We start from the raw sequence: 55,972 nt of genomic DNA, 5'->3' as shown, positions 1-55,972 counted from the left end.
GTGATGATCTCGACCTGCTCGCCGGTCTGCAGGCTGTAGTTGAGCGGCACAATGCGCCCGTTGATCTTGGCGCCGCGGCAGTTGTGACCGATTTCGGTATGCACGCGGTAGGCGAAGTCCAGCGGTGTGGCCCCCTTGGGCAAGTCGATGGCGTGGCCGTCGGGGGTGAATACATAAACCCGGTCTGGCTCGATGTCGACCCGCAGCTGCTCGGCCAGGCCACCGATGTCGCCCAGCTCTTCGTGCCATTCCAGCACCTGGCGCAGCCAGGAGATCTTCTCTTCGTAGTGGTTGGAGCTAGGCTTGACGTCGGTGCCCTTGTAGCGCCAGTGGGCACAAACGCCCAGCTCGGCTTCCTCGTGCATGCCATGGGTGCGGATTTGCACCTCCAGCACCTTGCCCTCGGGGCCAATCACCGCCGTGTGCAACGAGCGGTAGCCGTTTTCCTTGGGGTTGGCGATGTAGTCGTCGAACTCCTTGGGGATGTGCCGCCACAAGGTGTGCACGATGCCCAGCGCGGTGTAGCAGTCGCGGATTTCCGGCACCAGCACGCGTACCGCGCGCACGTCGTAGATCTGGCTGAACTCCAGGCCTTTGCGCTGCATCTTGCGCCAGATGGAATAGATATGTTTTGCCCGGCCGCTGATGTCAGCCTTCACGCCAGTGGCCAGCAACTCGTTCTGCAACTGGTTCATCACATCGCTGATGAACCGCTCACGGTCCAGCCGGCGCTCGTGCAGCAGCTTGGCGATCTGTTTGTACTGGTCGGGTTCAAGGTAGCGGAAGGACAGGTCTTCCAGCTCCCACTTGATGTGGCCGATACCCAGGCGATGCGCCAGCGGCGCATAAATGTCGAATACTTCACGCGCGACACGCAGGCGCTTTTCATCGTCGGCGGCCTTGACCGCACGGATCGCGCAGGTACGTTCCGCCAGCTTGATCAGTGCCACGCGCACGTCGTCGACCATGGCCACGAGCATCTTGCGCAAGTTTTCGACCTGCGCCTGCGAGCCCAGCACCAGCGACTGCCGCGGGCTGAGGCTGGCACTGATGGCGGCCATGCGCAGCACGCCGTCGATCAGCTTGGACACCACCGGGCCAAAGCGCTGGCTGACTTCGGCCAGGGTTACCTTGCCCTCGCGCACCGAGCGGTAGATGACCGCAGCCACCAAGGAGTCCTGGTCGAGCTTGAGGTCGGCGAGAATTTCGGCGATCTCCAGGCCCGCCTGGAAGCTGGACGTACCGTCCGCCCAGGAATGCTTGGCCGGGTTGCCCTTTATCTCGACCTCGTGGGCAAACTCGCAGGCTTCTTTCAGCTCTGCGCGATCCAGTGCCGAATCGACGCTTACCACATGGTCCAACCATGCTTCGAGATTGATACTGCCGTCGGTGTTGACCGGCTGGTGCACTCTCACCTGTACCATCTTTTTTTACCTTTCCATACAGCGCAGCACTCATGGCTGCGCTGGCGATCACCGTGTGGCTACCCTTCCGTGGTAGCCGCACCAAGGGGCCAGTCAGCTAGCCCGCTTCGAATAACGCCATGGCTTCGACATGCGCCGTCTGAGGAAACATGTCGAGAATCCCGGCCCTTTTTAACCGGTACCCCTGGCCGACCAGCACCTGGGCGTCTCGCGCCAGCGTGGCCGGGTTGCACGATACGTAGACCAGCCGTCTGGCCTTGAGGCGGGCGATGCCTTGCACCACCTCGTACGCACCGTCGCGCGGTGGATCCAAGAGTACCGCAGAAAAGCCTTCGGCGGCCCATCCGGTGCTTGCCAAAGGCTGCGATAAATCGGCCTGAAAAAACTCTGCGTTATGCACATTGTTGTTCCGGGCATTGGCCGCGGCCCGATCGACCATGGCCTGTACACCTTCCACTGCCACCACCTCACGCGCCTGGCGGGCCAACGGCAGGGCAAAGTTGCCCAAGCCGCAGAACAGGTCCAGCACGCGCTCGTCGGCCTGCGGTGCGAGCCAGGCCAAGGCCTGCTCGATCATCGCCGTGTTGACCTGGGCATTCACCTGCACGAAGTCACCTGGGCGCCAGGCCAGCTCCAGCTGCCATGGTGCCAGGGTAAAGCCCAGTTGCGCGGCCGGGTCTACTGGCGCCGGCTCGCCTTCGCCCTGCAGCCACAGCTGGGCATTGGCCTGCTCGCAGAACGCCTGCAGCCTGGCCAGGTCTTCCGCTGGCAGCGGTGCCACATGGCGTACCAGCACCGCCTCGGCGGTGCCGCTGAACAGTTCTACATGGCCCAGCGCCTGCGGTTTGCTTAACGAGCGCAGCACGGTTGGCAAATGGCGCAAAATTGACTGCAAGGGCTGTACCAGCACCGCGCAATCGTCGATGGCGATGATGTCCTGGCTGGCTTCAGCGCGGAAGCCCACGTCCAGATGGCGTGCCTTGACGTCCCAGCGCACGGCCACGCGGGCGCGGCGCCGGTAGCCGAATTCCGGCCCGCTCAGTGGTGCGGCCCATTCTTCGGGTTGCACGCCAGCCACCCGCTGCAGCTGCTCGGCGAGGGTGCGCTGCTTCAGCGCCAGTTGCGCATCGTGTGGCAGGTGCTGCAGGTTGCAGCCACCGCAGCGGTCGTAGTACCGGCACGGTGCTTCACGGCGCTCGGGGCTGGCCTGCAGTAGCCGCTCCAGGCGGGCTTCGACCACTTTGCCACGGGCATTGAGCACCCGCGCCTCCACGGTTTCACCGGCCAGGGCACCACTGACGAACCAGGTGCGCCCTTCCAGGAAGGCGATGCCGCGGCCGTCACCGGCAAGGCGCTCGATTTCCAGGCGCTGTTTCTTGCCCACGGGGACCTGGGGGCTGCGGTTGCCGCCGGCCGGCTGGAAGCGCAGGCCGCTGTTGCTTTTTTTCTTGGACATTTAGCTTGGGTCGAACAGGCCGGTGGACAGGTAACGGTCGCCGCGGTCGCAGATGATCGCGACCATCGTGGCATTTTCCACCTCGCGGGACAGGCGCAGCATGGCTGCGACCGCACCACCAGAGGACACACCGCAGAAAATGCCCTCTTCACGGGCAAGGCGGCGGGTGGTGTCTTCGGCTTCCTGTTGCGACATGTCGACCACGCGGTCGACACGGCTGGCGTCGAAGATCTTCGGCAGGTACTCCTCGGGCCAACGGCGGATGCCAGGGATGGCCGAGCCTTCCATCGGTTGCAGGCCAATGATCTGCACCGCCGGGTTCTGTTCCTTGAGGTACTGCGAGCAGCCCATGATGGTACCGGTGGTACCCATGGAGCTGATGAAATGGGTGATGCTGCCCTGGGTCTGCTGCCAGATCTCCGGGCCGGTGCTGTTGTAGTGGGCGATCGGGTTGTCGCCGTTGGCGAACTGGTCCAGCACCAGGCCGCGGCCTTCGGCCTGCAGTTTCTCGGCCAGGTCACGGGCGCCTTCCATGCCTTCTTCCTTGGTCACCAGGATCAACTCGGCGCCATAGGCGGTCATGGCGGCCTTGCGCTCGGCGGTGGAGTTGTCGGGCATGATCAGGATCATCTTGTAGCCCTTGATCGCCGCCGCCATCGCCAGGGCGATGCCGGTGTTGCCGGAGGTGGCTTCGATCAGGGTGTCGCCGGGCTTGATCTGGCCACGTAGTTCGGCGCGAGTGATCATCGACAGTGCCGGGCGGTCCTTTACCGAGCCGGCGGGATTGTTACCTTCGAGCTTGAGCAGGAGGGTATTGCTGGTTTCGCCAGCGATGCGCTGCAGGCGAACCAGAGGCGTATTGCCGACGCAATCGGCGATGGTTGGGTACTGCAAGGTCATGGCGTATTTCACAATCCGGACGGCAGGGGCGCCTATCATACCGGCAAACCCTTCGCGGCCATATCACGCAATCTGTGGTGGATATAGCTACAAGCTATAACGGTATGACATGTGCCGGCCCTTTCGCGGGTAAACCCGCTCCCACAGGGGTTCCACTACCCTCAAAGCTAGTGATGTACCTGTGGGAGCGGGTTTACCCGCGAAGGGGCCGCCACATGTAACGGCAACCTCATCCATAGCCGCAGCCCACGCTTGCCATTCTGCGCCCACAAGGTCCCGCCCTGGCGCTGAATGGCACTGCGGGCAATGCTCAGCCCCAAGCCGAAACCACCATCCCCGGGCCGCGAACCGTCCAGCCGCGAGAACGGCGCAAAGATCCGCTCCAGGTCCTCTTCAGCCACACCGCCACCTTCATCCTCCAGCCACAGCCACCAGTAACTGCCCTCATGCTGTGCCCCCAACCGCACCACACCCTCTGCGGGCGAGTGACGAATGGCATTGCGCAACATGTTCTCCAGCGCCTGGGCCAGGTGATTGAGGTTGCCCTGCACCCAGCAGTCGGCCGGCACTTCGCAGCGCAGCCGCTTGGGTGACCAGCCGCTCTCGTAGCTGGCATTCTCGGCCAGCAGCTCCCACAGCGCCTGGACCTCGATCGGTTCCAGGTTCATCGGCGCACGTTCGGCGTCCTGCCAGACCAGCTGCAAGGTGTCTTCGACCAAGTGCTGCATGCAGTCCACTTCACGGCTCAGGCGCTCGCGCAGGCGCTGCAGGTCGGTTTCGCCATCGCAGGCCACCCGCAGCCGGCTCAGCGGCGTGCGCATTTCATGGGACAGGTCGCGCAGCAATTGTTGCTGCATGGCCACCGTGCCCTGCAGCCGCTCGGCCATCTGGTCGAAAGCGCGGGCCAGCTCGCCAAGCTCGTCATGCCGGGCAATGGTGCGCGAGTCGAGACGGGCCGATAGCTGGTCGGCACGCCAGGCATTGGCCTGCTCACGAAGCTGGTTCAGCGGCACGATCAACATGCGGTACAGGCCCACGCACAGCAGCAAGGTGAACAGGCCTGGGATGATGCCGTTGGTAACGATGCGCCACAGCAACCGGTACTGGTCCGGATTGAACCGCTGCGGCAGCTCGATCACCAGCATGCCCTGCTCCGGCGCCCCCGGGAACGGAATACGCACCCACGGCTGGTTGACGCTGCGCCGGCTCATCGGCCAGTCGACACCGCGTAGGCGTGTCAGCCGCTGCATGATCTGCGGGTCGAGGGTGGCGCTGTCGAGCGGCCGCAGGTTGATATCGAGCACGCCAACCCAGCCCCGCTCGCGCTGGTGCATCGCCGTTACCCACTGGTCCAGCCCTGCCCGCCCACCGCTGCGCCAGGCCTGCTCGGCCTCAGCGGCATAGCCGCGCAACGCCAGCCGCGCGGGCTCCGAAAGGAAGGCGTTCTGGGTTTCCATGTGCCGGCCCCAAGTGTAGCTGAGGCCGATCATCAGTAGGCAGAAACCCACCAGCAGGATGGCCAGCTTCCAGAACAGCGAATGGCGGTCAAGCACGGGTCACTCCGCTTCGCTGGCGCTGAGCACGTAGCCCTTGCCCCACACGGTGCGGATCTGCCGTTCGTGGTAGCCGATGCCCTTGAGCTTGCGGCGGATCTGGCTGACGTGCATGTCCAGGCTGCGGTCATGCCGCGAATAGCCGCGCTGCAGCACTTGCTGGTACAGGAACGGCTTGCTCAACACGTCATCGAGGTTGCGATTGAGGATGTCGAGCAAACGGAATTCGCTGGGGGTCAGGCCCGCCAGGTGGCCACCGAGGCGCACGTCGCACAGCCCCTCGTCAAACTGCAATTCGCCGCAGGCGCCATGCTCCTGCGGGGCTTGATGGCGACGCTCAAGGGCCACGCGGCGCAGGATTGCCTCGATGCGCACCTGCAACTCGGCCATGCTGAACGGCTTGGGCAGGTAATCGTCGGCACCGCGCTGAAAACCACTGATACGGTCAGCCTCGGCGCCCAGCGCCGACATCAGGATCACCGGCGTGGCACTTTTCTTGCGCAACTGCGCCAGGGCATCCAGGCCGTTGAGCCCGGGCAGCAGGATGTCCATGAGCACCACATCGAAAGCGTGGCGCCCAGCCGTTTCCAGGCCCTCCAGGCCATTGCGGCACCAGGTCACCTGGAAGCCGCCACGCTGCAACTCTTCGTGCAGGTAAGCGCCGAGGACCGGATCGTCCTCGATGGCGAGGATATTGGAATTGTGAATAGCTACAGGATTCATTGGCAACTGCCATGCATTCTCAATTGAACGATTATTGAGCATCTGCCGCCTGCCAGGCAACCACCCTGCGACCAATGCCCCGGCAACGGCGCAAAACACGTACTAAAGAGGTGCAATAGCGCGGCAGGCGGAGTAACTTCCCGGCTTGGCCGTCACAGCTTGACGGCGTCCAGGCACATGACAGGAGGCGAGTGTGCTCGATCGCTTGGGAATCCGAAGCCGGGTGATGCTGCTGGCCCTGCTGCCTGCCGGCCTGATGGCCTTGGTGCTGGGCAGTTATTTCACCTGGCTGCAACAGAACGACCTGCGCACCCAGCTGCTGCAACGCGGCAAGATGATCGCCGAACAGCTGGCGCCGCTGGCCGCACCCGCCATGGCCAAGCTGGCACCGGCACAACTGGAGCGCATCGCCGCGCAAACCCTGGAGCAGGCCGATGTGCGCGCCGTCGCCTTCCTTGCCCCAGACCGCACGCGCCTGGCGCACGCTGGCCCGAGCATGCTCAACCTGCCGCCTAGTGGTGGCACCGGCACCCAGCTGCTGCAGCGCAGCGGCAATGATGCCACCCGCTACCTGATGCCGGTGTTCGGCCACCACCGCGACCTGGCCACCGATGCCGTGCCAGCCGAGGCGGAGCGCCTGCTGGGCTGGGTCGAGATCGAGCTGTCCCACGACGGCACCCTGCTACGTGGCTACCGCAACCTGTTCACCAGCCTGTTGCTGATCCTCGCCTGCCTGGTGCTCAGCGGCCTGCTGGCGCTGCGCATGAGCCGCACCATCAACGACCCCATCGAACGCATCAAGCACGCAGTCAACCAGCTCAAGGACGGCCACCTGGAAGAACGCCTGCCGGCCATGGGCAGCCATGAGCTGGACGAACTGGCGCGGGGCATCAACCGCATGGCCGAGACCCTGCACAACGCCCACGAAGAGCTGCAGCACAGCATCGACCAGGCCACCGAGGACGTGCGCCAGAACCTGGAAACCATCGAGATCCAGAACATTGAGCTGGACATGGCACGCAAGGAGGCACTGGAAGCCAGCCGCATCAAGTCGGAGTTCCTGGCCAACATGAGCCACGAAATCCGCACCCCGCTCAACGGCATCCTCGGTTTCACCCACCTGCTGCAAAAAAGCGAACTGGCACCGCGCCAGCTGGACTACCTGAGCACCATCGAGAAGTCCGCCGACAACCTGCTGGGGATCATCAACGAGATCCTCGACTTCTCCAAGATCGAGGCCGGCAAGCTGGTGCTCGACAGCATCCCGTTCAACCTGCGCGACCTGATCCAGGACACCCTGACCATCCTCGCCCCGGCCGCCCACGCCAAGCAGCTGGAGCTGCTCAGCCTGATCTATCGCGACACCCCATCGTCGCTGATCGGCGACCCGCTGCGCCTCAAGCAGATCCTCACCAACCTGGTCAGCAACGCCATCAAGTTCACCCGCGAAGGCACCATCGTCGTACGCGCCATGCTCGAAGACGAGCACGAAGACAGCGCACAGCTACGCATCAGCGTGCAAGACACCGGCATCGGCCTGTCGCCGCAAGATGTGCGTACGCTGTTCCAGGCCTTCAGCCAGGCCGACAACTCGCTGGCCCGCCAACCTGGCGGCACCGGGCTGGGGCTGGTGATTTCCAAGCGCCTGATCGAGCAGATGGGCGGCGAAATCGGCGTCGACAGCACCCCGGGTGAAGGTTCGCAGTTCTGGATCAGCCTCAACCTGCCCAAGGCCCACGACGATGTCGAGGAGCAGCCATTGCAGCCGCTGCTGGGCCGCCGCGCGGCCATCGTCGATGGCCACGAACTGGCGCGACAGGCGTTGGAGCACCAACTGGAGGACTGCGGCCTCAGCGTCAGCCTGTTTGCCTCCTACGACCAGTTGCTGCAGGCGGTGCAAGCCGCCAGCCAGGCCGGCCATCCATTCGAGTTCGCCGTACTCGGGGCTAACCTGGGCAGCCTGTCACCCGAGCAACTGGGCCATTACCACCAGCTGCTCGAACGCAACCATTGCCAATGCGTTGTGCTGTGCCCCACCACCGAGCAGGCGCTGTACCACAAGTACCTGCCCAACGGCCACGGCCAGTTGCTGTCCAAGCCAACCTGCACACGCAAACTACGGCGCCTGCTGCTGGAGCTGGTGCAACCACGCCGCCCGCTGGGCGAGACGAACAGCGTCAACGGTCAGCGCCAGCCGAAAATACTCTGCGTCGACGACAACGCCGCCAACCTGCTGCTGGTGCAGACCCTTCTCGAAGACCTGGGCGCCGAGGTGCTGGCCGTCGACAACGGTTATGCAGCGGTACAAGCAGTACAAAACGAACCTTTCGACCTGGTGCTGATGGACGTACAGATGCCCGGCATGGACGGCCGCGCCTGCACCGAGCAGATCCGCCTGTGGGAAAACACCCAAAGCGGCAACCCGCTACCCATCGTTGCCCTCACCGCCCACGCCATGGCCAACGAAAAACGCGCGTTACTGCACGGGGGCATGGACGATTACCTGACCAAGCCGATCAGCGAGCGCCAGCTGGCCCAGGTTGTGATGAAGTGGACCGGCCTGAGCCTGGGCGCGCCACAGCAGGAGCGACTGGCCGAACACCTGGCCAGCGGTGATGAGCTGATGGTGCTCGACCCCGAAGAAGGCCTGCGCCTGGCCGCTGGCAAAGCGGACCTGGCGGCCGACATGCTGAGCATGCTGCTGGCGTCGCTGGAGGCTGACCGTGAAGCCATACGTGCCGCCCGTGAGGCCGATGACCACGGCACGCTGATCGAGCAGGTACACCGCCTGAACGGCGCCTCGCGCTATTGCGGCGTGCCACAATTGCGGGCAGCGTGCCAGCGCAGCGAGACCTTGCTCAAGCAGGAAAATCCGCAGGCGCAGCAGGCGCTGGATGAACTGGATGCGGCGATCAATCGGCTGGCCGCACAAGCCCGCCTGAGCGCCTGACCTCACCGGCCCTATCGCCGGCCCAGATCAACATCCCTTTCAGCCCGCTGGCTACAATCCCCAGACCACTGCAAAGGAAGCCCCACCATGCGCGCCCTGTTGTTCAGCAGCCAGCACTACGACCAGGAAAGCTTTACCCAGGCTGCCAGCAGCACCGCCCTGGAGCTGCACTTCCAACCCGCCCGCCTGACGCTCGACACCGCCGCCCTGGCCGATGGCTATGAGGTGGTCTGCGCCTTCATCAATGACGAACTCGACGCCCAGGTACTGCAGCGCCTGGCCGCTGGCGGCACGCGCCTGATTGCCCTGCGCTCGGCCGGCTACAACCATGTCGACCTGGCCGCCGCCCAGCGCCTCGGCCTGGCCGTGGTGCGCGTGCCGGCCTACTCGCCGCATGCCGTGGCCGAGCACGCCGTGGCGCTGATCCTGGCCCTCAACCGGCGCCTGCACAGGGCCTACAACCGCACCCGCGAAGGCGACTTCACCCTGCACGGGCTGACCGGCTTCGACCTGCACGGCAAAACCGTCGGCGTGGTCGGCACCGGCCAGATCGGCGCCGCCTTCGCCCGCATCATGGCCGGTTTCGGTTGTCAGCTGCTGGCCTACGACCCTTACCCCAACCCCGAGCTACTGGCACTTGGCGCCCGCTACCTGACATTGCCCGAGCTGCTGCGCGAAGCCCGCATCATCAGCCTGCACTGCCCGCTGACCGAACACACCCGGCACCTGATCAATGCACAAAGCCTGGCCCAGCTGCAGCCCGGCGCCATGCTGATCAACACTGGCCGTGGCGCGCTGGTCGACACCCCGGCACTGATCGACGCACTGAAAAGTGGCCAGCTCGGCTACCTGGGCCTGGACGTCTACGAAGAGGAAGCACAGCTGTTCTTCGAGGACCGCTCCGACCTGCCGCTGCAGGACGACGTGCTGGCACGCCTGCTGACGTTCCCCAACGTCATCATCACCGCGCACCAGGCCTTCCTCACCCGCGAGGCGCTGGATGCCATTGCCGCGACCACGCTGGACAACATCAACCGCTGGGCGGCAGGCAATCCACAGAATCAGGTCTCAGGTTAGTGCTAGGATACGCGGCATTTCTGGAGGACCCATGGTCGAGCACGATTTCCGCTACACCCTTTTCAACCCGCAACACACCCTGATCGAGTGCCGCGCCCTGGTGCCAGGCCGTTACCAGGTCACTGGTAACGGTGGCTCGATGCATAAAGGCGACACCCTGCTGGTCACCCTGAAGGGCAGCAAGGACTTGTCCATGCGCCTGACCGTGGAGAGCGTACGCCACCTGATCAACCCGCGCGGTCAGTGGGTTGCCGTGGCCAGCGGCCCTGTCTTCAACGAGCTGGAAATCCTCACCTGGCAGGTAGAGTGCGACAGCTGCGACGCCGTGCTGGACTTCGAGTTTGCGGTAGACGCCAAGCTGGGCAAGAAGGCCCGCCAGCCTGCCGCCAGCGCGCGTATCGCCGAGCTGGGCTGGGCCAGCCGTGGTGAAAAACACCTGTGCCCGCGTTGCCAGGAGAGCGCCGAGTGAAAAATCTGCTGACCGGCGCGCTGATTGCCACCGGCCTGCTCGGCTGTGCCGCCGAACCTTCCAAGTTGCAGCAGGAACGCAGCTATGTGCTGGAGTGGATTGGCGAACGCCCACTGATCGATTACAGCCACCTGACCCTGACCCTGGCCAGCGACGGCCGTGCCTACGGCAACGCCGGCTGCAACCACTGGTTTGCGCCGTACACGCTGGACGGCAAGCACCTGAGCTTCGGCAAGGTCGGCAAAACTCGCAAGCTGTGCGCGCCGGCGTTGATGGAGCAGGAAAAACGCTTCCTGCAGGCGCTGGAAACGGTGCAGCGCTGGGATGTGTCGCCGGTAGAGCAGATGCGCTTCTGGCCGGCCGAGGGCAAGCCGCTGCGCTTCTGGCCTGAAGAAGGCTGACCGATACCGGTGACTGTGGGAGCGGCCTTGTGTCGCGATAGGGCTGCGCAGCAGCCCCAGCAATTTCAGCGGCGAAGCTGATACCTGGGGCCGCTACGCGCCCCAATCGCGACACGAGGCCGCTCCCACAAAGGCGCGCAGCAGCCCCAAACGCATCAGGCGCCTTTCAGGGCCTTGATCTTGGCCTGCAACCCTTCCAGGGTCTGCTCGCCCATCAGCTGCTCACGCACCTTGCCCTTGTCATCGATGATGTAGGTCACCGGCAGCGCCTCGCTGCGCGGCAGGTCGTAGCGCTCGGCCGGGTCCTGGGCCAGCACGGTGAAACCGATGCCCAGGGTTTCAGCAGCCTGCTTCAGGTCCGGCCCTTGCAGGCCATCGAAGTTCACCCCCACCACCTTGATGCCGTCGGCCGCCCACTGCTTGGCCGCCTGGTTCAGTTCAGGGATTTCGGTACGGCACGGCCCGCACCATTCGGCCCAGTAGTTGAGCACCAGCCAGTGCCCTTCGATCTGTTCGGCCTTAACCGTATTGCCGTGTTGGTCCACGCCATAATCGGCACCGCAACCACCGAGCAAAAGGCTCGCGGTGATGGCCAGTACTGCTGCCAGACGCCTTGCCATGGGTCAATCCTTCTCGAGTTTTCAAGCAAATGGTTCAGTCGCTGCGGTTAGAATAGCTGCCACACCCTGCTGGATGCGACCCGACATGACTGACTTGACGCTTTATCATAACCCGCGCTGCTCGAAATCCCGCGGCGCGCTGGAACTGCTCGAAGCCCGCGGCCTGGCGCCGACCATCGTACGCTACCTCGAAACCCCGCCCGACGCCGCCACCCTCGAGGCCCTGCTCGGCAAGCTGGGCATCGCCCCACGCCAGCTGCTGCGCACCGGCGAGGACGAGTACAAGGACCTGAACCTGGCCGACCCGGCGCTGACCGATGCGCAACTGATCGAGGCCATGGCCAAGCACCCCAAGCTGATCGAACGGCCAATCCTGGTCGCCGGTGACAAGGCCGTGGTCGGCCGCCCGCCAGAGAAAGTGCTGGAGATCCTGCCGTGAGCGCGCCCTACATCCTGGTGCTGTATTACAGCCGCCACGGCTCGACCAGCGAGATGGCCCGGCACATCGCCCGTGGCATCGAACTGGCCGGCATGGAGGCGCGCCTGCGCACGGTGCCCGCCATATCCACCGAGTGCGAAGCGGTGGCCCCGGACATCCCGGCCAGTGGCGCGCTGTACGCCACCCTCGACGACCTGCGCCACTGCGCCGGCCTGGTGCTGGGCAGCCCCACCCGCTTCGGCAACATGGCGGCGCCGCTGAAGTACTTCCTCGATGGCACCAGCAGCCTGTGGCTGGGCGGTGAACTGGTCGGCAAGCCGGCTGGCGTGTTCACCTCCACCGCCAGCCTGCACGGCGGCCAGGAAACCACCCTGCTGTCGATGATGCTGCCGCTGATGCACCACGGCATGTTGGTAATGGGCCTGCCGTACAGCGAATCGGCTTTGCTGGAAACCCGTGGTGGCGGCACGCCTTACGGCGCCAGCCATCATGCCGGTGCCGATGGCAAACGTGAACTCGACCAACATGAGATCGCCCTATGCCGCGCGCTTGGCCAACGCCTGGCAACCACGGCCAAGGCCCTGGAGGCCGCGCGTGGCTAAAAAGCCCAAGGTGTTGCCGCCGCTGGAATGGCTGGCGCCACGCCTGCGCCTGACGCGGGCGCTGAGCCTGGCGTTCTTTTTCGGCCTGATCGCCTTGCTGGTGGTGAACAACCTGTGGTTCGCCAACCTGCATGGGGCACGGGTCGAGGTGATCCTGGCGATCGAACTGGTGCCGCTGCTGCTGTTGCTGCCGGGCATGCTGACGGGCAGCGCCCGGGCTCATGCCTGGACCTGCTTCGTGGTGAATATCTATTTCATCAAGGGCGTGCTGGCCGCGTTCGACCCGGCGCGGGCGGTGTTTGGCTGGGTTGAAGTGCTAGTGAGCCTGGGGCTGTTCATTGCCGGGCTGCTGTACGTGCGCTGGAAGTTCCAGCATGAACGGCGCATGGCGGGCGAAGGCAGTTAGATTCTTCGCGGGCATGCCCGCTCCCACAGGAATCGCACCGCGCTTAAGGCCTGTGCAGTACCTGTGGGAGCGGGCGTGCCCGCGAATGGGAGCAACACAAGACTCAATGGTTGACGGTATGCGCCAGCATCACCGACAACTGGCACAGCGGCCGCCCGCTCTCGGCATGCCACTGGTTGAACGCCTGCTGCACCAACGCCAGGTCACGCTGGCTGGTCGGCTGCTTGTCGATCACCTTCTGCGCAATCAACGCCGCGGCCATGTCATCGGTAGGGATGAACGTGTCCTTGCCGACCATGCGCAGGAAGCGCGGCGCCGACAACCCACCCAGCTGGTTGCCATGCTTGGCCAGGTACTTCCACAGCCCGACAATATCGGTCACCGGCCAGTCGGCAATGAACGCACCAAAGCTGCCATGCGCTTTCGCGATATCCAGCACCATTTGCGCATTGCGCGGCACGCTCTTGAGCTTGCCCAGGTGGCGAATAATGCGCTCATCGTGCATCAGCCGCTCCAGGTGCTCGGCGCCCATCAGCACTACCTTTTCCGGGTCGAAGCCGAAGAACACCTGCTCGAACGCCGGCCACTTGGCATCCACCAGGCTGTGCTTGAGCCCGGCGCGGAACACGCGCAGGGCCAGGGTCGACAGATAGCGGTCGTCGCTGATATCGCGCAGCTGCGCTGGCGTGCGCGGCTGCGGCAGAAAGGCCTCCAGCGCCTGGGCCGAGCCAAAGCGATTCAGGCAGTACTCATGCAGCCACTGGTAATCGCGCATGGGCTCAGATATTCAAAACGTCGAGGAAGCGCGGGGTGGCGTTTTCGTCGATCTTCAGGCTGGTGAAGTCGAACAGGTTACGGTCGGCCAGCTGCGACGGTGCCACGTTTTGCAGGGCGCGGAAGATGCTTTCGGTACGGCCCGGGTGCTTGCGCTCCCACTCCACCAGCATGTCCTTGACCACCTGGCGTTGCAGGTTTTCCTGCGAGCCGCACAGGTTGCACGGGATGATCGGGAATTCCTTCATGTCCGAGTAGGCCTGGATGTCCTTCTCGCTGCAGTAGGCCAACGGGCGGATCACCACGTTGCGGCCATCATCGGCGCGCAGCTTCGGCGGCATGCCCTTGAGCGCGCCATTGAAGAACATGTTGAGGAAGAAGGTTTCGACGATATCGTCGCGGTGGTGCCCCAGCGCCATCTTGGTCGCGCCGATTTCGTCGGCGAAGGTGTACAGGGTGCCACGGCGCAGGCGCGAGCACAGCGAGCAGGTGGTCTTGCCCTCGGGCACCAGTTCCTTGACCACCGAGTAGGTATCCTTCTCGACGATGTGGTACTCGACGCCCAGCTCCTTGAGGTAGGCCGGCAGCACATGCTCAGGGAAGCCCGGCTGCTTCTGGTCCATGTTCACCGCGACGATCTCGAACTTGATCGGTGCCACCTTCTGCAGGTGCAACAGAACGTCGAGCATGGTGTAGCTGTCCTTGCCGCCGGACAGGCAGACCATGACCTTGTCGCCATCCTCGATCATGTTGTAGTCGGTGATGGCTTCGCCGGCGAGACGACGCAGGCGTTTTTGCAGTTTGTTCTGGTTGACCGAGAGGGTGCCCATAGCGCTTGGATCCGCGAGGTGTGACAAAAGCCGGCTATTTTACGCACAAACGCAGCATCGCTGTAGGCATTCCGATAAAGACTTCAATGTAATCAACAGCTCGGCTGAAAGCGCAATTTGCTCTAAAAAGCCCGGTTTATGCGGGTAACGGCTTCCTATACTGCGACATAAGGCCACATTACCGCTTGCTTCGGTGTTCGGGCCTCGGGCCGCTTGCGCTCCATCTGGGGGGCGTTTGGCAACATTGAGAGGAGTGACCGGCATGATTCATCACGTTGTGGGGCTGTTTACCCATCCCGACCAGGAATGGCGGGAGATTCGTGGCGAAGAAGAAACCATAAGCCACATGTACCTGACGCACACCCTGATCCTGGCGGCGATCCCCGCCGTATCGGCGTTCATCGGCACCACTCAGGTCGGCTGGGTGATCGGTGACCGTCCGGCCGTGATGCTGACCATGGAAAGCGCCATCTGGATGAGCATCATGTCGTACCTGGCCATGCTCGCCGGGGTAGCAGTGATGGGGGCGTTCATCCACTGGATGGCCCGCACCTACGATGCCAACCCGTCCATGGCGCAGTGCATCGCCTTTGCCACCTACACCGCCACACCGCTGTTCATCGGTGGCCTGGCGGCGCTGTACCCGCACCTGTGGCTGGGCATGCTGATTGGCACCGCCGCCATCTGTTACACCGTGTACCTGTTGTATGTCGGCTTGCCGACGTTCATGAACATACCGTCCGACGAAGGCTTCCTGTTCTCCAGCTCGGTGCTGGCGGTGGGCCTTGTAGTACTGGTGGCTATCATGGCCGCCACGGTGATTATCTGGGGACTGGGCGTGGGGCCCGTCTACACCAACTAGAACAGATTCAACCAACACTGGGGCATCAACCTGAGGCCGCCGCAAGGCGGCCTCAGGCTGTGCGCTGACCGGTGGCCCGGCAGGCCACCCAGGGTTGCGGCATAATGCCCGGTCAGGAGAACCACCCCGCCATGCCAGAGCTGCTCAGACAACGCGTCGAAACCTGTTACCAGCAAGCCGAAACCTTCTTCAAACGCCCCTTCCCGCGCCCGGAAGTCAGCTTCAAGCTGCGCGGGCAAAAAGCCGGTGTTGCCCACCTGCACGAGAACCTGCTGCGCTTCAACCTGCAGCTTTACCGCGAAAACCAGGAAGACTTCCTGCGCCAGACCGTGGCCCATGAAGTGGCGCACCTGGTGGCCCATCAGCTGTTCGGCGACCGCATCCAGGCCCACGGCGAGGAGTGGCAGCTGATCATGCGCGGGGTGTACGAGCTGCCGCCCAACCGTTGCCACAACTACGAGGTGCAACGGCGCGTGGTAACCCGCTACATCTACCGCTGCCCGTGCCCGCAAGGCGACTTCCCATTTACCGCGCAGCGGCACAAGCTGGTGCGCCAGGGGCGGCGTTACCTGTGCAAGCGGTGCCGGGAGATATTGGTGTACAGCGGTGAGACGCGGGTCGAATAGATTTGGGTTTTACCTGTACCGGCCCTTTCGCGGGTAAACCCGCTCCCACAGACACAGCGCAAACCTGCAGAAGTGCGCGGTCCCTGTGGGAGCGGGTTCACCCGCGAAGAGGTCGGTACAGGCGACAAATAAATCCCAGGAAAAAGAAAGGCGACCCGAGGGTCGCCTTCTTCGTACCAGCCTACGCCTTACTTCTCGACGAAGGCACGCTCGATCAGGTAGTCACCCGGCTCGCGCATGCGGGCGGAAACTTTCAGGCCGAAGCTGTCCAGCACTTCGCTGGTCTCGTCGAGCATGCTCGGGCTGCCGCAGATCATCGCGCGGTCGTCCTGCGGGTTGATCGGTGGCAGGCCGATGTCGCTGAACAGCTTGCCGCTACGCATCAGGTCGGTCAGGCGGCCCTGGTTCTCGAACGGCTCACGGGTCACGGTCGGGTAGTAGATCAGCTTGTCGCGAACCGACTCACCGAAGAACTCGTTCTGCGGCAAGTGCTCGGTGATGAACTCGCGGTAAGCCACTTCGTTCACATAGCGCACGCCGTGCACCAGGATCACTTTTTCGAAGCGCTCGTAGGTTTCCGGGTCCTGGATGACACTCATGAACGGCGCCAGGCCAGTGCCGGTGCTCAGCAGGTACAGGTGCTTGCCCGGGTTCAGGTCGTCGAGTACCAGGGTGCCGGTAGGCTTCTTGCTGATGATGATCTCATCGCCTTCCTTCAGGTGCTGCAGCTGCGAGGTCAGCGGGCCGTCCGGCACCTTGATGCTGAAGAACTCCAGGTGCTCTTCCCAGTTTGGCGATGCGATGGAATAGGCACGCATGAGCGGACGGCCGCTTTCCTGCTGCAGGCCGATCATCACGAACTGACCGTTCTCGAAGCGCAGGCCCGGGTCGCGGGTGCACTTGAAGCTGAACAGGGTGTCGTTCCAGTGGTGCACACTGAGGACACGTTCGTGGTTCATGTTGCTCATCGATGGGGCTCCTGAAGAAAAACGCGGCGCGCAAAACGCGCAGTTGCGCGATAGTTTAGGGGCAGCGACAATATCTGTTAACTGGATTATCAAGATATGTGTTATCGGTTATATCGATATGCGATTTACACTTCGTCAACTTCAAGTCTTCGTCGCCGTCGCCCAGCACCAAAGCGTCTCTCGGGCCGCTAGCCTGCTGGCCTTGTCGCAGTCGGCTGCCAGTACCTCCATCACCGAACTGGAGCGGCAATCGAGCTGCCAATTGTTCGACCGTGCGGGCAAGCGCCTGGCGCTCAACGCCTTGGGCCATCAACTGTTGCCACAGGCAGTGGCCCTACTCGATCAGGCCAAGGAAATCGAAGACCTGCTCAACGGCAAGTCCGGTTTCGGCTCGCTGGCGGTCGGCGCCACGCTGACCATCGGCAACTACCTGGCCACCCTGCTGATTGGCAGCTTCATGCAGACCCACCCGGAAAGCCAGGTGAAGCTGCATGTACAGAACACTGCGCATATCGTGCAACAGGTCGCGCACTACGAAATTGATCTGGGTCTAATCGAAGGCGACTGCAACCACCCGGACCTGGAAGTGCAGCCGTGGGTCGAGGACGAACTGGTGGTGTTCTGCGCGCCGCAGCATCCACTGGCCAAGCTGGGCCGTGCCGATATCGAAAGCCTGTCGCAAGAGGCGTGGATTCTGCGTGAGCAAGGTTCGGGCACACGCCTGACCTTCGACCAGGCCATGCGCCACCACCGCACCAACCTCAATATTCGCCTGGAGCTGGAACACACAGAAGCGATCAAGCGCGCAGTGGAGTCTGGCCTGGGCATCGGCTGCATTTCGCGCCTGGCCCTGCGTGACGCCTTCCGCCGTGGCAGCCTGGTGCCGGTGGAAACCACAGAGCTGGACCTGATGCGCCAGTTCTACTTCATCTGGCACAAACAGAAGTACCAGACCTCGGCCATGCGCGAGTTTCTCGATTTATGTCGCAACTTCACTGCGGGCTTTACCCGCAGTGATGAAATCGTGTTGCCGCCAATCGCTTAAAGCAGGATCACGCCCCACACCAGCGCCACCATGGTCAGTGCCACCAGTTGCGCGGCGCTGCCCATGTCCTTGGCGTTTTTCGACAGGGGGTGGCGTTCCAGCGAAATGCGGTCGATGGCCGCTTCCACAGCCGAGTTGAACAGCTCGACGATCAGCCCCAGCAGGCACACGGCAATCATGATTGCTCGCTCGGCACGGCTTACCGGCAGCCAGAAGGCAGTGGGAATCAGCAGCACGTTGAGCAGCACCAGCTGGCGAAACGCCGCCTCGCCCTTGAAGGCGGCGCGCAGGCCGTCCAGCGAGTAGCCGGCGGCGTTGAAGATGCGTTTGAGGCCAGTCTGGCCCTTGAATGGCGATGTCATGTGAGTCACTTCACAATAGAAAGGCCAGCAGACTAGACCGGCCCGGGTCAAAAAAGCGTGAAGCCACGCGCAGTCAGTTGCTGGCAACCGATTCAAGTTGTTGCAGCAATAGCGCGGCCTGAGTCCGGGTGCGCACGCCCAACTTGCGGAAAATCGCGGTCACGTGGGCCTTGATGGTGGCTTCGGAAACGCTGAGTTCATAGGCGATCTGCTTGTTCAGCAGCCCTTCACAGACCATGGTCAGCACACGGAACTGCTGAGGCGTGAGGCTGGCCAGGCCTTCGCTGGCGGCCTTGGCTTCGGCCGAGACATCAACCTTTTCAAACGCCTGCGGCGGCCACCAGACCTCGCCGTCGAGCACCTTGCGCACGGCATCCTGGATCACTTCCAGGGGGCTGGACTTGGGAATGAAGCCACTGGCGCCAAATTCGCGGGACTTGACCACCACGGCGGCCTCTTCCTGCGCCGAAACCATCACCACGGGGATCTGCGGGTATTGCCCGCGCAGCAGCACCAGCCCGGAAAAACCGTAGGCACCCGGCATGTTCAAGTCCAGCAACACCAGGTCCCAGTCGGCTTTTTCGCTCAGGCGGGTTTCCAGCTCGGCAATGCTGGCGACTTCGACCAGGCGTACATCCGGGCCCAGGCCAAGGGTAACGGCCTGGCGCAGGGCGCCACGGAACAGTGGGTGGTCATCGGCAATCAGGATTTCGTAAGTGGCCATCGATCTAAGGATCCTGTTCTGTGCCAGGCGCGCGGGGGGGTAAGGTAAGCGCCCGGCGGGGAATCGGCGCCAAGGATGCCGAGCACGGTCAAGGGTGGTCAAGCCAATCGCCCTGCCGTCTCGCCCACCCTGGCTGCCAGCCCCGTCATTATGAACCAAAGCAGGGGTTGTGCCCCTTGGACTATAGGAAGGTATGCAAACGCTGGTGGGTGTCGTCCTGTTCGTCCAGCGGCAGGCGCCGCTTGCCGCTCAGGTAATGCAGGCTGAACACATCCAGGTAGGCATCCAGCGCCTGCGAGGCCTGGGTATCACCGGCCAGGTCCAGGCACATGGCCGCGACTTCCGCCGTGCAGAAGTGATCATCGCGCTTGGAGCGCCGCAGGCGGTAGCGCGACATCTGCTCGGCTTGCAGGCTCAACACCGGGAAGCGGTCGAGGTACGGGCTTTTGCGGAACATCTTGCGGGCCTCGGTCCAGGTGGCATCCAGCAGGATGAACAGCGGGCGCTTACCCGGCTCCCGCAGCACCTCGCTGACCACGCGTTCCTGGGCTACAAACTCACCGGGAAAGACGATGTAGGGCTGCCACCGTGGGTCTTCCAGCAGGGCCAGCAAGCGTTCGTCGACCGAGGTGCGCAGCCAGCCGAAGGCAGAGGTATCTTCGATCAGGTCGGCAATCAGCCAGCCGGTGTTGGTGGGCTTCAATGGCTCGGTGTCGTGCATCAGCAGGCACACGCCAGACTCGGCTGGCACCCGGGGTTTCCAGGCGCACAGGCAATGGGTGGCGATGACCCGGCAGTCCGGGCAGCGCTCGGCACGCGAGCCGCGGGCGATAAAAGGCTTGTTGCTGCGCGCCAGGCGTTCGGCGCGCAGGCGCGCTACCGCATGGCTCATGCCGGCAGGCCTCTGGACAAGTTGAAAATGGGCACAAGGACGACTCTGGGAAAACAAGGGCGCCAGTCTACCAGAACAGGGGGCAGTTACTGTGCAGGCCGCAGCGCGGTCCTTATAATCGGGGTTTACCGAGCCCCTGTGGAAGCTGGCTTGCCGGCGACGGGCCGCACTGCGGCCGCAATGACATCCACAGTGAGGCTTTCACGGAACGCCGTCGACCCGCGCATGTCAAAGCGCCAGTCATCGAACCAGGAGAGATTCATGCTGCGCCTTATCGCCCCCGCCCTGAGCCTGTTGCTCGCCCTGCCCCTGGCAGCCCAGGCGGCTTCCAAGCAGGATTACGACCTGAACAAGATGCTGGAGAAGGTCGCCAAAGAGAGCAGCGTCGGCACCCCGCGCGCCATCAACGAGGACATCCTCGACCAGGGTTACACCGTAGAGGGCAAGGCGCTGGTCAACCACCTGAGCGTGCGCCAGAGCCACGCCGAGCGCATGCAGGCCAACCCCGCGCAGGTGCGCAGCCAGCTGGGTGACAGTGTCTGCCGCAACAGCGGTTTCCGTAACCTGATGTCCAAGGGCGCGGTAATGGTCTACCGCTTCACGGTCTACAAGACCAACCAGCCGATCATGGACCAGGCCTTCGACAATGCCAGCTGCCTGGCCGGCAACAAGAAGAAGTAATCAGGCCCTACACCTTTTCGTCTTCAAGGGCGTGCCAGTGGCCTTCAGCGGCATCGGCACGCATCTCCGCCAGTAACGCCTGCAAGTAGCGCGACTGGCACTCCAGCCCCGACAACCTGCGACGGCACTCGGCCTCCAGGCTCAGGTGATGAACCTGGGCCGCATTTTCCAGCTGCTGATAGAGCTGCCGGTCCACCTCGATGATCAAGCGATGCATACCGCCACCTCCTGCATCGACACGTTTCGCATCCCCAGTTAACCAAACTCACATCGCCATTGGCCATATACCGACGGGCGGCGGCGCTCAATGCCCCGGCACAATCGCGCGAGAGGGTCTAGATTGAGGGCAGAGGTATTGGTGCAGAAGGAGACGTTGCATGCCTTACCAATCGAATGAACTGCTGTTCAGCCACTTCCGCGACAACAACATCGACCTGAGCAACATCGACGCACAACTGCAACTGGTGGCACCGAACAGCTCCAACCTGCCGCTGTACCGCGACATGATGCTGACCATCCTGCGCATGGCCCATGATGACACCGAACGCTGGAGCGCCAAGATCACCCTGCAAGCCCTGCGCGAGCTTGACCAATCGTTCCGCACCCTGCAACGCTACAAAGGCCGGCGCAAGGTAACCGTGTTCGGCTCGGCGCGCACCCCGCTGGAGCACCCGATGTACGCCTTGGCCCGCGAGTTGGGCGCCACCCTGGCACGCTCCGACCTGATGGTCATCACCGGTGCCGGTGGCGGCATCATGGCCGCTGCCCACGAAGGCGCCGGCAGCGACCATAGCCTGGGCTTCAACATCACCCTGCCCTTCGAACAACACGCCAACCCCACGGTCGGCGGCACCGACAAGCTGCTGCCGTTCCACTTCTTCTTCATCCGCAAGTTGTTCTTCGTTAAGGAAGCCGATGCCCTGGTCCTGTGCCCGGGTGGTTTCGGTACGCTGGATGAAGCATTGGAAGTGCTGACCCTGATCCAGACCGGCAAGAGCCCCCTGGTGCCGGTAGTGTTGCTGGACTCGCCCGGCGGCAGCTTCTGGCGCGACTGCCTGGACTTCGTCAGCCGCCAACTGGAGGAGAACCGCTACATCCTGCCCAGCGACCTGAAGCTGCTGCGCCTGGTGCACAGCGCCGATGAAGCCGTGGAGGAAATCAACCAGTTCTACAGCAACTACCACTCCAGCCGCTGGCTGAAGAACCAGTTCGTGATCCGCATGCACCACCCGCTCAGCGAGGCGGCGCTGTATGACATCCAGGAAGGCTTTGCCGACTTGCGCCTGAGTGGCAAGTATCACCAGCAACCTGACAGCAGCGCCGAGCACGAGGTGGGCAATTACAGCCACCTGACCCGCTTGTCGTTCGCCTTCAATGGCCGGGACCAGGGCCGCTTGCGTGAGCTGGTCGACTTCATCAACCTGTCGGAGAACTGGGCCAAGCCACAGCCGATGCATACCACTCAGCGGGCCAGGGAGGCGTTGAAGGTCAGTTGATGGCGCTTGGGATTGGCTCTGGCACAGTGGGAGCAGCTGTCTAGCGTAAAATCCAGAAGCTTGCCCAGATCTCTGTGGGAGCGGCTTTAGCCGCGAACACCGGCGCAGCCGGTGCCATGCACCGAGTTGGATTCTTCGCGGGCACGCCCGCCCCCACAGGCTCAGCGCCGCCCCAAGGGCAGTGCAGTACCTGTAGGTGCCGCATATAGCTGCAGATTTGACGATCAGTAATCGTCGAGATCACGCCCACTGAGCAGGCGGCCGATCATGTCCATGGGGAAGCCGCGGTAGGCAAGAAACCGGGTCTGCTGGGCACGGCTGCGGGGGTCGTGAGGGCGCTGACCGGCAAATTTGCGCTGCCATACGTCACGCATACGCTCGCCCCAATCCACCTCGCTCTCGCGCAATGCCTGCTCGATATCACCACGCGCCAAACCACGCTGGCCCAGCTCTTCGCGAATACGCGCAGGGCCATAGCCGGAGCTGGAACGGTACCTGATGAAACTTTCGAGGTAGCGAGCTTCACTAAGCAGCCCTTCTTCGGCGAGCCGGTCGAGCTCAGGCTCGATCAGCTCATCCGAAGCGCCGCGCTGACGCAACTTGCGCGTCAGCTCGACGCGACCGTGCTCACGTCGCGCGAGCAGGTCCATGGCTGTCCGCCGGATGGCGACGGGGGTGTCGAGTACGGCGGACATATTCGGCTATCTACCGCGCAATCAATAACCGGCTTCAGCGTCGGCCATGTCGTCGGCATCGGCTTCAGCAGCAGCAGCCTTGCCGGCTTCAGCAACAGCACCCGCTTTCAGCAGCTTGTCACGAATCTGCTTCTCGATCTCGGCGCCAATGGCCGGGTTCTCAGCCAGGTACTTGGCAGCGTTGGCTTTACCTTGACCAATCTTGTTGCCCTGGTAGGCATACCAGGCACCGGACTTCTCGACCAGGCCCTGGGATACACCCAGGTCAATGATCTCGCCGTTACGGTAGATACCCTTGCCGTAGAGGATCTGGAACTCAGCCTGACGGAACGGCGGCGATACCTTGTTCTTGACGATCTTGACGCGGGTTTCGCTGCCGACCACCTCGTCGCCTTCCTTGACCGCGCCGGTACGGCGGATGTCCAGACGCACCGAGGCGTAGAACTTCAGGGCGTTACCACCGGTGGTGGTTTCCGGGCTACCGAACATCACGCCGATTTTCATACGGATCTGGTTGATGAAGATAACCAGGCAGTTGGCGTTCTTGATGTTACCGGTGATCTTGCGCAGCGCCTGGGACATCAAGCGAGCCTGCAGGCCCACGTGCATGTCACCCATCTCGCCTTCGATCTCGGCCTTCGGCACCAGAGCGGCCACGGAGTCGACGATGATCACGTCAACCGCGTTGGAACGCACCAGCATGTCGGTGATTTCCAGGGCCTGTTCGCCGGTGTCCGGCTGCGAAACCAGCAGGTCGTCGACGTTGACACCCAGCTTGCCGGCGTACTCAGGGTCGAGGGCGTGTTCGGCGTCGACGAAGGCGCAGGTGGCGCCGTTTTTCTGGGCTTCGGCGATGACCGACAGGGTCAGCGTGGTCTTACCCGACGATTCCGGGCCGTAGATCTCGACGATACGGCCTTTTGGCAGGCCGCCGATGCCTAGGGCGATGTCCAGGCCCAGGGAACCGGTGGAGATGGCCGGAATGCCTTGACGCTCCTGGTCACCCATGCGCATGACCGCGCCTTTACCGAATTGGCGTTCGATCTGACCCAGGGCCGCAGCCAAGGCGCGCTTCTTGTTGTCGTCCATTGAAATCCTCACGTGTTCGACTTGGCCCTGACGGCCGGAATACCTGTATAAGTAGCCAGTATTATTCCACAGGCAAGCGCCCGCGCAAACCCCTGTCGTCGATTTACTCGGCACCAAGCTGTAACAAGCCGTCTAACGCGGCGATCACCGTTTGTCGGCGCACCGCCTCGCGGTCACCGTCGAACTGGCGACGCTCGCTGAACACATGGCCGCCGTCACCCCAGGCCAGCCACACGGTGCCCACCGGCTTGGACGGCGAACCACCGTCTGGCCCGGCCACGCCACTTACCGCCACGGCAAAGCGCGCACCGCTGGCGGCCTGGGCACCGCGGACCATGGCTTCGACCACTTCCTGGCTGACCGCGCCAACCTGGCCGAACAAAGCCTCGGGCACCCCCAGCTGGCGGGTTTTCTGGGCATTGGAGTAGGTCACGTAACCAGCCTCGAACCAGGCCGAGCTGCCGGGCACGCGGGTAATGGCTTCGGCGATACCGCCGCCGGTGCAGGATTCGGCGGTGGTCACCTGTGCGTTGAAGCGGCGCAGGTGTTCACCCAGGCGAGTGGCAAGCGTGGTGATCGGGTCCATGGTGGGGCTCCTTGTGGGCTGCCCTCTACCCTATCACCCCGCACCGTGCCCTGGCTCAGGAAACCTTCAGGCTGTCCCGGGCAATCGCCTTGAACGCACGCTCGTCACGCTGACCGAGGCGTGGCAGGCTTTCGGGCCATTCCTGGCTCCAATCGAAGCCACCCTGCTTACGCATGTCTTCAATTGCCGAACGCCACCAGATCACCTTGCAGGCGCGCTGGTATTCGTCATTACCCATCACACTGCCGTACAACAGCTTGCGCCCGATGCCACGCAACTCCCGCGGCACGCGCTTGAGGCTCCACTTCACCGAAAGCCGCGCCAGCCACGAAGGTACCGGGCGATGCGCCGGCACCTTCAGCGCCAGGCCTGGCATCTTCGACTGGAAGCACTCGCCATGCTGGGCGAAGAAGACTTCCAGGATCGCATGGACGTACTGCTTTACGGCAAAGTAGTGGCTGATGATGCCACGTGCTTCATTGATCTGCGCCCCGTGCAGCTCGAAGGAAAAGGCGACCTGCTCGATGGTATGCAGGTCACGGGCATAAGGCGTCCAGGCGTCGATCCGCTGAATGGCCCGCTCGGCGACGCCAACGTTGTCGCGGGCAAAACCCATGACACCACTGTTGCACAGCCGCAGGTCATCGGCAGGCGCATTACCCGCATCGGCAACCCCACGGGTAAAACTGCGGTAATAGCTGCTGCGAGAGGCCTCGGCCCAGCTCATTTCCACCTCGTCGACCAGGAACTGCCCGTCACCGACCTGGCTGAACAGCTTCTGCGGCGACTGCAGGAACACCGTATCGGTATCGATGAACACGGTCTTGTCGGCCCACTGCCCGGCCTGGGCAATGGCGCAGGCCTTGCGTCGATGGGTGTAGCCGCCGCTGCCTGTCCAGGCCTTCAGGGTCTGCTGGTCCAGCGTGATCACTTCCACCGGCCAGCCGGCAAAGGCCTGTGGCTGATCGGTGAGCACGCGGATCACCGGCAGCTCTGCCGGTTTGCAACGCCCCAGGGCAGTGAGGATGCTGAACTTGGCTTCCAGCTGGTAGATCCGCTTTTCACCATAAAGGAGGTAGATCAGCTGCTGCTTCACTGGGGGGACATGGCTGGACACATTCATACGGGTCACGGCTAGGAGCGCTCATCAAGGGCCGCGCATTCTAGAGGGTAAAACAGCGCAGCTCCATTGCCGGCGCCTGCATCCTGACAAAAAAGCCTGTACCATTGCCGGTTTACCATCGCCAACCAGATCACCCGCTGTAAGGCCCTGAATGTCTGATCTTTCCGCACACACCCCGATGATGCAGCAGTACTGGAAGCTGAAGAACCAGCACCCGGACCAGCTGATGTTCTACCGCATGGGCGACTTCTACGAGATCTTCTACGAAGACGCGAAAAAGGCCGCGAAACTGCTGGATATCACCCTGACCGCGCGCGGTCAGTCGGCCGGCCAGTCCATCCCCATGTGCGGGATTCCGTTCCATTCGCTGGAAGGTTACCTGGCCAAGCTGGTCAGGCTCGGCGAATCGGTGGTGATCTGCGAACAGATTGGCGACCCAGCCACCAGCAAGGGCCCGGTGGAACGCCAGGTGGTGCGCATCATCACCCCTGGCACGGTTAGTGACGAGGCCCTGCTCGACGAGCGCCGCGACAACCTGATTGCCGCGCTGCTCGGTGACGAGCGCCTGTTCGGCCTGGCCGTGCTGGACATCACCAGCGGCAACTTCAGCGTGCAGGAGATCAAGGGCTGGGAAAACCTGCTGGCCGAGCTTGAGCGCCTCAACCCGGTCGAGCTGTTGATCCCCGACGACTGGCCGCGCGACCTGCCTGCCGAAAAACGCCCGGGCGCCCGCCGCCGCGCGCCGTGGGACTTCGACCGCGACTCGGCACGCAAGGCCCTGTGCCAGCAGTTTGCGACCAAGGACCTCAAGGGCTTTGGCTGCGACAAGCTAACCCTGGCCATCGGCGCCGCCGGCTGCCTGCTGACCTATGCCAAGGAAACCCAGCGCACCGCCCTGCCGCACCTGCGCAGCCTGCGCCATGAACGCCTGGACGACACCGTTATTCTTGACGGCGCCAGCCGCCGCAACCTGGAGCTGGACATCAACCTGGCCGGCGGGCGCGACAATACCCTGCAGTCGGTGGTAGACCGCTGCCAGACCGCCATGGCCAGCCGCCTGCTGAGTCGCTGGCTGAACCGCCCGTTGCGTGACCTCAAGGTGCTGCAAGCTCGCCAGGACTCGATCCGCTGCCTGCTCGACAGCTACCGCTTCGAGAAGCTGCAGCCGCAGCTCAAGGAAATTGGCGACATCGAGCGCATCCTCGCCCGTATCGGCCTGCGCAATGCCCGCCCACGTGACCTGGCACGCCTGCGCGATGCCCTGGGCGCGCTGCCCGAGCTGCAGAACGCCATGACCGAGCTGGAGGCGCCGCACCTGGCGCGCCTGGCCGCCATTACCGGCACCTATCCGGAGCTGGCCAGTCTGCTGGAGCGGGCGATCATCGACAACCCGCCAGCGGTCATCCGCGATGGCGGCGTGCTCAAGGCCGGCTATGACAACGAACTGGACGAGCTGCTGGCAATCAGCGAGAACGCCGGCCAGTTCCTGATCGACCTGGAAGCCCGGGAAAAGGCCCGCACCGGCCTGGCCAACCTCAAGGTCGGCTACAACCGCGTGCACGGCTATTTCATCGAGCTGCCGACCAAGCAAGCCGAACAGGCCCCGGGCGACTACATCCGCCGCCAGACCCTCAAGGGCGCCGAGCGCTTCATCACCCCGGAGCTGAAGGCGTTCGAGGACAAGGCGCTGTCGGCCAAGAGCCGCGCCCTGGCCCGCGAGAAGATGCTCTACGACGCCCTGCTGGAAACCCTGATCAGCCACCTGGCACCGCTGCAAGACAGCGCCGCCGCCCTGGCCGAACTGGACGTGCTCAGCAACCTGGCCGAACGCGCGCTGAACCTCGACCTGAACTGCCCGCGCTTCGTCGACGAGCCATGCCTGCGCATCGAACAGGGCCGCCACCCGGTGGTGGAGCAGGTCTTGACCACGCCGTTCGTGGCCAACGACCTGGGCCTGGACAACAGCACGCGCATGCTGATCATCACCGGCCCGAACATGGGCGGTAAGTCTACCTACATGCGCCAGACCGCCCTGATCGTGCTGCTGGCGCACATTGGCAGTTTCGTACCGGCAGCCAGCTGCGAGCTGTCGCTGGTCGATCGCATCTTCACCCGCATCGGCTCCAGCGATGACCTGGCCGGCGGGCGTTCGACCTTCATGGTCGAGATGAGCGAAACCGCCAACATCCTGCACAACGCCACCGACCGCAGCTTGGTGCTGATGGACGAAGTGGGCCGCGGCACCAGCACCTTCGATGGCCTGTCGCTGGCCTGGGCCGCCGCCGAGCGCCTGGCCCAGCTGCGCGCCTACACACTGTTCGCCACGCACTACTTCGAGCTTACCGTGCTGCCGGAGAGCGAGCCGCTGGTGGCCAACGTGCACCTGAACGCTACCGAGCACAATGAGCGTATCGTGTTCCTGCACCACGTGCTGCCTGGCCCTGCCAGCCAGAGCTACGGCCTGGCCGTGGCACAACTGGCCGGTGTACCGACGGCAGTCATCCAGCGTGCCCGCGAACACCTTGGCCGGCTGGAAACCACCAGCTTGCCGCATGAACAGCCCCCGGCCCAAAAGGCCAAGGACGTACCACAGGTGCCGCACCAGAGCGACCTGTTCGCCAGCCTGCCACACCCGGCCATCGAGAAGCTGGGCAAGCTGCAGCTGGACGACATGACCCCGCGTCAAGCTATCGAAATGCTATATCAACTAAAGAACCTGTTATAACGGCGCCCACTACAAGCTGGTAGAATCCGCCGCGGTTTGCTGGTGCTGCAGGTTATTAGCCTGGCCTGCAGCCACATACCCGTAAACCGCGCGGCCCTGAGAGGAAGGGCCGCCGCCGTCGCCTGAGGAGAGAACTAGAAATGACCTTCGTCGTCACCGACAACTGCATCAAATGCAAATACACCGACTGCGTGGAAGTCTGTCCGGTGGACTGCTTCTACGAAGGCCCGAACTTCCTGGTCATCCACCCGGACGAGTGCATTGACTGCGCTTTGTGCGAGCCGGAGTGCCCAGCGCAAGCCATCTTCTCGGAAGACGAAGTGCCTGCGGGCATGGAGAACTTCATCGAGCTGAACGCCGAACTGGCGGAAATCTGGCCGAACATCACCGAGCGTAAGGACGCCCTGCCCGACGCTGAAGAGTGGGACGGCAAAACTGGCAAGATTGCAGATCTGGAGCGCTGATAGCGCCCGGATACGAAAAAGGCCCTTCGCAGACTGTGTGAAAACCTAGCAATCTGCCCGGCCCTTTAAGAGAATGCTCCGTATCGAAAGATACGGAGCATTTTTCGTTATGGCCTACATACAAGGAGAGTCCCGCAGCCAGACCAGCTTATTCCCGGTCTCGCTGGAGGAGTTGATCCCTGAAGATCACCTCGTACGGGTCATCGACCTGTATGTCACCAAGCTGGATCTGGGTCAGCTCGGTTTTGAGAAAACTCAGCCCAAGGCCACCGGGCGCCCCGCCTACGACCCCGCCGATCAGCTCAAACTCTACCTTTATGGCTATTTCCAGCGCATTCGGTCGTCCCGTCGCCTGGAAGCTGAATGCCAGCGCAACATCGAGGTGATGTGGTTGATCAACCGGCTCAAACCCGACTTCAAGACCATCGCCGATTTTCGTAAGAACAACAAAGTCGCTTTCGTTACGACGTGTTCGGGGCCTTTTTTGTTTTTCTGCGGGCAAAAAAAGGGGCGGTTTGACCCGCCCACATTTTTTCCGTAGTCCCTGCTTGTCCCAAACATCATCCTGATGAATCGCTTCTTGCGATGTCCCTGGCCTTCGTCCTGAAAGCCTGTGCATGTCCCTCTGCACAGTTCGAATACTAGCGGCTTGAACCGGGCGAGCAACCGGCAAACCTCTCAGGGTGTTGCGCGAGACACATTTCCTCACAGCCGAATAAGCTCGTGTTTTCAATGGCTTGGGAAAACGCAGGGGCTGGAAGCGACATTGATTTACCGAAGGTTGCATAGATAGCTTACAAAACAAGTAAGCAAAGGCTTACACGCGATGTTACCGGGGTAGCGCGGTACATATTCGATATGTGTCTTGCCTGGCATATTTGGGGGTACATTCAAATGCGATGCAGTACCTGTGGGAGCGGCCTTGTATCGCGAAAGGGGCACACAGCGCCCCCGGCATTCTCAAATAAGGCATCACTTTTCCACCACAAACAAAAACGCCCCGAGGTCATCGGGGCGTTCTGTATTGCTGGCTTTCGCTACTGGAACAACGACTCACTGGACAGGCCGTTCTTCTCGAGGATCTCACGCAGACGCTTGAGCCCCTCCACCTGGATCTGCCGCACCCGCTCACGGGTCAGGCCGATCTCCAGGCCAACATCTTCCAGGGTGCTGCTTTCATGCCCGCGCAGGCCAAAGCGACGCACCACCACTTCACGCTGCTTGTCAGTCAACTCACCCAACCACTGGTCGATGCTCTGCGACAGGTCGTCATCCTGCAGCAGTTCACACGGGTCGGTCGGGCGGTCGTCGGTCAGGGTATCGAGCAGGGTCTTGTCCGAGTCCGGGCCAAGCGACACATCCACCGAGGACACCCGCTCGTTCAGGCCGAGCATACGCTTGACCTCGGCGACCGGCTTCTCCAGCAGCGTGGCGATCTCTTCCGGCGATGGTTCGTGGTCGAGCTTCTGAGTCAACTCGCGCGCGGCGCGCAGGTAGACGTTCAGCTCCTTGACCACGTGGATCGGCAGGCGAATGGTGCGGGTCTGGTTCATGATCGCCCGTTCGATGGTCTGGCGAATCCACCAGGTCGCATAGGTCGAGAAACGGAAACCGCGCTCCGGGTCGAACTTTTCGACAGCACGGATCAGCCCCAGGTTGCCCTCCTCGATCAGGTCGAGCAGCGACAGGCCGCGATTCACGTAACGACGGGCAATTTTTACAACCAGGCGCAGGTTGCTTTCGATCATACGCTTGCGGCCGGCAGGGTCACCCTTTTGCGACAGGCGCGCAAAGTGCACTTCTTCTTCCGGCGACAGCAGCGGCGAGAATCCGATCTCGTTGAGATACAGCTGGGTAGCATCGAGCGCCCGGCTGTAATCGATGTACTTGTGTTGCTTGAGCGAAGTGCCCGACTTCGCCCTGGTCCGAACCGAAGATACAGCAGGTTCGTCTGACACCACATCCGTTTCCAAAACGATCCCCGTCTCCATCAGGAGGACGTCATCGTCGATGTCAAACTCCGGCACTTCTTTACTGAGAGCCATTGTTATAGTCCTTTGCTGAGTTCGAACTCAGACTCGAGCGGCACCTATATCCCTGGCAGCGCTTGAGCCTGTCCCCTCTACATCGCAGGAACAGGCCGGGTACAACGGTCAACGACTTGGCAGGAACTGGAGCGGATCGACGGGTTTGCCCTGGCGGCGAATCTCGAAATGCAGCTTCACCCGATCAGTGCCCGTGGACCCCATTTCAGCAATCGACTGCCCTGCCTTGACCTGCTGCCCCTCCCGAACCAACAGCCTGCGGTTATGACCGTAGGCACTGACGTAGGTATCGCTATGCTTGATGATGATCAGCTCGCCGTAGCCCCTCAAACCACTCCCGGCGTAAACCACCGCACCATCAGACGCAGCAAAAACAGGCTGTCCCAAATCACCGGCGATATCAATGCCTTTATTCAAACTACCGTTTGAAGCAAATTTTCCAATCAGCACGCCGCTGGCAGGCCAGGTCCAGCCGCCTACCGCACGCTCCGCAGCTGGCACGGTGGCAGCCACTGGGGTGCTGGTGGAGGACGCTGGCGTGGCCGGTTTGCCGCTGCTGGCAGGCACTGTGGCAGTGCTGCCCACAGGCCGCCGGATGACCGTGGTCTTGCTCGAAGAGGACGGGCTGGACACTACCGTGGTGCTGCTGGTGGAGCCGCTGCTGAAACGAATCGCTTGCCCTGGGCGAATGGTATAGGGCGCCGGGATGCCGTTGCGTGCGGCCAGCTCCTTGTAGTCCCAGCCATAGCGGAAGGCGATGGAGAACAGCGTGTCACCAGGCTTGACGATGTACTGCCCGGAAGTCACCACCGGGCGTTTGGGCACGGTGCTATTGCGGTCGACCACCCGCGCGCTGCTGCTGTTGCTGCTGGTGCTCGAGCAACCCACCAGTAGCGTGCCCATGGCCAGTGCAATCACCAGAAGCTGGAAACCCGACCCGTCCTTGCGCTGCCGAATGACTGTGTGACCCACCCGCGCTCCCCTCATGGTGCCGAAAAACGATATGAAGACAAGAAATGCAATATTGTTGCAATTATAACCAAGCCCGCTCACATTGGCAGGGCCGATGCAAAGGGATGTGCAAAGGGCTGTTGCAAGCAGTGCACTTGCGCTTCGCCCCGCCAGATAGACAGGGCGTTGCGGCAAGAATTCGCCACTGACGCAAAAATACCGCGCGGCTCGACGCAGTGAAGCTTAGGCCAGCGGCCCATTGAGCAGCGGTACGAAGCGCACGGCCCCCAGCACGCGACGGGAGAACCCATGTTCTTCGCGCACGATCAGCATCAGTTGCTGCGTTTCGCCGGCCGGCCCCACAGGGATCACCATGCGGCCACCGGGCGCCAGTTGCTCCAGCAGCGCCTGCGGCACTTCCGGCGCCACGGCGGTAACGATGATGCCGTTGTACGGCGCCAGCGCCGGCCAGCCCTCGCAACCGTCACCCCAGCGGAACACCACGTTGCGCAGGTTCAGCTCCACCAGGCGCTCCTTGGCCCGGTCCTGCAGTACTTTGATGCGCTCCACCGAAAACACCCGCTCTACCAACTGGGCCAGGATCGCCGTCTGGTAACCCGAGCCGGTGCCGATTTCCAGCACCTTGTCCAGCGGCCCGGCCTCGAGCAGCAACTCGCTCATGTGGGCAACCATGTAGGGTTGCGAAATGGTCTGGTTGTGGCCGATCGGCAGCGCGGTGTCTTCGTAGGCACGATGCGCCAGCGCTTCGTCGACGAACAGGTGGCGCGGGGTGCGACGGATCACGTCGAGCACCTTGGTGTTCGAAACACCCTCTTCGCTCAGGCGCTGGATCAGCCGCTCCCGGGTGCGCTGGGAGGTCATGCCGATACCACGCCGCAGCATATCGTCCTCGCGCATCAGAGCAGGCCCTCCAGCCAACCGTCGAGCTGCTCGAAGGCATCATTGAAGGTGCGGTCGAGCTGCAGCGGGGTGATCGATACGTAGCCTTGCATTACCGCATGGAAGTCGGTGCCCGGGCCGCCGTCCTCGGCATCACCGGCCACCGCGATCCAGTAGCCTTCCTTGCCGCGCGGGTTGACCACCTTGGTCGGTGCCGCCGCCCGCGCCCGGTGACCGAGGCGGGTGAGCTGGATACCGCGAATGTGCTCCAACGGCAGGTTGGGGATGTTGACGTTGAGCACGGTGCGTGGCGGCAGCGCCAGGCGCGACTGTGCCTCGACCAGGCGGCGGGCGATGTAGGCCGCGGTCGGCAAGTTGTCCGGCTGGCGTGACAACAGCGAAAACGCCAGCGACGTCCCCCCGAGGAATCGGCCTTCCAGCGCTGCAGCAACAGTGCCCGAATACAGCACGTCATCACCCAGGTTGGCACCTAGGTTGATCCCCGACACGACCATGTCCGGCGTGTGCGGCAACAGCCCATTGAGCCCCAGGTGCACGCAGTCGGTCGGCGTGCCGTTGAGGCTGATGAAGCCATTGGCCAGGGTCTGCGGGTGCAGTGGCCGGTCCAGCGTCAGCGAACTGCTGGCGCCGCTCTTGTCTTGCTCCGGGGCAATTACCGCGCACTCGGCGTAATCCGCCAGCGCAGCGTGCAGCGCGGCGATGCCGGGTGCGGTAACACCGTCGTCGTTCGAAATCAGAATACGCATGGGCTGTCCGTCTGCCCTGCCGACACCAGATCCACGACTTCGCGCACCACCACGGTGGCGAAGCATCCGGCCGGCAGGACGAATTCCAGTTGCAGGATATCAGGCTCGGGATAATGCCACGTCAGGCCGCCAATAGGGAGCCGCAGAATACGCCGTTCGTGATCCATGCCCGCCTGGGCCAACCACTGGCAAAGTGCCGGCTGGCGTGCACCGACGGCGTTTTCCAGTTGCGCAGTGGCGCCACCAGCAGGCGAAGCGCCCTCGCCCCACATCGGGCCGGTCGGGTGCAGGTCGAGAATCGCCAGGCGCGGGTCGGCACATTCCGCCTCGCCCGCCGGGAAAAAGCTACGGCTGTCAGTAAACGCCAGCAGGTCGCCGACCTGGGCCTGATTCCAACTGCCTTCGGCGACACGTGCAGCCAACAACTGATTGAACAGGTAGCTGCGCCCGGCCGACAGCAGCCGCGAACGCACGTTGCGCTGCTCAGGCAGGGCCTTGCGCGCAGCCCAGTCGAGGGCGTCGTGCACGTTGCCGCCGCCATGGCCGAAGCGCTGGGTACCGAAGTAGTTGGGCACACCGTGCTGCTTGAGCTGCTCAAGGCGCGCATCCACCGCCTGGTGATCGGCAACCAGGGCGGTCAGGCGCAGGGTGAAACCATTGGCCGAATGCGCGCCGCGCTGCAGCTTGCGCTGGTGGCGCACCTGCTTGAGCACACGCAGGCTGGCATCCTCGGCTCGCGACAGGTCCGGGTCGGCCTTGCCCGGCAGGTGCAGGCTGAACCACTGGCGGGTCAGCGCCTGGCGGTCCTTGAGGCCGGCATAGCTGATACTGCGCACCGGCACGCCAGCGCCGCGAGCCAGGCGGCGGGCAGCTTCTTCGGTGTTCAGGTCACGCTTTTCGACCCACAGCCACAGGTGCTCGCCCTGGCCCGACAGCGGGATATCCAGCACTTCGTCAACCTGGAAGTCTTCGGCCACCGCCTTGAGTACGGCGGTGCCCAGTGGTTCGCCCGATGCGCACGGGCCCAGCAGTTCCAGTTCGGTCATGCTGGCAGCAGCAGGGCGACCGAATGCACGGCGATACCCTCCTCGCGGCCGGTGAAGCCCAGCTTCTCGGTGGTGGTGGCCTTGACGTTGACCTGGTCGAGCCCGACCTGCAGGTCTTCGGCGATCAGCTGGCGCATGGTTTCGATGTGCGGGGCCATTTTCGGCGCCTGGGCGACGATGGTGGCGTCGACGTTGCCAACCTTCCAGCCCTTGGCCTTGACGATAGCGACCACATGACGCAGCAGTACACGGCTATCGGCGCCCTTGAACTGCGGGTCGGTGTCGGGGAAGTGTTTGCCGATGTCACCCAGCGCTGCCGCGCCAAGCAAGGCATCGCTCAGGGCGTGCAGCAGCACGTCGCCGTCGGAGTGGGCCAGCAGGCCGTATTTGTGGGGGATACGCACCCCGCCCAGGGTAATGAAATCACCGTCGCAAAAACGGTGCACATCGTAGCCGTGGCCAATACGCATAAGAAAACGCCCTGAATGAGTCAGGGCGTGATTCTACCTGCTTTTGAGGCATTGGGGCTGCCTCGCAGCTATGCCTTACACCCGCCCCAGCGCCACCGCATGATGGCGCAGGTGCTCTTCGATGAAGCTGGCGATGAAGTAGTAGCTGTGGTCATAGCCTGGCTGCAGGCGCAGGGTCAGTTCATGCCCCCCTTTGCGTGCCGCCTGCTCCAGCGCCTCAGGCTTGAGCTGCTTCTCGAGGAAGTCGTCGCGGTCGCCCTGGTCCACCAGCAACGGCGGGCACTCGCCGGCCGGAGTATCGGCCAGCAGCACGCTGGCATCCCATTCACGCCAGCGCGCACGGTCTTCACCCAGGTAGCGGCTGAAGGCCTTCTCGCCCCACGGGCAATCCATCGGGTTGCTGATCGGCGAGAACGCCGACACCGAGCGGTAGCGCCCCGGGTTGCGCAGGGCGCACACCAGCGCGCCATGCCCACCCATGGAGTGGCCGCTGATGCTGCGCTCGGCCGAGGCCGGGAAGTGCGCCTCGATCAGCGCCGGCAACTCCTCCACCACATAGTCGTGCATGCGGTAGTGCTGGGCCCAGGGTTGCTGGGTGGCATTGAGGTAGAAGCCGGCCCCCAGGCCGAAGTCCCAGGCGCCGTCAGGGTCGCCCGGCACCTGCTCGCCACGCGGGCTGGTATCCGGCGCGACAATGATCAGCCCCAGTTCGGCGGCCAGGCGCTGGGCGCCGGCCTTCTGCATGAAGTTCTCATCGGTGCAGGTGAGGCCACTGAGCCAGTACAGCACCGGCAGCTTCTCGCCCTGTTCGGCCTGCGGCGGCAGGTACACGGCAAACACCATGTCGCAACCCAGCACCTTGGAGTGATGCCGGTAACGCTTGTGCCAGCCGCCGAAGCTCTTCTGGCAGGAGATGTTATCCAGGCTCATGGCGTACCTCAGAAGTGGATCACGCTGCGGATGCTCTTGCCTTCATGCATCAGGTCGAAGGCCTTGTTGATGTCCTCAAGGCCCATGGTGTGGGTGATGAAGGTATCCAGCGGAATCTCGCCCTTCTCGGACATTTCCACGTAGCTTGGCAGCTCGCTGCGGCCACGCACGCCGCCGAACGCCGAACCGCGCCATACACGGCCGGTGACCAGCTGGAACGGACGGGTGGCGATTTCCTGGCCAGCACCGGCCACGCCGATGATCACCGATTCACCCCAGCCCTTGTGGCAGCACTCAAGTGCCGCACGCATCAGCTGCACGTTGCCGATGCACTCGAAGGAGAAGTCCACGCCACCGTCGGTGAGGTCGACGATCACTTCCTGGATCGGGCGGTCGTAGTCTTTCGGGTTGATGCAGTCGGTGGCACCCAGTTGGCGGGCGATTTCGAACTTGGCCGGGTTGATGTCGATGGCGATGATGCGCGAGGCCTTGGCCTTGACCGCACCGATCACCGCCGACAGGCCGATGCCGCCGAGGCCGAAGATGGCCACGGTGTCACCCGGCTTGACCTTGGCGGTGTTGAGCACCGCACCGATACCGGTGGTGACGCCGCAGCCCAGCAGGCAAACCTTCTCCAGCGGCGCTTCTTTCTGGATCTTGGCCACGGAAATTTCTGGCAGCACGGTGTACTCGGAGAAGGTCGAGGTACCCATGTAATGGAACAGCTGCTGGCCCTTGTAGGAGAAGCGCGTGGTGCCGTCCGGCATCAGGCCCTTGCCCTGGGTGGCACGAATGGCCTGGCACAGGTTGGTCTTGCCCGAGAGGCAGAACTTGCACTTGCCGCATTCCGGGGTGTACAGCGGGATCACGTGGTCGCCGACCGCCACCGAGGTCACGCCCTCGCCTACCGCTTCAACGATCGCACCGCCCTCGTGGCCGAGGATCGACGGGAAGATGCCCTCCGGGTCGGCACCGGACAGGGTGTAGGCGTCGGTGTGGCAGACACCGCTGGCGACCACGCGCAGCAGCACTTCGCCGGCCTTGGGCATGGCCACGTCGACTTCGACGATTTCCAGGGGTTTCTTGGCTTCGAAGGCTACGGCAGCACGGGACTTGATCATCAAAGGTCTCCAGACAGAGGGTCGATTCAGACTAGCAGTGTAATTCACCGCCTTTTGATGAATAATCCGGCCAAAGACAAAACATTATTGCCACACAGGGATAATCCATGAGCAGCCGCTGGGAAGGCATCGACGAATTCGTCGCCGTGGCCGAGTCGGGCCAGTTCACCGCGGCCGCCGAGCGCCTGGGGGTTTCCTCGTCGCACATCAGCCGGCAGATCGCCCGCCTGGAGGAGCGCCTGCAGACTCGCCTGCTGTACCGCAGTACCCGCCGGGTGACCCTGAGCGAGGCCGGGCAGACCTTTTTGCAACATTGTCAGCGGTTGCAGGATGGCCGCGAGGAAGCCCTACGGGCCATGGGCGACCTGGCCAGCGAGCCCAAGGGCTTGCTGCGCATGACCTGTGCGGTGGCCTATGGCGAACGTTTCATCGTACCGCTGGTGACGCGGTTCATGGCGCTTTACCCGCAGTTGCGTGTGGATGTGGAACTAAGCAACCACACCCTCGACTTGCTGCATGAAGGCATGGACCTGGCCATCCGCCTGGGCCGGTTGGCCGATTCACGGCTGGTGGCTACCCGCCTGGCGCCGCGGCGCATGTACCTGTGCGCCTCACCGGCCTACCTGGAGCGTTATGGCCGGCCGCACAGCCTGTCGGAACTGGCGCGACACAACTGCCTGGTGGGCAGTTCGGATTTGTGGGCGTTGCTGCAGGATGGCCGCGAGATCAGCCAGCGGGTGCAGGGCAACTGGCGCTGCAACAGCGGCCAGGCAGTGCTGGATGCGGCGCTGCAGGGGATGGGCTTGTGCCAGTTGCCGGACTATTACGTGCTGGAGTACCTGCACAGTGGTGCGCTGGTGTCGCTGCTGGAGGCACACCAGCCGCCAAATACGGCGGTTTGGGCGCTGTATCCGCAGCAGCGGCATTTGTCGCCGAAAGTGCGGCGGTTGGTGGATTACCTGAAGGAAGGCTTGGCGGGGTTGCCGGAGTATCGTTTCGGTTGAAGGGGTGTGTCGCCTGTACCGGCCTCTTCGCGGGCTTGCCCGCTCCCATAGGATCTCCACCGGAACTGAAGTCTGTGGAGTACCTGTGGGATCGGGTTTACCCGCGAAGAGGCCGGTACAGGAGAACGACGATCAGCGTCTACCTGCCCAGCGCTGGCGCAACCACTCCAGGTCTTCCGGCCGGGTCACCTTGATGTTGTCACTGCGCCCTTCGACCAACCGCGGCGCCTGGCCGGACCATTCGATGGCAGAGGCTTCATCGGTCACCACCACATCCGACACCAGGCACTCGGCCAGCGCCCGATGCAAGGCCCCCAGGCGGAACATCTGCGGTGTATAGGCCTGCCAGATGGTACTGCGGTCCACGGTAGCGCTCACCCGGCCACTGCCATCGGCACGCTTGAGGGTATCGCGCGCCGGCACCGCCAGCAGGCCACCCACCGGGTCATCGGCCAACTCCGCCAACAGCTTGTCCAGGTCGCTGCGCGCCAGGTTTGGCCGTGCAGCATCGTGCACCAGCACCCAGTCACCGTCCGAAGCCCCTTGGGCATGCAGCAACAACAGGGCATTGAGCACCGAATCGGCACGCTCGCGCCCGCCCACCGCCCGCTGGATACGCGGGTCGCTGGCGCAGCGCAGGTTGGGCCAGTATGGGTCGTCTTCGGCAATGCTGACCACCACGCCATTGAGCGCGGGATGGCCAAGAAAACAGTCGAGGCTATGCTCGAGAAGGGTCTGCCCGGCCAGCTCCAGGTATTGCTTGGGGCGGTCGGCAGCCATGCGGGCACCTACACCCGCAGCAGGAATCACGGCCCAGAAGGCCGGCAAGGTATCGATCATTTTTGTGGCAACTGGAAGAGGGTTTCGCCCTCTTTGACCATTCCCAATTCGTGGCGAGCCCGTTCTTCAACGGTCTCCATGCCTTTTTTCAGTTCCAGCACTTCGGCATCGAGCACGCGATTACGCTCGAGCAGGCGCTCGTTCTCGGCATGCTGGTCGGCTATCTGCTGCTTGAGCTCGGTCACTTGCGCCAGGCTGCCATTGCCCACCCACAGGCGGTACTGCAGGCCACCCAACAGCAGGAGCAGAATGAGGAACACCCAATAGGGACTGCGCATCACGTTATCCAGGTCAAAAAAGGCTGCCGCGTACTTGTTACTTCGGGGCCTCGAATAGCACGAAGCCTGGCCGAGGCCAGGCTTCGTCGACAGAAACCCGTTGGAACGTAGTTAAGTTCAGTACGAACGTTCCTACAGCTCCGGCTGCTGTCTTTTTACCATCTCTTGCTTAGCCGCGAAACTCGGCACGACCACGGTAAACGGCTTTGGCGCCCAGTTGCTCTTCGATGCGCAGCAGCTGGTTGTACTTGGAGACGCGGTCGGAACGGCACAGCGAACCGGTCTTGATCTGGCCAGCAGCGGTACCCACGGCCAGGTCGGCAATGGTCGAGTCTTCGGTTTCACCGGAACGGTGCGAGATGACTGCGGTGTAACCGGCAGCCTTGGCCATCTGGATGGCTTCCAGGGTTTCGGTCAGCGAGCCGATCTGGTTGAACTTGATCAGGATCGAGTTACCGATGCCCTTCTCGATGCCTTCCTTGAGGATCTTGGTGTTGGTCACGAACAGGTCGTCACCCACCAGCTGTACTTTTTCACCGATCTTGTCGGTGAGGATTTTCCAGCCAGCCCAGTCGGACTCGTCCAGGCCGTCTTCGATCGAGATGATCGGGAAGCGCTCGGTCAGGCCTTTCAGGTAGTCAGCGAAGCCTTCGGCGTCAAACGACTTGCCTTCGCCGGACAGGTTGTACTTGCCGTCTTCGTAGAATTCGGAAGCCGCGCAGTCCAGGGCCAGGGTCACGTCGGTGCCCAGTTTGTAGCCGGCTTTTTCAACAGCTTCAGCGATGGCGCCCAGGGCGTCTTCGTTGGAAGCCAGGTTCGGGGCGAAGCCACCTTCGTCACCTACGGCGGTGTTCAGGCCACGGGCCTTCAGCACGGCTTTGAGGTGGTGGAAGATTTCGGTACCCATGCGCAGGCCGTCGGAGAAGGTCTTGGCGCCAACCGGCTGAACCATGAACTCCTGGATGTCGACGTTGTTGTCGGCGTGCTCGCCGCCGTTGATGATGTTCATCATCGGAACCGGCATCGAGTACTGGCCCGGGGTGCCGTTCAGGTTGGCGATGTGCGCGTACAGCGGCAGGTCCTGGTCCTGGGCAGCGGCCTTGGCGGCAGCCAGGGAAACAGCCAGGATGGCGTTGGCGCCCAGCTTGGCCTTGTTCTCGGTACCGTCCAGCTCGATCATGGCGCGGTCCAGGGCTTTCTGGTCAGCAGGGTCCTTGCCCAGCAGCAGGTCGCGGATCGGGCCGTTGATGTTGGCGACGGCCTTCAGCACGCCCTTGCCCAGGTAACGGCTCTTGTCGCCATCACGCAGCTCCAGCGCTTCGCGCGAGCCGGTGGAAGCACCGGACGGCGCGCAAGCGCTGCCGATGATGCCGTTGTCGAGCAGTACATCGGCTTCCACGGTGGGGTTGCCACGCGAATCGAGAACTTCACGACCTTTGATGTCGACGATTTTTGCCATTGTTGTAAGCACTCCAGAATTGACGAAAACAACTTAGCTTAGGAAATTCTTGCCGTTCACCAGGCGGACTTGCAGTTGGCAGGCCGGGTGAAGGGAGCCCCTGACCGATTGGTCAGGGGTGGATCGGGCGGTACTTTACCCGAGAAATGAGCTTTACGCGGTTTCTACCGTCGGAAAACTTTTCACCAGGTCGTCCAATTGCTTGAGCTGGGCCAGGAATGGCTCCAGTTTGTCCAGGCGCAGGGCGCATGGGCCATCGCACTTGGCGTTGTCCGGATCGGGGTGGGCTTCGAGGAACAGGCCGGCCAGGCCTTGGCTCATGCCGGCCTTGGCCAGGTCGGTGACCTGGGCACGGCGGCCACCGGCGGAGTCGGCACGACCACCCGGCATCTGCAGGGCGTGGGTCACATCGAAGAACACCGGGTACTCGAACTGCTTCATGATGCCGAAGCCGAGCATGTCCACCACCAGGTTGTTGTAGCCGAAGCTCGAACCACGCTCGCAGAGGATCAACTGGTCGTTACCGGCCTCTTCGCACTTGGCCAGGATGTGTTTCATTTCCTGGGGCGCGAGGAACTGAGCCTTCTTGATGTTGATCACCGCGCCGGTCTTGGCCATGGCCACCACCAGGTCGGTCTGCCGCGACAGGAACGCCGGCAGCTGGATGATGTCGCACACCTTGGCGACGGGTTCGGCCTGGTAAGGCTCGTGCACGTCGGTGATCACCGGCACGTTGAAGGTGCGCTTGATCTCTTCGAAGATCTTCAGCCCTTCTTCCATGCCTGGGCCACGGTAGGACGTCACCGACGAACGGTTCGCCTTGTCGAAGCTGGCCTTGAACACATACGGGATACCGAGCTTCTCGGTAACCCGCACGTACTCCTCGCAGACCTTCATTGCCAGGTCACGGGATTCCAGGACGTTCATGCCGCCGAACAGGACGAACGGCTTGTCGTTGGCGATCTCGATGTTACCGACGCGAATGATCTTCTGGGTCATTGATCAGGCCTTGTTCTTCTGAGCCAGGGCTGCCTTGACGAAACCGCTGAACAGCGGGTGGCCGTCACGCGGGGTCGAGGTGAACTCCGGGTGGAACTGGCAAGCGACGAACCATGGGTGGTCCTTGGACTCGACCACTTCCACCAGCGCGCCGTCTTCGGAGCGGCCGGAAACCACCAGGCCAGCGTCGACCAGTTGCGGCAGCAGGTTGTTGTTCACTTCGTAGCGGTGACGGTGGCGCTCGGTGATCACGTCCTTGCCGTAGCAGTCGTGCACCTTGGAACCGGCAGCCAGCTGGCAGTCCTGTGCGCCCAGGCGCATGGTGCCGCCCAGGTCGGAAGCTTCGTTACGGGTCTCGACCGCACCGGTGGCATCGGCCCACTCGGTGATCAGGCCGACAACCGGGTGGCCGCTGTTGCGGTCGAACTCGGTGGAGTTGGCGTCTTTCCAGCCCATCACGTTACGGGCGAATTCGATCACGGCCACCTGCATGCCCAGGCAGATACCCAGGTACGGCACCTTGTTCTCACGGGCGTATTGCACCGCAGTGATCTTGCCTTCCACGCCGCGCAGGCCGAAACCGCCTGGCACCAGGATGGCATCAGCACCTTCGAGCAGGCTGGTGCCCTGGTTCTCGATGTCTTCGGAGTCGATGTAGCGCAGGTTGACCTTGGTGCGGTTGGTGATGCCGGCATGGCTCATCGCTTCGATCAGCGACTTGTACGCATCCAGCAGCTCCATGTACTTGCCAACCATGGCGATGGTCACTTCGTGCTCTGGGTTGAGCTTGGCATCGACCACCTTGTCCCACTCGGACAGGTCGGCGCCATTGCACTGCAGGCCGAAGCGCTCGACGACGAAGTCGTCCAGGCCCTGTGCGTGCAGTACGCCCGGGATCTTGTAGATGGTGTCGACGTCTTCCAGCGAAATCACCGCACGCTCTTCAACGTTGGTGAACAGCGCGATCTTGCGACGCGACGAGGCATCGACCGGGTGGTCGGAGCGGCAGATCAGCACGTCAGGCTGCAGGCCGATGGAGCGCAGCTCCTTGACCGAGTGCTGGGTCGGCTTGGTCTTGGTTTCGCCAGCGGTGGCGATGTACGGGACCAGGGTCAGGTGCATCAGCATGGCGCGCTTGGAACCCACTTCGACGCGCAGCTGGCGAATCGCCTCAAGGAACGGCTGCGACTCGATGTCACCCACGGTACCGCCGATTTCCACCAGGGCCACGTCGGCATCGCCGGCGCCCTTGATGATGCGACGCTTGATTTCGTCGGTGATGTGCGGGATGACCTGGATGGTCGCGCCCAGGTAATCACCACGGCGCTCTTTACGCAGCACGTGCTCGTAGATACGGCCGGTGGTGAAGTTGTTGTTCTGGGTCATGGTGGTGCGGATGAACCGCTCGTAGTGGCCCAGGTCGAGGTCAGTCTCGGCGCCATCGTGGGTGACGAATACTTCACCGTGCTGGAACGGGCTCATGGTGCCCGGATCGACGTTGATGTACGGATCCAGCTTGAGCATGGTGACCTTCAGGCCCCGCGCTTCCAGGATGGCCGCCAGGGAAGCCGAGGCAATGCCTTTCCCCAATGAAGAAACAACACCGCCCGTGACGAATATGTAGCGCGTCATGAAAAACCCTAGAAGTCTGCGTTAAGGCGGCCAGCGCCGCCGGAGAAAGCGAAGGAAGGCCGAAGCCCCCGATCACCTGCGTCAATCACAGTGCATCTCGAAAAACTGCCGCGTCTGTACAGACCAGGGGTATCCCCGGCATGGAGCTCGCTCGTCATTTCCAGAATCAGCCCAGCAAAAAACTGCTTGGTAATCGGCAACTCCTGTGTTTTCGCGGAACCCACAGAAGTTGTATCAAGAAGGGAGGGTAGTCTACCGGAATGTACCCTTCAGCTCAAACCTTGCGCGTTCGTCGGTAACTGCCAGTGCAACTGGCAATCCGCCTGCACCAGGCCGGGCAGGTTGGCCACCGCCAGCAGGCGCTCGCCCTGATACAGCAACGGCAAGCGCGGGCGCAGGAAATGCGGCACCTGCTGCTCGTTGAGCAAGCGCTTGAGGTCGCGCCGGCCACGGCCGGGGAGGTCCAGCATTTCGCCACCCTGGCGGTAGGCAATGCGCAGCCCACCCAGCCCTGCGGCGCCAACCAACCGCACGCTACCGTTACCCGGCAACAGCAACGGCGCATCAACATCGCCCCAGGCCAGCTGACCAACGGGCTGCTGCAGCCAGTCACCGCTCAGCCACCAGACGCGGCCATGGCTGCGCAGCAGCTGCCCATCGGCCAGCCGCCAGACTGGCTGGGCATCGGCGGCGGCATCGCGCAGGTCGGCCCAGCCGGCCCAGTGCCGGGTGTCAGGCAAACGGGTGCGCTGGCTCAGCCAGTATTGCAAGGCATTGCGCTGACGGGCCGGCGACAGGGCCACGAGCGTGGCCAGGTCGAGGGAGTCGAGGCCCGACCAAGCGACGGGCGCCCCCTCCCCTGCGAGCGCCAGATCATCCCGGGCAAGCTCGTCCACCAGGCCCAAAGCCTCGCCCAGGTGCTCTGCGGCGCGGGCGAGGTTCTGGCTGGCTTGCGGCCAACGCTGCTGCAAGCGTGGGAACACTTCGCCGCGCAGGTAGTTGCGGGCAAATTGAGTGTCGGCGTTCGACGGGTCTTCGATCCAGGCCAGGCCATTAGCCAGGGCGTAGGCCTGCAGTTGCTGGCGGGAACAGCTCAGCAATGGCCTGACCAGGCTGCCCTGCCATAGCGCCCGCTGCCCCGGCATTGCCGCCAGGCCACGCAGGCCGGCGCCGCGCAGCAGGCGGAACAACAGGGTTTCGGCCTGGTCGTCGCGGTGCTGGCCGGTGAACAGGATGTCGCCCGGGCCGAGGGCTTGCTTGAAGGCGGCATAGCGAGCGTCGCGGGCAGCCTGTTCGAGGCTGGCGCCGGGGCTGACCTGAACGTGGATGACCTGGAGTTCGATACCGAGGTTGTCGCAGATGGCTTGGCAATGGGCGGGCCAGGCGTCGGCGGCGGGTTGCAGGCCGTGGTGGATGTGGATGGCGCGCAGCGGGGGTGAGGCGTGTTTGCGGGCGTGGTCGGCCAGCAGGTGCAGGAGGACGGTGGAGTCCAGGCCGCCGGAGAAGGCGATGTACCAGTTGCGGGCGTTGAGCCAGGGGGTGAGGTTGATCATCTGCTCCTCACTTGGCTTGAGAAAACCCGCCCCCACAAGGGCCGCAAAGCGGCCCCCGGGGCCAATCACAATCAGAGGCCGTAGCTCATCAGGCGATCGTAACGACGGGCCAGCAATGCGTCGTGGTCGAGCTTGCCGAGCATGTCCAGCTGCTGCACCAGGTCGGCGCGGATGCTTTCCGACATCTTCGCCGGGTCACGGTGGGCGCCGCCCAACGGCTCCTGGATGACCTTGTCGACGATATTCAGGCTCTTCAGGCGCTCGGCAGTAATGCCCATGGCCTCGGCCGCGTCAGCTGCCTTGTCGGCAGTCTTCCACAGGATCGAAGCGCAGCCTTCCGGCGAGATTACCGAGTAGGTGGAGTACTGCAGCATGTTCAGCTGGTCGCATACACCAATGGCCAGTGCGCCGCCGGAACCACCCTCACCAATCACGGTGGCGATGATCGGGGTTTTCAGGCGCGCCATCACGCGCAGGTTCCAGGCGATGGCCTCGCTCTGGTTGCGCTCTTCGGCGTCGATGCCTGGGTAGGCACCCGGGGTGTCGATGAAGGTCAGGATCGGCATCTTGAAGCGCTCGGCCATTTCCATCAGGCGGCAGGCCTTGCGGTAGCCTTCCGGGCGCGGCATACCGAAGTTGCGGCGTACCTTCTCGCGTACCTCGCGGCCCTTCTGGTGGCCGATGACCATGACCGGCTTGCCATCCAGGCGCGCGGTACCACCGACGATGGCGGCGTCATCGGAGAAGTGGCGGTCACCGTGCAGTTCTTCGAACTCGGTGAAGATGTGCTCCAGGTAGTCCAGGGTGTAGGGACGACGCGGATGGCGGGCCAGGCGGGCGATCTGCCAGCTGGTCAGGTTGCCGAAGATGCTTTCGGTCAGGGTGCTGCTCTTGTCTTGCAGACGGGCAATTTCATCGCTGATGTTCAGCGAGTTGTCGTTGCCCACCAGGCGCAGGCCTTCGATCTTGGCTTGCAGGTCGGCAATCGGCTGTTCGAAATCGAGAAAATTCGGGTTCATAGTCATCCGTCTTGGGTCTACGGCCAGGCGGCCGGCCGGTTGATCCGTTTGGCGCCCTACCTTAAGGGATCAGGCGCATTCAGGTCGAGATTAAATTTTTTCGGTTCAACGATATTGCAGGAAGACGTTCTCACGCCCGAACTGGTCACGCAGTGCCTGAATCAGCCCATCTGCCGGGTCGATCGCCCATTGCTCACCGAACTGCAGCATGGCCTTGGCGTCACTGCCGGTGTATTCCAGGGTGATCGGGCAAGCGCCGCGATGGCGGGTAATCAGCTCGCCCAGCCACTTCAGGCGGTCGCCCTGCAGTGCCTCGTGTGCCACTTTCAGGCGCAGGCTCTCGGCCAGCTTGGTGCGCGCGTCCTCCATGGTCATCACTTGCTTGACCCGCAGGCGCAGGCCACCGGAGAAGTCGTCATTGCTGACCTCGCCTTCGACCACCACCATGGCATCGTTCTGCAGCAAGGACTGTGCCGCGATGTAGGCGTCGGCAAACAGCGATGCCTCAATGCGCCCGGAGCGGTCGTCCAGGGTGACGAAGCCCATCTTGTCGCCCTTCTTGTTCTTCATTACCCGCAGGGCAATGATCATGCCGGCGATGGTCTGGGTATCACGCGACGGCTTGAGGTCGATGATGCGCTGGCGGGCGAAGCGGCGGATCTCGGTCTCGTATTCGTCGATCGGGTGGCCGGTCAGGTACAGGCCAAGGGTGTCCTTCTCGCCTTTCAGGCGTTCCTTGAGGGTCAGTTCGCGCACCTTGCGGTGGTTGGCATAAACGTCGACATCCACCTCGTCGAACATGCTGCCGAACAGGTCGACGTGACCACTGTCAGCGGTATGTGCGGCCTGCTCGGCTGCCTTGATGGCCTCGCCCAGCGCCGAAAGCAAGGTGGCACGGTTGATGTCGATGTTGGCCTGGTAGGCCTTGATCTCGTCATGGAAGTGCGGGCCCAGGCGGTCAAGCGCGCCGCTGCGCACCAGCGCATCGAGGGTACGTTTGTTGACCCGCTTGAGGTCGATGCGTTCACAGAAATCGAACAGGTCCTTGAACGGCCCGCCCTGGGCACGGGCTTCGACGATGGCCTCCACCGGGCCCTCGCCGACACCCTTGATCGCGCCCAGGCCGTAGACGATACGGCCATCGTTGTTCACGGTGAACTTGAAGTCGGAGAAGTTCACGTCCGGCGCGTCGAGGCGCAGCTTCATGCTGCGTACTTCCTCGACCAACACCACCACCTTGTCGGTGTTGTGCATATCCGCCGACAGTACCGCAGCCATGAACGGCGCCGGGTAGTGAGTTTTCAGCCAGGCGGTCTGGTACGACACCAGGCCATAGGCAGCGGAGTGGGATTTGTTGAAGCCGTAGCCGGCAAACTTCTCCACCAGGTCGAAGATGTTACCGGCAAGGTCCGCATCGATATTGTTGGCCACGCAACCTTCGATGAAACCGCCGCGCTGCTTGGCCATTTCCTCGGGCTTTTTCTTACCCATCGCCCGGCGCAGCATGTCGGCGCCGCCGAGGGTATAGCCGGCCATGACCTGGGCAATCTGCATCACCTGTTCCTGGTACAGGATGATGCCGTAGGTCGGTGCCAGGACCGGCTTGAGGCCTTCGTACTGGTAGTCCGCATGCGGGTAGGCCAGCTCGGCGCGGCCGTGCTTGCGGTTGATGAAGTCGTCCACCATGCCCGATTGCAGCGGGCCCGGGCGGAACAGTGCCACCAGTGCGATGAGGTCTTCCAGGCAGTCGGGCTTGAGCTTCTTGATCAGCTCCTTCATGCCGCGCGATTCAAGCTGGAACACCGCTGTGGTTTCGGCCTTCTGCAGCAGCTCGTAGGTCTTGCGGTCGTCCAGCGGAATGAAGTCGATGTTGACGTCGGGCAGGTTTTTCTTGGCCTGCTCGCGGTTGATGATCTCCATCGCCCACTTGATGATGGTCAGGGTACGCAGGCCGAGGAAGTCGAACTTGACCAGGCCGGCTGCCTCGACGTCGTCCTTGTCGAACTGGGTTACCAGGCCGCCGCCCTCTTCGTCACAGGCAATCGGCGAAAAGTCGGTGAGTTTGGTTGGCGCGATTACCACACCACCGGCGTGCTTGCCGGTACCGCGGGTGACGCCTTCCAGTTTCAGGGCCATGTCCCAGATTTCGCGGCCGTCCTCATCGCTTTTGAGGAAGTCGCGCAGGATCTCTTCCTGCTCGTAGGCCTTCTCCAGGGTCATGCCCACTTCGAACGGGATCATCTTCGACAGGCGGTCGGCCAGGCCGTAGGACTTGCCCTGTACCCGCGCCACGTCACGAACCACCGCCTTGGCGGCCATGGTACCGAAGGTGATGATCTGGCTGACCGCGTTGCGGCCATAGGCTTCGGCCACGTAGTCGATCACCCGGTCACGGCCGTCCATGCAGAAGTCGACGTCGAAGTCGGGCATGGAAACACGCTCAGGGTTGAGGAAGCGTTCGAACAGCAGGTCGTAGGCCAGCGGGTCGAGGTCGGTGATCTTCAGTACGTAGGCCACCAGCGAGCCGGCACCCGAACCACGGCCCGGGCCAACCGGTACGTCGTTGTTCTTGGCCCACTTGATGAAGTCCATAACGATCAGGAAGTAACCGGGGAAGCCCATCTGGATAATGATGTCCAGCTCGAACTTCAGGCGGTCCAGGTAAACCTGGCGCTTCTCTTCGTAATTGGGTGTGGTGTCTTTCGGCCACAGCACTGCCAGGCGCTCTTCCAGGCCTTCGTGGGACACATGCCGCAGGTAGTCGTCGATGCCCATGCCGTTGGGCGTGGGGAAGTCGGGCAGGAAGTACTTGCCCAGCTGTACCTGGATATTGCAGCGCTTGGCGATCTCGACGGTATTGGCAATGGCGTCGGGCAGGTCACTGAACAGCTCGGCCATTTCCTCGGCCGACTTCAGGTACTGCTGGTCGCTGTAGCCACGCGGGCGACGCGGGTCGTCGAGGGTCCAGCCCTCGCCGATGCACACGCGGGTTTCATGGGCGTCGAAGTCGGACTGTTTGACGAACCGTACATCGTTGGTGGCTACCAGCGGGGCCCCAAGCTTGTCAGCCAGGGCCACTGCGGCGTGTACGTATTCTTCGTCGCGGGCGCGGTTGGTGCGCTGCACTTCAACGTAGAAGCGCTCGGGGAACATGCCCATCCAGTCTTGCAGCAAGGCCTGGGCTTCATCGTCGCGGCCGGCCAGCAAGGCCATGCCGATGTCGCCTTCCTTGCCCGCCGACAGGGCAATCAGCCCCTCGCTGGCGGGGGCGATCCATTCGCGCTGGAGGATGACCAGGCCATTGCGCTGCCCATCGGTCCAGCCGCGCGAAATCAATTCGGTGAGGTTGCGGTAGCCCTTGGGGTCCATGGCCAGGAAGCAGATGCGCGACAGCGGGGCTTCCGGGTCGGCACCGGCCAGCCACAGGTCGGCACCGCAGATCGGCTTGATGCCGGCGCCCATGGCGGTCTTGTAGAACTTCACCAGCGAGCACATGTTGCTCTGGTCGGTGATCGCCACCGCCGGCATGTTCATCCCCGCCAGCGCCTTGGCCAGCGGCTTGATCCGCACCAGGCCGTCGACCAGCGAGAATTCGGAGTGGACGCGCAGGTGAACGAAGGGAACCGACATGGAAGATCCTGTAGCAGTGCTGAACGACAAGGGCGGGATTGTAGCTTAAATGGGGATGGGATTTGGGGCTGCTTGCAGAAGCGGGTTTACCCGCGAACCAGGCACCGCGGTGGATGGCACCGGCTACGCCGGTGTTCGCGGCTAAAGCCGCTCCTACAGGTGATCGCGTAACACCTGCAGGAACGGCCCCATGGTTCAGATCAGGGAATCAGTGACGCCGTCACGCGCTTCCCAGGCCGCCCGCACCGGGCCGAAGGAGCGCCGATGAATGGGCGTAGGCCCCAACCGCGCCAAAGCCTCAAGGTGCACCGGCGTCGGGTAGCCCTTGTGCCCGCCAATGCCATAACCCGGGTAGATCAGCTCAAAGGCGCTCATCTCCCGGTCGCGGGTCACCTTGGCCAGGATCGAAGCAGCGGCAATCGCCGGCACCTGGCTATCACCCTTGACCACCGGCGACGCCGGCACCGCCAGTATAGGGCAACGGTTACCGTCGATCAGGGCCAGCTTCGGCGTAATGTGCAGCCCTTCCACCGCGCGCTGCATGGCCAGCATGGTGGCCTGCAGGATGTTCAGGCGGTCGATTTCCTCGACCTCGGCGCGGGCGATGCAGAAGCTCAGGGCCTTTTCGCAGATCTCGTCGAACAGCGCCTCGCGCTTGGCTTCGGTGAGTTTCTTCGAGTCGTTCAGGCCAAGGATCGGGCGCGCCGGGTCAAGGATCACCGCCGCCGTCACCACTGCGCCGCACAGCGGGCCACGGCCCACTTCGTCAACGCCGGCGACCAGGTCTTCGACCAGGTTGAAGTCCAGTCCAATTTGCATATCAGCGGTCCTTGAGCAAGGCCAGTACCGCCTCGGCCGCCTGGTTGGAGGCGTCACGGCGCAGGGTGCGGTGAATTTCGTCAAAACGTTCGGTCTGCTGGCTGCCATCGCGCACCAGCGGCGCCAAGGTGTTGGCCAGGGCTTCGCTGGTGGCGTCGTCCTGCAGCAACTCAGGCACCAGCTCACGCTGGGCCAACAGGTTCGGCAACGACACGTAAGGGCTCTTGACCAGGCGCTTGAGAATCCAGAAGGTCAACGGCGCAAGGCGATAGGCCACCACCATTGGCCGCTTGTACAGCAGCGCTTCGAGGGTGGCGGTACCCGAGGCGATCAGCACCGCGTCACAGGCCGCCAGGGCCTGGTGCGACTGGCCATCGAGCAGGGTCAGCGGCAGTTGGCGCCCATCGAGCATCTGCTCGACCTGGGCGCGCCGCGCGGCGTTGGCGCAGGGCAGCACGAAACGCACGCCCGGCACCTGATCGCGCAGGCGTTCGGCGGCATCAAGGAACAACGCACCCAGGCGCCCTACTTCGCCACCCCGGCTGCCCGGCATCAGCGCTACCACCGGCCCTTCGCCAAGGCCCAGCGCAGCACGCGCGGCCGGCCGGTCGGTTTCAAGCGGGATGGTGTCGGCCAGCGGGTGGCCAACGAAACGCACCGGTACGCCCTGCTCTTCATAAAACCGCGCCTCGAACGGCAGCAGCGTCAGCATCAGGTCGCAGCCTTCACGAATTTTCAGCACGCGTTTCTGCCGCCAGGCCCAGACCGACGGGCTGACGTAGTGCACGGTCTTGATACCAGCCTGACGTAGTTTCAGCTCGATGTTGAGGGTGAAGTCAGGGGCGTCGATGCCGATGAACACATCCGGCTTTTCGTCGATCAGGGTCTGGATCAGCAGCTTGCGGCGCTTGAGCAGCTCGCGCAGGCGCCCCAGCACCTCCACCAGGCCCATGACCGCCAGGCGCTCCATGGGGAAGTACGATTGCAGGCCCTCGGCTTCCATCAAGGGGCCGCCAACGCCAATGAAACGTACGTCGGGGTGGCGTGCCTTGAGGGCACGCATCAAGCCTGAACCAAGAATATCGCCGCTGGCCTCACCTGCGACCAAGGCTACGCAAAGCTGGGCCATGTCAGCGGGTGATGCCGCGGGCAGAGTTCACGATCGACTGACGGAACAGCTCGACCTCAGGGTGCTTCGCAGCCAGCTCGGCCAGTTCCTTGAGCGCGTCTTCGACGGTCAGGCCCTGACGATAGACAATCTTGTAGCAACGACGCAGCACGTGGATGACCTCGTCGCTGAACCCCCGGCGGCGCATGCCCTCGAAGTTCATGCTGCGAGCTTCGGCGGGGCTACCGAACACGGTAACGTAAGCCGGAACGTCCTTGCCGATTGCCGTGCCCATGCCGGAAAACGCGTGGGCGCCAATATGGCAGTACTGGTGCACCAAGGTGTAACCGGACAGGATCGCCCAGTCACCGACATGCACATGGCCGGCCAGTGCCGTGTTGTTCACCAGAATGCAGTGGTTACCGATGACGCTGTCGTGGCCGATGTGGGCATAGGCCATGATCAGGTTGTGGTCGCCCACGGTGGTTTCCGCGCGGTCCTGAACGGTACCGCGGTGAATGGTCACCCCTTCGCGGATCACATTGTGGTCGCCGATCACCAGGCGCGTCGGCTCACCCTTGTACTTGAGGTCCGGGGTGTCTTCGCCGATCGAGGAAAACTGAAAGATGCGGTTGTGCTTGCCGATGCGGGTCGGCCCTTTGAGCACAACATGCGGGCCGATAACGGTGCCCTCCCCGACTTCTACATCAGGGCCAACGATCGACCAAGGGCCGACCTCGACACCATCGGCTAGCTTGGCCGACGGATCGATGATGGCCCGAGGATCAATCGAATTCATAGGGAGCGTTCCGCGCAAGTAATCTCTGCCGAACATACCGGCTTGCCGTCGACCAAGGCACGGCACTCGAACTTCCAGATCATGCTCTTGCGGCTGAGGAACTTGGCTTCCAGCACCAACTGGTCACCCGGCAGTACCGGCTGACGGAAGCGCAGTTTGTCGGAACCGACGAAGTAGTACAGGGTGCCGTCGGCCGGCTTGGCGTCGAGCATCTTGAAACCCAGGATACCGGCCGCCTGGGCCATGGCTTCGATGATCAGGACGCCCGGCATGATCGGGTGCGCCGGGAAATGGCCATTGAAGAACGGCTCGTTGATGCTGACATTCTTGTAGGCACGAATGCTCTGGGCCTCGAAGTCCAGATCCGTCACGCGGTCCACCAGCAGGAACGGGTAACGGTGAGGCAGGTATTCGCGAATCTCGTTGATGTCCATCATTTCGGGGGGGAAGCCTGTAATAAGAATAGGGAGCGCAGGTGCTGACCACACGCTCCTTTTGCAGTCCAAAGAGGAGCCAGCTAGCGACTGTTCACTCTTGCTCAGGGAATGGTATCAGCCTTCTGATGTCGGCAGGCCACCTGAGGTCACGGTATCGACGCGTTTTTCCAGCTGCTGAAGGCGCTTGGCCATGTCATCGAGCTGGCGAATACGCGCAGCGCTCTTGCGCCAGTCAGCCAAAGGCTGCATGGCTGTGCCGGATGAATAGGAACCGGGTTCGGTGATCGAACGGGTTACCATGGTCATCCCGGAAACAAATACGTTATCGCAAATATCAATGTGCCCCACCAGGCCCACGCCGCCGGCCAGCATGCAATGCTTGCCGATGCGCGTACTGCCGGAGATGCCCACGCAAGCGGCCATGGCCGTGTGGTCACCGATCTGCACGTTGTGGGCGATCTGGATCTGATTATCGAGCTTGACCCCGTCGCCGATCCGCGTGTCGGACAGCGCGCCACGGTCAACGGCAGTATTGACGCCGATTTCCACGTCATCGCCAATGGTCACGCCACCGATCTGGGCAATCTTGCGCCAGATGCCCTTCTCGTTGGCAAAGCCGAAGCCTTCGCCGCCGATCACGGCACCCGACTGGATGACCACACGCTTGCCGATGGTGACGTCGTGATACAACGTAACCCGCGGCGCCAGCCAGCCACCTTCACCTACAACGCAACGCGCACCGATGAAGCAATGTGCGCCGATGCTGACGTCAGCCTCGATGCGCGCACCGCTTTCGATGACCGCGAATGGCCCGATACTGGCGCTGGCGTCCACCTGCGCGTCCTCAGCCACCACGGCGCTGGGATGGATTCCCGCCACAGCCTTGGGTTTGGGGTCGAACAAATGGGAAATACGCGCGTACGCCTGGTACGGGTCGGCCACGATCAGGGCATTGCCGGCGAAACTTTCGGCATCCGCAGCCTTGAGCAATACCGCACCCGCCTGGCAGTTATCCAGGTACTTGCGGTACTGCGGGTTGGCGAGGAAGCTCAATTGACCGGGCCCAGCCTCCTGCAAGGTGGCCAGTCCGGTAATCTGTAGCGCCTCGGGCCCCTTGAGGGTGGCGCCGAGGGCCTCGGCCAACTGGCCTAGCGTCATGGTCACGGTCATATCAACGGGCTTGGTTCATGCGCTCGATGACCTGGCGGGTGATGTCGTACTGCGGTTTGACATCGATGACCGCGCCACGCTCGAGCACCAGGTCGTAGCCACCTTTCTTGATCACTTCCTCGACAGCACCGTCCAGCTTCGGCTTCAGTTGCTTGAGCATGTCGCGGTCGGCAACGGCCTTGGCTTCGTTCAGTTCCTTGGACTGGAACTGGAAGTCACGGGCCTTTTGCTTGAACTCGAGCTCCAGGCGCTCACGCTCCTGCTGCTGCATCTTGTCGCCACCCTTGATCAGGCGGTCCTGGATGCCCTTGGCGCTGCTTTCCAGGCTCTTGAGCTTGGTCAGTTGCGGGCCGAACTTCTTCTCGGCATCAACCGCGTATTTCTTGGCGGCATCCGATTCGAGCAGGGCCATCTGATAGTTCAGAACGGCAACCTTCATTTCGGCGAAAGCCGGGGTGGCGACCAGCGCCGCGGCCACTACGGCCAGTTGAGCCAATTTACGCACGATGCACTCCTGGATAAACCGTTGTCATTAAGCAGGGGCCGACCTTAGAAGGTCTGGCCCAGAGAGAATTGGAACACCTGGGTATCGGCATCGTCCGGCTTCTTGACCGGCATCGCCAGGCTGAAGCTCAACGGGCCCAGTGCAGTAATCCAGGTCACGCCCAGGCCGACCGAACTGGCCATGCCCGAGAAACCGACCTTCTCGCAATCAGGTTGGTTGCCGCAATTGGTGTCGAACACGTTACCCACGTCCCAGAACACGGAGGTGCGCAGCGAACGCTGGTCTTTGACGAACGGCAGCGGGAACAGCAACTCGACGCCACCTTGCACCAGCACGTTACCACCAAACGGCAACGGATCCTGGTCCGGGTCAGCGAGGGTGCCGGGCTTGCCACCCGGGTTGCCTTCACCGCGGCTCGGGGTACTGCGTGGGCCCAGGCTGCTGTCCTTGAAGCCACGGACGGAGTTGAAGCCACCCGCGAAGTAGTTCTCGTAGAACGGCAGGCCGGAGGTGCTGCCGTAACCATCACCATAGCCCAGCTCAGTGTGCAGGCGCAGGGTATAGTCGTTGGTGATCGGCTTGAACAACTGGCCACGGTAATCCAGTTTGAAGAACGACAGGTCGCTGCCTGGAATGGTGGATTCCAGGGTCAGGCTTTGCGAGTGACCACGGGTGGCCAGCACGCCTTTGTTCAGGGTCGATTCCGACCAGCCGATCGAGGCCTTGAAGTTCAGGAAGTTGTCGCCTTCCTGGTCAAGGAAGTCAAAGATCTCGTCAACGGTATACTTACCGGTCTTGATCTTGTCCTGCTGCACGCTCAGGCCATAGGTCAGGCGCGAGGTCTCGCTGATCGGGTAGCCGAGGCTGACGCCCGCACCATAGCTGTCCACCGCGTAGCTGGCCACGTCGACGTCAAGGTCATCGTAGTCGGTGCTGCGGTAGAAGGCGTTGTAACCCAGGCTGACGCCGTCGGCAGTGAAGTAGGGGTCAACGAAGCCGAAGTTGTAGCGGGTCTGGTATTCCGAACGGGTCAGGCCGATGGACACCTTGTTACCGGTACCCAGGAAGTTGCTCTGGCTGATCGAACCACCGAGGATCAGGCCGGCGCTCTGGGCGAAACCGACGCTGGCGGTGATCGAGCCGGAGGCCTGCTCTTCGACGCTGTAGTTGACGTCGACCTGATCGTCGGTGCCTGGCACTGGCGGGGTCTCGACGTTGACTTCCTTGAAGAAGCCCAAGCGCTCCAGGCGGGTCTTGGACTGGTCGATCAGGTAAGTCGAGGCCCAGCCACCTTCCATCTGGCGCATTTCGCGACGCAGTACTTCGTCTTCGGTCTTGGTGTTGCCGCGGTAGTTGATGCGGTTGACGTAGGCACGCTTGCCCGGGTCGACCACGAACATGATGTCTACCGTGTGGTCCTGGTCGTTCGGCTGTGGCACGCCGTTGACGTTGGCGAAGGTATAGCCTTCGTTACCCAGGCGGCGGGTGATCAGCTCGGACGTGGTGGTCATCACCTTGCGCGAGAATA

General features: G+C 62.9%; 55 protein-coding genes and 1 pseudogene (1 of these 56 cut by a window edge). 16 read left to right on the top strand and 40 right to left on the bottom strand.

Features of this window, described 5'->3' with window-relative positions; translation table 11 throughout:
* The 5 genes from relA to ABE456_RS06625 form a co-directional block, all read right to left on the bottom strand.
* On the bottom strand, window positions 1–1,424 hold the 5' portion of the coding sequence (relA, locus tag ABE456_RS06645; RefSeq protein WP_346643215.1) for a GTP diphosphokinase. 817 nt of this gene lie to the left of the window's left edge; 1,424 of the gene's 2,241 nt are visible here — the first part of the coding sequence; the start codon lies at window positions 1,422–1,424; its stop codon lies off the left edge, out of view.
* A 97-nt stretch (window positions 1,425–1,521) separates the two neighbouring features.
* Window positions 1,522–2,880: a 23S rRNA (uracil(1939)-C(5))-methyltransferase RlmD gene (rlmD, locus tag ABE456_RS06640; protein WP_346643214.1), complete on the bottom strand. Its 1,359-nt coding sequence runs from the start codon at window positions 2,878–2,880 to the stop codon at window positions 1,522–1,524.
* On the bottom strand, window positions 2,881–3,780 hold the full coding sequence (gene cysM / locus ABE456_RS06635) for a cysteine synthase CysM (protein WP_346643213.1): 900 nt from the start codon (window positions 3,778–3,780) through the stop codon (window positions 2,881–2,883).
* Between the two features lie 167 nt (window positions 3,781–3,947).
* Entirely contained in the window at window positions 3,948–5,333 is a 1,386-nt protein-coding gene (locus tag ABE456_RS06630) for a sensor histidine kinase (protein ID WP_346643212.1), read from the bottom strand.
* Window positions 5,334–5,336: 3 nt separating this feature from the next.
* Window positions 5,337–6,056, bottom strand: coding sequence for a response regulator transcription factor (locus tag ABE456_RS06625; protein ID WP_346643211.1), 720 nt, complete (start codon window positions 6,054–6,056; stop codon window positions 5,337–5,339).
* 193 nt (window positions 6,057–6,249) lie between these two features.
* Between ABE456_RS06625 and ABE456_RS06620 the strand changes: the two genes are divergently transcribed.
* The 4 genes from ABE456_RS06620 to ABE456_RS06605 all read left to right on the top strand — a co-directional run bounded on the left by ABE456_RS06620 (window position 6,250) and on the right by ABE456_RS06605 (window position 10,953).
* Entirely contained in the window at window positions 6,250–9,006 is a 2,757-nt protein-coding gene (locus ABE456_RS06620) for a response regulator (protein WP_346643210.1), read from the top strand.
* An 87-nt stretch (window positions 9,007–9,093) separates the two neighbouring features.
* The gene (locus ABE456_RS06615) at window positions 9,094–10,083 is read left to right on the top strand and encodes a 2-hydroxyacid dehydrogenase (RefSeq protein WP_346643209.1); all 990 of its coding nucleotides are present in this window, start codon (window positions 9,094–9,096) and stop codon (window positions 10,081–10,083) included.
* A gap of 31 nt (window positions 10,084–10,114) precedes the next feature.
* Window positions 10,115–10,552, top strand: coding sequence for a hypothetical protein (locus ABE456_RS06610; protein WP_336331762.1), 438 nt, complete (start codon window positions 10,115–10,117; stop codon window positions 10,550–10,552).
* Window positions 10,549–10,953: an META domain-containing protein gene (locus ABE456_RS06605; RefSeq protein ID WP_346643208.1), complete on the top strand. Its 405-nt coding sequence runs from the start codon at window positions 10,549–10,551 to the stop codon at window positions 10,951–10,953. The genes ABE456_RS06610 and ABE456_RS06605 overlap by 4 nt, the downstream gene beginning before the upstream one ends.
* Before the next feature lie 155 nt (window positions 10,954–11,108).
* Here the strand turns inward: ABE456_RS06605 and ABE456_RS06600 are convergent, their stop codons facing one another.
* Window positions 11,109–11,573 carry a peroxiredoxin family protein gene (locus ABE456_RS06600; RefSeq protein WP_346643207.1) on the bottom strand — a complete coding sequence of 155 codons (465 nt, stop codon included), beginning with the start codon at window positions 11,571–11,573 and terminating at the stop codon, window positions 11,109–11,111.
* A gap of 85 nt (window positions 11,574–11,658) precedes the next feature.
* Between ABE456_RS06600 and arsC the strand changes: the two genes are divergently transcribed.
* From arsC to ABE456_RS06585, 3 genes are read left to right on the top strand one after another with little or no spacing between them, the layout of a single operon-like run.
* On the top strand, window positions 11,659–12,012 hold the full coding sequence (gene arsC, locus ABE456_RS06595) for an arsenate reductase (glutaredoxin) (protein WP_346643206.1): 354 nt from the start codon (window positions 11,659–11,661) through the stop codon (window positions 12,010–12,012).
* Complete coding sequence (gene wrbA / locus ABE456_RS06590) at window positions 12,009–12,614, top strand: NAD(P)H:quinone oxidoreductase (RefSeq protein WP_016501124.1); 606 nt, start codon at window positions 12,009–12,011, stop codon at window positions 12,612–12,614. The genes arsC and wrbA overlap by 4 nt, the downstream gene beginning before the upstream one ends.
* Window positions 12,607–13,020 (top strand): DUF2069 domain-containing protein, encoded by a 414-nt coding sequence (locus ABE456_RS06585; RefSeq protein WP_119371073.1) that lies wholly within the window; start codon window positions 12,607–12,609, stop codon window positions 13,018–13,020. The genes wrbA and ABE456_RS06585 overlap by 8 nt, the downstream gene beginning before the upstream one ends.
* Before the next feature lie 103 nt (window positions 13,021–13,123).
* Here ABE456_RS06585 and ABE456_RS06580 read toward each other — a convergent pair whose 3' ends face one another.
* Entirely contained in the window at window positions 13,124–13,795 is a 672-nt protein-coding gene (locus ABE456_RS06580; protein ID WP_176682782.1) for a DNA-3-methyladenine glycosylase I, read from the bottom strand.
* Window positions 13,796–13,799: 4 nt separating this feature from the next.
* On the bottom strand, window positions 13,800–14,624 hold the full coding sequence (gene ttcA, locus ABE456_RS06575; RefSeq protein ID WP_012270926.1) for a tRNA 2-thiocytidine(32) synthetase TtcA: 825 nt from the start codon (window positions 14,622–14,624) through the stop codon (window positions 13,800–13,802).
* A 262-nt stretch (window positions 14,625–14,886) separates the two neighbouring features.
* Here ttcA and ABE456_RS06570 point away from each other — a divergent pair, with 262 nt between their 5' ends.
* Together ABE456_RS06570 and ABE456_RS06565 are read left to right on the top strand one after the other, a co-directional pair.
* Complete coding sequence (locus tag ABE456_RS06570; protein ID WP_003252385.1) at window positions 14,887–15,486, top strand: Yip1 family protein; 600 nt, start codon at window positions 14,887–14,889, stop codon at window positions 15,484–15,486.
* Window positions 15,487–15,617: 131 nt separating this feature from the next.
* Entirely contained in the window at window positions 15,618–16,112 is a 495-nt protein-coding gene (locus ABE456_RS06565) for a SprT family zinc-dependent metalloprotease (RefSeq protein WP_346643205.1), read from the top strand.
* Window positions 16,113–16,300: 188 nt separating this feature from the next.
* On the opposite strand, the gene fpr is transcribed toward ABE456_RS06565, so the two are convergent.
* Complete coding sequence (fpr, locus tag ABE456_RS06560) at window positions 16,301–17,080, bottom strand: ferredoxin-NADP reductase (protein WP_016501130.1); 780 nt, start codon at window positions 17,078–17,080, stop codon at window positions 16,301–16,303.
* A 118-nt stretch (window positions 17,081–17,198) separates the two neighbouring features.
* Between fpr and finR the strand changes: the two genes are divergently transcribed.
* Entirely contained in the window at window positions 17,199–18,125 is a 927-nt protein-coding gene (gene finR / locus ABE456_RS06555; RefSeq protein ID WP_346643204.1) for a LysR family transcriptional regulator FinR, read from the top strand.
* On the opposite strand, the gene ABE456_RS06550 is transcribed toward finR, so the two are convergent.
* From ABE456_RS06550 to ABE456_RS06540, 3 genes are all read right to left on the bottom strand, one after another.
* Complete coding sequence (locus ABE456_RS06550) at window positions 18,122–18,487, bottom strand: diacylglycerol kinase (RefSeq protein WP_346643203.1); 366 nt, start codon at window positions 18,485–18,487, stop codon at window positions 18,122–18,124. The two genes, finR and ABE456_RS06550, sit on opposite strands and share 4 nt — an antisense overlap.
* A 73-nt stretch (window positions 18,488–18,560) precedes the next feature.
* Window positions 18,561–19,211 (bottom strand): response regulator transcription factor ErdR, encoded by a 651-nt coding sequence (gene erdR, locus ABE456_RS06545; protein WP_012270921.1) that lies wholly within the window; start codon window positions 19,209–19,211, stop codon window positions 18,561–18,563.
* 181 nt (window positions 19,212–19,392) lie between these two features.
* A complete protein-coding gene (locus ABE456_RS06540) occupies window positions 19,393–20,103 on the bottom strand; it encodes a tRNA-uridine aminocarboxypropyltransferase (RefSeq protein ID WP_346643202.1) in 711 nt (236 codons plus the stop codon).
* Window positions 20,104–20,364: 261 nt separating this feature from the next.
* Between ABE456_RS06540 and ABE456_RS06535 the strand changes: the two genes are divergently transcribed.
* Window positions 20,365–20,784: a quorum-sensing-regulated virulence factor family protein gene (locus tag ABE456_RS06535; protein ID WP_346643201.1), complete on the top strand. Its 420-nt coding sequence runs from the start codon at window positions 20,365–20,367 to the stop codon at window positions 20,782–20,784.
* Window positions 20,785–20,791: 7 nt separating this feature from the next.
* Here ABE456_RS06535 and ABE456_RS06530 read toward each other — a convergent pair whose 3' ends face one another.
* Complete coding sequence (locus tag ABE456_RS06530) at window positions 20,792–21,001, bottom strand: hypothetical protein (protein ID WP_346643200.1); 210 nt, start codon at window positions 20,999–21,001, stop codon at window positions 20,792–20,794.
* Window positions 21,002–21,161: 160 nt separating this feature from the next.
* On the opposite strand from ABE456_RS06530, the gene ABE456_RS06525 reads away from it, so the two are divergent.
* Window positions 21,162–22,280 (top strand): LOG family protein, encoded by a 1,119-nt coding sequence (locus tag ABE456_RS06525; protein WP_346643199.1) that lies wholly within the window; start codon window positions 21,162–21,164, stop codon window positions 22,278–22,280.
* Window positions 22,281–22,504: 224 nt separating this feature from the next.
* Here ABE456_RS06525 and recX read toward each other — a convergent pair whose 3' ends face one another.
* From recX to ABE456_RS06505, 4 genes are all read right to left on the bottom strand, one after another.
* Window positions 22,505–22,975: a recombination regulator RecX gene (gene recX, locus ABE456_RS06520; protein WP_346643198.1), complete on the bottom strand. Its 471-nt coding sequence runs from the start codon at window positions 22,973–22,975 to the stop codon at window positions 22,505–22,507.
* A 21-nt stretch (window positions 22,976–22,996) separates the two neighbouring features.
* The gene (gene recA, locus ABE456_RS06515) at window positions 22,997–24,064 is read right to left on the bottom strand and encodes a recombinase RecA (RefSeq protein WP_346643197.1); all 1,068 of its coding nucleotides are present in this window, start codon (window positions 24,062–24,064) and stop codon (window positions 22,997–22,999) included.
* Between the two features lie 103 nt (window positions 24,065–24,167).
* On the bottom strand, window positions 24,168–24,650 hold the full coding sequence (locus tag ABE456_RS06510) for a CinA family protein (RefSeq protein WP_346643196.1): 483 nt from the start codon (window positions 24,648–24,650) through the stop codon (window positions 24,168–24,170).
* 55 nt (window positions 24,651–24,705) lie between these two features.
* Window positions 24,706–25,773 carry a hypothetical protein gene (locus tag ABE456_RS06505; RefSeq protein ID WP_346643252.1) on the bottom strand — a complete coding sequence of 356 codons (1,068 nt, stop codon included), beginning with the start codon at window positions 25,771–25,773 and terminating at the stop codon, window positions 24,706–24,708.
* Window positions 25,774–25,924: 151 nt separating this feature from the next.
* Between ABE456_RS06505 and mutS the strand changes: the two genes are divergently transcribed.
* From mutS to ABE456_RS06490, 3 genes and pseudogenes are all read left to right on the top strand, one after another.
* Complete coding sequence (mutS, locus tag ABE456_RS06500) at window positions 25,925–28,498, top strand: DNA mismatch repair protein MutS (protein WP_346643195.1); 2,574 nt, start codon at window positions 25,925–25,927, stop codon at window positions 28,496–28,498.
* Window positions 28,499–28,638: 140 nt separating this feature from the next.
* Window positions 28,639–28,962 (top strand): ferredoxin FdxA, encoded by a 324-nt coding sequence (fdxA, locus tag ABE456_RS06495; RefSeq protein WP_004375459.1) that lies wholly within the window; start codon window positions 28,639–28,641, stop codon window positions 28,960–28,962.
* A gap of 109 nt (window positions 28,963–29,071) precedes the next feature.
* A pseudogene (locus ABE456_RS06490) lies at window positions 29,072–29,434 on the top strand (transposase); the annotation flags it as partial.
* A 565-nt stretch (window positions 29,435–29,999) separates the two neighbouring features.
* Here the strand turns inward: ABE456_RS06490 and rpoS are convergent.
* The 8 genes from rpoS to ABE456_RS06450 form a co-directional block, all read right to left on the bottom strand.
* On the bottom strand, window positions 30,000–31,007 hold the full coding sequence (rpoS, locus tag ABE456_RS06485) for an RNA polymerase sigma factor RpoS (RefSeq protein WP_346643194.1): 1,008 nt from the start codon (window positions 31,005–31,007) through the stop codon (window positions 30,000–30,002).
* Window positions 31,008–31,115: 108 nt separating this feature from the next.
* The gene (locus ABE456_RS06480) at window positions 31,116–31,979 is read right to left on the bottom strand and encodes a peptidoglycan DD-metalloendopeptidase family protein (protein ID WP_346643251.1); all 864 of its coding nucleotides are present in this window, start codon (window positions 31,977–31,979) and stop codon (window positions 31,116–31,118) included.
* A gap of 222 nt (window positions 31,980–32,201) precedes the next feature.
* Window positions 32,202–32,840 (bottom strand): protein-L-isoaspartate(D-aspartate) O-methyltransferase, encoded by a 639-nt coding sequence (locus ABE456_RS06475; RefSeq protein WP_346643250.1) that lies wholly within the window; start codon window positions 32,838–32,840, stop codon window positions 32,202–32,204.
* Between the two features lie 35 nt (window positions 32,841–32,875).
* On the bottom strand, window positions 32,876–33,625 hold the full coding sequence (surE, locus tag ABE456_RS06470; protein ID WP_346643193.1) for a 5'/3'-nucleotidase SurE: 750 nt from the start codon (window positions 33,623–33,625) through the stop codon (window positions 32,876–32,878).
* The gene (gene truD / locus ABE456_RS06465) at window positions 33,613–34,671 is read right to left on the bottom strand and encodes a tRNA pseudouridine(13) synthase TruD (RefSeq protein WP_346643192.1); all 1,059 of its coding nucleotides are present in this window, start codon (window positions 34,669–34,671) and stop codon (window positions 33,613–33,615) included. The genes surE and truD overlap by 13 nt, the downstream gene beginning before the upstream one ends.
* A complete protein-coding gene (ispF, locus tag ABE456_RS06460; protein WP_346643191.1) occupies window positions 34,668–35,141 on the bottom strand; it encodes a 2-C-methyl-D-erythritol 2,4-cyclodiphosphate synthase in 474 nt (157 codons plus the stop codon). Before ispF ends, truD begins: the two co-directional genes overlap by 4 nt.
* A gap of 75 nt (window positions 35,142–35,216) precedes the next feature.
* Window positions 35,217–36,071: an S-formylglutathione hydrolase gene (fghA, locus tag ABE456_RS06455; RefSeq protein WP_346643190.1), complete on the bottom strand. Its 855-nt coding sequence runs from the start codon at window positions 36,069–36,071 to the stop codon at window positions 35,217–35,219.
* Window positions 36,072–36,079: 8 nt separating this feature from the next.
* Window positions 36,080–37,192 (bottom strand): S-(hydroxymethyl)glutathione dehydrogenase/class III alcohol dehydrogenase, encoded by a 1,113-nt coding sequence (locus ABE456_RS06450; protein WP_016712915.1) that lies wholly within the window; start codon window positions 37,190–37,192, stop codon window positions 36,080–36,082.
* A gap of 107 nt (window positions 37,193–37,299) precedes the next feature.
* Between ABE456_RS06450 and ABE456_RS06445 the strand changes: the two genes are divergently transcribed.
* The gene (locus ABE456_RS06445; protein ID WP_346643189.1) at window positions 37,300–38,196 is read left to right on the top strand and encodes a LysR substrate-binding domain-containing protein; all 897 of its coding nucleotides are present in this window, start codon (window positions 37,300–37,302) and stop codon (window positions 38,194–38,196) included.
* Between the two features lie 132 nt (window positions 38,197–38,328).
* Here ABE456_RS06445 and ispD read toward each other — a convergent pair whose 3' ends face one another.
* The 15 genes from ispD to bamA form a co-directional block, all read right to left on the bottom strand.
* Window positions 38,329–39,036, bottom strand: coding sequence for a 2-C-methyl-D-erythritol 4-phosphate cytidylyltransferase (gene ispD / locus ABE456_RS06440; protein ID WP_346643188.1), 708 nt, complete (start codon window positions 39,034–39,036; stop codon window positions 38,329–38,331).
* A complete protein-coding gene (gene ftsB, locus ABE456_RS06435) occupies window positions 39,033–39,314 on the bottom strand; it encodes a cell division protein FtsB (protein ID WP_201203038.1) in 282 nt (93 codons plus the stop codon). Before ftsB ends, ispD begins: the two co-directional genes overlap by 4 nt.
* A gap of 169 nt (window positions 39,315–39,483) precedes the next feature.
* On the bottom strand, window positions 39,484–40,773 hold the full coding sequence (gene eno, locus ABE456_RS06430; protein WP_054890065.1) for a phosphopyruvate hydratase: 1,290 nt from the start codon (window positions 40,771–40,773) through the stop codon (window positions 39,484–39,486).
* A 153-nt stretch (window positions 40,774–40,926) separates the two neighbouring features.
* Window positions 40,927–41,772, bottom strand: coding sequence for a 3-deoxy-8-phosphooctulonate synthase (gene kdsA, locus ABE456_RS06425; protein ID WP_019097123.1), 846 nt, complete (start codon window positions 41,770–41,772; stop codon window positions 40,927–40,929).
* Window positions 41,773–41,775: 3 nt separating this feature from the next.
* Window positions 41,776–43,404: a CTP synthase gene (locus tag ABE456_RS06420; RefSeq protein ID WP_112251065.1), complete on the bottom strand. Its 1,629-nt coding sequence runs from the start codon at window positions 43,402–43,404 to the stop codon at window positions 41,776–41,778.
* 269 nt (window positions 43,405–43,673) lie between these two features.
* The gene (gene tilS / locus ABE456_RS06415) at window positions 43,674–44,957 is read right to left on the bottom strand and encodes a tRNA lysidine(34) synthetase TilS (protein WP_346643187.1); all 1,284 of its coding nucleotides are present in this window, start codon (window positions 44,955–44,957) and stop codon (window positions 43,674–43,676) included.
* 71 nt (window positions 44,958–45,028) lie between these two features.
* Window positions 45,029–45,976, bottom strand: a complete 948-nt coding sequence (gene accA / locus ABE456_RS06410) for an acetyl-CoA carboxylase carboxyl transferase subunit alpha (RefSeq protein ID WP_346643186.1) — start codon at window positions 45,974–45,976, stop codon at window positions 45,029–45,031.
* Between the two features lie 105 nt (window positions 45,977–46,081).
* Window positions 46,082–49,606, bottom strand: a complete 3,525-nt coding sequence (gene dnaE / locus ABE456_RS06405) for a DNA polymerase III subunit alpha (RefSeq protein ID WP_346643185.1) — start codon at window positions 49,604–49,606, stop codon at window positions 46,082–46,084.
* Window positions 49,607–49,801: 195 nt separating this feature from the next.
* Window positions 49,802–50,425, bottom strand: coding sequence for a ribonuclease HII (rnhB, locus tag ABE456_RS06400; RefSeq protein ID WP_346643184.1), 624 nt, complete (start codon window positions 50,423–50,425; stop codon window positions 49,802–49,804).
* A 1-nt stretch (window position 50,426) separates the two neighbouring features.
* On the bottom strand, window positions 50,427–51,554 hold the full coding sequence (lpxB, locus tag ABE456_RS06395) for a lipid-A-disaccharide synthase (RefSeq protein WP_346643183.1): 1,128 nt from the start codon (window positions 51,552–51,554) through the stop codon (window positions 50,427–50,429).
* Between the two features lies 1 nt (window position 51,555).
* The gene (gene lpxA / locus ABE456_RS06390) at window positions 51,556–52,332 is read right to left on the bottom strand and encodes an acyl-ACP--UDP-N-acetylglucosamine O-acyltransferase (RefSeq protein ID WP_346643182.1); all 777 of its coding nucleotides are present in this window, start codon (window positions 52,330–52,332) and stop codon (window positions 51,556–51,558) included.
* Window positions 52,329–52,769 (bottom strand): 3-hydroxyacyl-ACP dehydratase FabZ, encoded by a 441-nt coding sequence (gene fabZ, locus ABE456_RS06385; protein ID WP_003252314.1) that lies wholly within the window; start codon window positions 52,767–52,769, stop codon window positions 52,329–52,331. The genes lpxA and fabZ overlap by 4 nt, the downstream gene beginning before the upstream one ends.
* 114 nt (window positions 52,770–52,883) lie before the next feature.
* Window positions 52,884–53,939, bottom strand: coding sequence for a UDP-3-O-(3-hydroxymyristoyl)glucosamine N-acyltransferase (lpxD, locus tag ABE456_RS06380; protein ID WP_346643181.1), 1,056 nt, complete (start codon window positions 53,937–53,939; stop codon window positions 52,884–52,886).
* A 1-nt stretch (window position 53,940) separates the two neighbouring features.
* Entirely contained in the window at window positions 53,941–54,444 is a 504-nt protein-coding gene (locus ABE456_RS06375) for an OmpH family outer membrane protein (protein ID WP_003252311.1), read from the bottom strand.
* Between the two features lie 44 nt (window positions 54,445–54,488).
* On the bottom strand, window positions 54,489–55,972 hold a 1,484-nt coding region (gene bamA / locus ABE456_RS06370), incomplete at its 5' end, for an outer membrane protein assembly factor BamA (protein WP_346643180.1).

The organism is Pseudomonas sp. TWI929 (assembly GCF_039673335.1).
Lineage (GTDB): Bacteria > Pseudomonadota > Gammaproteobacteria > Pseudomonadales > Pseudomonadaceae > Aquipseudomonas.
Note: the sequence above shows the minus strand (reverse complement) of the source record. Positions and strands in the feature narration are given on the sequence as shown.

Bases quoted from the DNA above. Each gene is read 5' to 3' on its own strand.
- rlmD (WP_346643214.1), bottom strand. From the start codon at position 2,880: ATGTCCAAGAAAAAAAGCAACAGCGGCCTGCGCTTCCAGCCGGCCGGC.
- cysM (WP_346643213.1), bottom strand. From the start codon at position 3,780: ATGACCTTGCAGTACCCAACCATCGCCGATTGCGTCGGCAATACGCCT.
- ABE456_RS06625 (WP_346643211.1), bottom strand. From the start codon at position 6,056: ATGAATCCTGTAGCTATTCACAATTCCAATATCCTCGCCATCGAGGAC.
- ABE456_RS06615 (WP_346643209.1), top strand. From the start codon at position 9,094: ATGCGCGCCCTGTTGTTCAGCAGCCAGCACTACGACCAGGAAAGCTTT.
- ABE456_RS06610 (WP_336331762.1), top strand. From the start codon at position 10,115: ATGGTCGAGCACGATTTCCGCTACACCCTTTTCAACCCGCAACACACC.
- ABE456_RS06600 (WP_346643207.1), bottom strand. From the start codon at position 11,573: ATGGCAAGGCGTCTGGCAGCAGTACTGGCCATCACCGCGAGCCTTTTG.
- arsC (WP_346643206.1), top strand. From the start codon at position 11,659: ATGACTGACTTGACGCTTTATCATAACCCGCGCTGCTCGAAATCCCGC.
- ABE456_RS06580 (WP_176682782.1), bottom strand. From the start codon at position 13,795: ATGCGCGATTACCAGTGGCTGCATGAGTACTGCCTGAATCGCTTTGGC.
- ttcA (WP_012270926.1), bottom strand. From the start codon at position 14,624: ATGGGCACCCTCTCGGTCAACCAGAACAAACTGCAAAAACGCCTGCGT.
- ABE456_RS06570 (WP_003252385.1), top strand. From the start codon at position 14,887: ATGATTCATCACGTTGTGGGGCTGTTTACCCATCCCGACCAGGAATGG.
- ABE456_RS06565 (WP_346643205.1), top strand. From the start codon at position 15,618: ATGCCAGAGCTGCTCAGACAACGCGTCGAAACCTGTTACCAGCAAGCC.
- fpr (WP_016501130.1), bottom strand. From the start codon at position 17,080: ATGAGCAACATGAACCACGAACGTGTCCTCAGTGTGCACCACTGGAAC.
- finR (WP_346643204.1), top strand. From the start codon at position 17,199: ATGCGATTTACACTTCGTCAACTTCAAGTCTTCGTCGCCGTCGCCCAG.
- ABE456_RS06550 (WP_346643203.1), bottom strand. From the start codon at position 18,487: ATGACATCGCCATTCAAGGGCCAGACTGGCCTCAAACGCATCTTCAAC.
- erdR (WP_012270921.1), bottom strand. From the start codon at position 19,211: ATGGCCACTTACGAAATCCTGATTGCCGATGACCACCCACTGTTCCGT.
- ABE456_RS06540 (WP_346643202.1), bottom strand. From the start codon at position 20,103: ATGAGCCATGCGGTAGCGCGCCTGCGCGCCGAACGCCTGGCGCGCAGC.
- ABE456_RS06535 (WP_346643201.1), top strand. From the start codon at position 20,365: ATGCTGCGCCTTATCGCCCCCGCCCTGAGCCTGTTGCTCGCCCTGCCC.
- ABE456_RS06530 (WP_346643200.1), bottom strand. From the start codon at position 21,001: ATGCATCGCTTGATCATCGAGGTGGACCGGCAGCTCTATCAGCAGCTG.
- ABE456_RS06525 (WP_346643199.1), top strand. From the start codon at position 21,162: ATGCCTTACCAATCGAATGAACTGCTGTTCAGCCACTTCCGCGACAAC.
- recX (WP_346643198.1), bottom strand. From the start codon at position 22,975: ATGTCCGCCGTACTCGACACCCCCGTCGCCATCCGGCGGACAGCCATG.
- recA (WP_346643197.1), bottom strand. From the start codon at position 24,064: ATGGACGACAACAAGAAGCGCGCCTTGGCTGCGGCCCTGGGTCAGATC.
- ABE456_RS06510 (WP_346643196.1), bottom strand. From the start codon at position 24,650: ATGGACCCGATCACCACGCTTGCCACTCGCCTGGGTGAACACCTGCGC.
- ABE456_RS06505 (WP_346643252.1), bottom strand. From the start codon at position 25,773: ATGAATGTGTCCAGCCATGTCCCCCCAGTGAAGCAGCAGCTGATCTAC.
- mutS (WP_346643195.1), top strand. From the start codon at position 25,925: ATGTCTGATCTTTCCGCACACACCCCGATGATGCAGCAGTACTGGAAG.
- fdxA (WP_004375459.1), top strand. From the start codon at position 28,639: ATGACCTTCGTCGTCACCGACAACTGCATCAAATGCAAATACACCGAC.
- rpoS (WP_346643194.1), bottom strand. From the start codon at position 31,007: ATGGCTCTCAGTAAAGAAGTGCCGGAGTTTGACATCGACGATGACGTC.
- ABE456_RS06475 (WP_346643250.1), bottom strand. From the start codon at position 32,840: ATGACCTCCCAGCGCACCCGGGAGCGGCTGATCCAGCGCCTGAGCGAA.
- surE (WP_346643193.1), bottom strand. From the start codon at position 33,625: ATGCGTATTCTGATTTCGAACGACGACGGTGTTACCGCACCCGGCATC.
- truD (WP_346643192.1), bottom strand. From the start codon at position 34,671: ATGACCGAACTGGAACTGCTGGGCCCGTGCGCATCGGGCGAACCACTG.
- ispF (WP_346643191.1), bottom strand. From the start codon at position 35,141: ATGCGTATTGGCCACGGCTACGATGTGCACCGTTTTTGCGACGGTGAT.
- fghA (WP_346643190.1), bottom strand. From the start codon at position 36,071: ATGAGCCTGGATAACATCTCCTGCCAGAAGAGCTTCGGCGGCTGGCAC.
- ABE456_RS06450 (WP_016712915.1), bottom strand. From the start codon at position 37,192: ATGATCAAGTCCCGTGCTGCCGTAGCCTTCGAAGCCAAGAAACCCCTG.
- ABE456_RS06445 (WP_346643189.1), top strand. From the start codon at position 37,300: ATGAGCAGCCGCTGGGAAGGCATCGACGAATTCGTCGCCGTGGCCGAG.
- ispD (WP_346643188.1), bottom strand. From the start codon at position 39,036: ATGATCGATACCTTGCCGGCCTTCTGGGCCGTGATTCCTGCTGCGGGT.
- ftsB (WP_201203038.1), bottom strand. From the start codon at position 39,314: ATGCGCAGTCCCTATTGGGTGTTCCTCATTCTGCTCCTGCTGTTGGGT.
- eno (WP_054890065.1), bottom strand. From the start codon at position 40,773: ATGGCAAAAATCGTCGACATCAAAGGTCGTGAAGTTCTCGATTCGCGT.
- kdsA (WP_019097123.1), bottom strand. From the start codon at position 41,772: ATGACCCAGAAGATCATTCGCGTCGGTAACATCGAGATCGCCAACGAC.
- ABE456_RS06420 (WP_112251065.1), bottom strand. From the start codon at position 43,404: ATGACGCGCTACATATTCGTCACGGGCGGTGTTGTTTCTTCATTGGGG.
- tilS (WP_346643187.1), bottom strand. From the start codon at position 44,957: ATGATCAACCTCACCCCCTGGCTCAACGCCCGCAACTGGTACATCGCC.
- accA (WP_346643186.1), bottom strand. From the start codon at position 45,976: ATGAACCCGAATTTTCTCGATTTCGAACAGCCGATTGCCGACCTGCAA.
- dnaE (WP_346643185.1), bottom strand. From the start codon at position 49,606: ATGTCGGTTCCCTTCGTTCACCTGCGCGTCCACTCCGAATTCTCGCTG.
- rnhB (WP_346643184.1), bottom strand. From the start codon at position 50,425: ATGCAAATTGGACTGGACTTCAACCTGGTCGAAGACCTGGTCGCCGGC.
- lpxB (WP_346643183.1), bottom strand. From the start codon at position 51,554: ATGGCCCAGCTTTGCGTAGCCTTGGTCGCAGGTGAGGCCAGCGGCGAT.
- lpxA (WP_346643182.1), bottom strand. From the start codon at position 52,332: ATGAATTCGATTGATCCTCGGGCCATCATCGATCCGTCGGCCAAGCTA.
- fabZ (WP_003252314.1), bottom strand. From the start codon at position 52,769: ATGATGGACATCAACGAGATTCGCGAATACCTGCCTCACCGTTACCCG.
- lpxD (WP_346643181.1), bottom strand. From the start codon at position 53,939: ATGACCGTGACCATGACGCTAGGCCAGTTGGCCGAGGCCCTCGGCGCC.